The sequence below is a fragment of the Rhizobium sp. NPDC092011 genome (assembly GCF_044756305.1).
GTDB lineage: Bacteria > Pseudomonadota > Alphaproteobacteria > Rhizobiales > Rhizobiaceae > Rhizobium.
Genome location: NZ_JBIVSO010000012.1, coordinates 57672 through 115342, shown reverse-complemented (window position 1 = coordinate 115342; position 57671 = coordinate 57672). Strand labels below are relative to the sequence as shown.

Annotated in this window: 41 protein-coding genes and 1 pseudogene (2 of these 42 cut by a window edge); 21 read left to right on the top strand and 21 right to left on the bottom strand. The window is 58.3% G+C overall.

The window, feature by feature from the left end:
* The 3 genes from ACIQJ2_RS30800 to ACIQJ2_RS30790 form a co-directional block, all read left to right on the top strand.
* Nucleotides 1-1399, top strand: partial view of an AAA family ATPase gene (locus ACIQJ2_RS30800; RefSeq protein WP_047628741.1) — the 3' portion only. It extends 455 nt beyond the left edge of the window; the window shows 1399 of its 1854 coding nt (coding positions 456-1854); its start codon lies beyond the left edge, outside the window; the stop codon is at nucleotides 1397-1399.
* 587 nt (nucleotides 1400-1986) lie between these two features.
* Nucleotides 1987-2472 carry a peptide-methionine (R)-S-oxide reductase MsrB gene (gene msrB, locus ACIQJ2_RS30795; RefSeq protein ID WP_047627461.1) on the top strand — a complete coding sequence of 162 codons (486 nt, stop codon included), beginning with the start codon at nucleotides 1987-1989 and terminating at the stop codon, nucleotides 2470-2472.
* Nucleotides 2473-2490: 18 nt separating this feature from the next.
* The gene (locus tag ACIQJ2_RS30790; protein ID WP_047627460.1) at nucleotides 2491-4314 is read left to right on the top strand and encodes a cytochrome c biogenesis protein DipZ; all 1824 of its coding nucleotides are present in this window, start codon (nucleotides 2491-2493) and stop codon (nucleotides 4312-4314) included.
* A gap of 80 nt (nucleotides 4315-4394) precedes the next feature.
* Here ACIQJ2_RS30790 and ACIQJ2_RS30785 read toward each other — a convergent pair whose 3' ends face one another.
* Together ACIQJ2_RS30785 and ACIQJ2_RS30780 are read right to left on the bottom strand one after the other, a co-directional pair.
* Nucleotides 4395-5069 (bottom strand): FMN-binding negative transcriptional regulator, encoded by a 675-nt coding sequence (locus ACIQJ2_RS30785; RefSeq protein ID WP_047627458.1) that lies wholly within the window; start codon nucleotides 5067-5069, stop codon nucleotides 4395-4397.
* 3 nt (nucleotides 5070-5072) lie between these two features.
* The gene (locus tag ACIQJ2_RS30780) at nucleotides 5073-5885 is read right to left on the bottom strand and encodes an arginase family protein (protein ID WP_400674149.1); all 813 of its coding nucleotides are present in this window, start codon (nucleotides 5883-5885) and stop codon (nucleotides 5073-5075) included.
* A gap of 139 nt (nucleotides 5886-6024) precedes the next feature.
* Between ACIQJ2_RS30780 and ACIQJ2_RS30775 the strand changes: the two genes are divergently transcribed.
* Nucleotides 6025-6369 (top strand): gamma-glutamylcyclotransferase family protein, encoded by a 345-nt coding sequence (locus tag ACIQJ2_RS30775; protein ID WP_047627455.1) that lies wholly within the window; start codon nucleotides 6025-6027, stop codon nucleotides 6367-6369.
* 234 nt (nucleotides 6370-6603) lie between these two features.
* Here ACIQJ2_RS30775 and ACIQJ2_RS30770 read toward each other — a convergent pair whose 3' ends face one another.
* The 4 genes from ACIQJ2_RS30770 to ACIQJ2_RS30755 form a co-directional block, all read right to left on the bottom strand.
* Complete coding sequence (locus ACIQJ2_RS30770) at nucleotides 6604-10641, bottom strand: NACHT domain-containing NTPase (RefSeq protein ID WP_147413884.1); 4038 nt, start codon at nucleotides 10639-10641, stop codon at nucleotides 6604-6606.
* Nucleotides 10642-11395: 754 nt separating this feature from the next.
* The gene (locus tag ACIQJ2_RS30765) at nucleotides 11396-13354 is read right to left on the bottom strand and encodes a DNA cytosine methyltransferase (RefSeq protein WP_047627453.1); all 1959 of its coding nucleotides are present in this window, start codon (nucleotides 13352-13354) and stop codon (nucleotides 11396-11398) included.
* Between the two features lie 316 nt (nucleotides 13355-13670).
* The gene (locus tag ACIQJ2_RS30760) at nucleotides 13671-14930 is read right to left on the bottom strand and encodes a glycerate kinase (protein WP_047627452.1); all 1260 of its coding nucleotides are present in this window, start codon (nucleotides 14928-14930) and stop codon (nucleotides 13671-13673) included.
* A gap of 173 nt (nucleotides 14931-15103) precedes the next feature.
* The gene (locus tag ACIQJ2_RS30755) at nucleotides 15104-16318 is read right to left on the bottom strand and encodes an alpha/beta fold hydrolase (protein ID WP_183079353.1); all 1215 of its coding nucleotides are present in this window, start codon (nucleotides 16316-16318) and stop codon (nucleotides 15104-15106) included.
* Between the two features lie 257 nt (nucleotides 16319-16575).
* Here ACIQJ2_RS30755 and ACIQJ2_RS30750 point away from each other — a divergent pair, with 257 nt between their 5' ends.
* The 4 genes from ACIQJ2_RS30750 (at nucleotide 16576) to ACIQJ2_RS30735 (ending at nucleotide 20163) form a co-directional block, all read left to right on the top strand.
* The gene (locus ACIQJ2_RS30750) at nucleotides 16576-17637 is read left to right on the top strand and encodes a GlxA family transcriptional regulator (protein ID WP_183079352.1); all 1062 of its coding nucleotides are present in this window, start codon (nucleotides 16576-16578) and stop codon (nucleotides 17635-17637) included.
* A gap of 118 nt (nucleotides 17638-17755) precedes the next feature.
* Nucleotides 17756-18505, top strand: a complete 750-nt coding sequence (locus tag ACIQJ2_RS30745; RefSeq protein ID WP_047627447.1) for an electron transfer flavoprotein subunit beta/FixA family protein — start codon at nucleotides 17756-17758, stop codon at nucleotides 18503-18505.
* 21 nt (nucleotides 18506-18526) lie between these two features.
* Complete coding sequence (locus ACIQJ2_RS30740) at nucleotides 18527-19459, top strand: electron transfer flavoprotein subunit alpha/FixB family protein (RefSeq protein ID WP_047627446.1); 933 nt, start codon at nucleotides 18527-18529, stop codon at nucleotides 19457-19459.
* Between the two features lie 35 nt (nucleotides 19460-19494).
* Nucleotides 19495-20163: a dimethylsulfonioproprionate lyase family protein gene (locus tag ACIQJ2_RS30735; RefSeq protein ID WP_052227459.1), complete on the top strand. Its 669-nt coding sequence runs from the start codon at nucleotides 19495-19497 to the stop codon at nucleotides 20161-20163.
* On the opposite strand, the gene ACIQJ2_RS30730 is transcribed toward ACIQJ2_RS30735, so the two are convergent.
* From ACIQJ2_RS30730 to ACIQJ2_RS30715, 4 genes are all read right to left on the bottom strand, one after another.
* The gene (locus ACIQJ2_RS30730) at nucleotides 20148-21350 is read right to left on the bottom strand and encodes a folylpolyglutamate synthase/dihydrofolate synthase family protein (protein ID WP_245432217.1); all 1203 of its coding nucleotides are present in this window, start codon (nucleotides 21348-21350) and stop codon (nucleotides 20148-20150) included. The two genes, ACIQJ2_RS30735 and ACIQJ2_RS30730, sit on opposite strands and share 16 nt — an antisense overlap.
* A 96-nt stretch (nucleotides 21351-21446) precedes the next feature.
* Nucleotides 21447-23102, bottom strand: a complete 1656-nt coding sequence (locus ACIQJ2_RS30725) for an electron transfer flavoprotein-ubiquinone oxidoreductase (RefSeq protein WP_047627442.1) — start codon at nucleotides 23100-23102, stop codon at nucleotides 21447-21449.
* Nucleotides 23099-24493 carry a class II 3-deoxy-7-phosphoheptulonate synthase gene (locus ACIQJ2_RS30720; protein WP_052227458.1) on the bottom strand — a complete coding sequence of 465 codons (1395 nt, stop codon included), beginning with the start codon at nucleotides 24491-24493 and terminating at the stop codon, nucleotides 23099-23101. The genes ACIQJ2_RS30725 and ACIQJ2_RS30720 overlap by 4 nt, the downstream gene beginning before the upstream one ends.
* A gap of 58 nt (nucleotides 24494-24551) precedes the next feature.
* A complete protein-coding gene (locus tag ACIQJ2_RS30715; RefSeq protein ID WP_047627440.1) occupies nucleotides 24552-25724 on the bottom strand; it encodes an iron-containing alcohol dehydrogenase in 1173 nt (390 codons plus the stop codon).
* A 269-nt stretch (nucleotides 25725-25993) separates the two neighbouring features.
* On the opposite strand from ACIQJ2_RS30715, the gene ACIQJ2_RS30710 reads away from it, so the two are divergent.
* Nucleotides 25994-26881: a choline kinase family protein gene (locus tag ACIQJ2_RS30710; protein WP_047627438.1), complete on the top strand. Its 888-nt coding sequence runs from the start codon at nucleotides 25994-25996 to the stop codon at nucleotides 26879-26881.
* A 52-nt stretch (nucleotides 26882-26933) separates the two neighbouring features.
* Here ACIQJ2_RS30710 and hisN read toward each other — a convergent pair whose 3' ends face one another.
* A complete protein-coding gene (hisN, locus tag ACIQJ2_RS30705; protein ID WP_047627436.1) occupies nucleotides 26934-27710 on the bottom strand; it encodes a histidinol-phosphatase in 777 nt (258 codons plus the stop codon).
* A 208-nt stretch (nucleotides 27711-27918) separates the two neighbouring features.
* Between hisN and ACIQJ2_RS30700 the strand changes: the two genes are divergently transcribed.
* Both ACIQJ2_RS30700 and ACIQJ2_RS30695 read left to right on the top strand, forming a co-directional pair.
* On the top strand, nucleotides 27919-30366 hold the full coding sequence (locus ACIQJ2_RS30700) for an FAD-dependent oxidoreductase (protein ID WP_047627433.1): 2448 nt from the start codon (nucleotides 27919-27921) through the stop codon (nucleotides 30364-30366).
* 109 nt (nucleotides 30367-30475) lie between these two features.
* Nucleotides 30476-31705, top strand: coding sequence for a hydantoinase/carbamoylase family amidase (locus ACIQJ2_RS30695; RefSeq protein WP_047627432.1), 1230 nt, complete (start codon nucleotides 30476-30478; stop codon nucleotides 31703-31705).
* A 4-nt stretch (nucleotides 31706-31709) separates the two neighbouring features.
* On the opposite strand, the gene ACIQJ2_RS30690 is transcribed toward ACIQJ2_RS30695, so the two are convergent.
* Nucleotides 31710-32327 carry a DeoR/GlpR family DNA-binding transcription regulator gene (locus ACIQJ2_RS30690; protein ID WP_400674212.1) on the bottom strand — a complete coding sequence of 206 codons (618 nt, stop codon included), beginning with the start codon at nucleotides 32325-32327 and terminating at the stop codon, nucleotides 31710-31712.
* A 12-nt stretch (nucleotides 32328-32339) separates the two neighbouring features.
* Nucleotides 32340-32492 (bottom strand): annotated as a pseudogene (locus tag ACIQJ2_RS30685) (DeoR family transcriptional regulator); the annotation flags it as partial.
* A 376-nt stretch (nucleotides 32493-32868) separates the two neighbouring features.
* On the opposite strand from ACIQJ2_RS30685, the gene ACIQJ2_RS30680 reads away from it, so the two are divergent.
* Nucleotides 32869-35820 (top strand): NAD(P)-dependent oxidoreductase, encoded by a 2952-nt coding sequence (locus tag ACIQJ2_RS30680; RefSeq protein WP_047627428.1) that lies wholly within the window; start codon nucleotides 32869-32871, stop codon nucleotides 35818-35820.
* A 307-nt stretch (nucleotides 35821-36127) separates the two neighbouring features.
* Complete coding sequence (locus ACIQJ2_RS30675) at nucleotides 36128-36511, top strand: hypothetical protein (RefSeq protein ID WP_047627426.1); 384 nt, start codon at nucleotides 36128-36130, stop codon at nucleotides 36509-36511.
* A gap of 168 nt (nucleotides 36512-36679) precedes the next feature.
* On the opposite strand, the gene folD is transcribed toward ACIQJ2_RS30675, so the two are convergent.
* From folD to eutH, 8 genes are all read right to left on the bottom strand, one after another.
* Nucleotides 36680-37546: a bifunctional methylenetetrahydrofolate dehydrogenase/methenyltetrahydrofolate cyclohydrolase FolD gene (folD, locus tag ACIQJ2_RS30670; RefSeq protein ID WP_047627425.1), complete on the bottom strand. Its 867-nt coding sequence runs from the start codon at nucleotides 37544-37546 to the stop codon at nucleotides 36680-36682.
* Between the two features lie 2 nt (nucleotides 37547-37548).
* A complete protein-coding gene (purU, locus tag ACIQJ2_RS30665; protein WP_047628736.1) occupies nucleotides 37549-38430 on the bottom strand; it encodes a formyltetrahydrofolate deformylase in 882 nt (293 codons plus the stop codon).
* 67 nt (nucleotides 38431-38497) lie between these two features.
* Nucleotides 38498-39877 (bottom strand): L-serine ammonia-lyase, encoded by a 1380-nt coding sequence (locus tag ACIQJ2_RS30660; protein WP_047627424.1) that lies wholly within the window; start codon nucleotides 39875-39877, stop codon nucleotides 38498-38500.
* 64 nt (nucleotides 39878-39941) lie between these two features.
* On the bottom strand, nucleotides 39942-41210 hold the full coding sequence (gene glyA, locus ACIQJ2_RS30655) for a serine hydroxymethyltransferase (RefSeq protein ID WP_047627423.1): 1269 nt from the start codon (nucleotides 41208-41210) through the stop codon (nucleotides 39942-39944).
* A 58-nt stretch (nucleotides 41211-41268) separates the two neighbouring features.
* The gene (locus tag ACIQJ2_RS30650) at nucleotides 41269-42663 is read right to left on the bottom strand and encodes an aldehyde dehydrogenase family protein (RefSeq protein ID WP_047627422.1); all 1395 of its coding nucleotides are present in this window, start codon (nucleotides 42661-42663) and stop codon (nucleotides 41269-41271) included.
* Between the two features lie 10 nt (nucleotides 42664-42673).
* Nucleotides 42674-44041: a glutamine synthetase family protein gene (locus tag ACIQJ2_RS30645; RefSeq protein WP_047627420.1), complete on the bottom strand. Its 1368-nt coding sequence runs from the start codon at nucleotides 44039-44041 to the stop codon at nucleotides 42674-42676.
* Between the two features lie 274 nt (nucleotides 44042-44315).
* The gene (locus ACIQJ2_RS30640) at nucleotides 44316-45083 is read right to left on the bottom strand and encodes an N-formylglutamate amidohydrolase (RefSeq protein ID WP_047627419.1); all 768 of its coding nucleotides are present in this window, start codon (nucleotides 45081-45083) and stop codon (nucleotides 44316-44318) included.
* Between the two features lie 35 nt (nucleotides 45084-45118).
* On the bottom strand, nucleotides 45119-46366 hold the full coding sequence (gene eutH, locus ACIQJ2_RS30635) for an ethanolamine utilization protein EutH (RefSeq protein WP_047627417.1): 1248 nt from the start codon (nucleotides 46364-46366) through the stop codon (nucleotides 45119-45121).
* A gap of 209 nt (nucleotides 46367-46575) precedes the next feature.
* Here eutH and ACIQJ2_RS30630 point away from each other — a divergent pair, with 209 nt between their 5' ends.
* From ACIQJ2_RS30630 to ACIQJ2_RS30595, 8 genes are all read left to right on the top strand, one after another.
* Nucleotides 46576-48780, top strand: coding sequence for a methyl-accepting chemotaxis protein (locus tag ACIQJ2_RS30630; RefSeq protein WP_047627415.1), 2205 nt, complete (start codon nucleotides 46576-46578; stop codon nucleotides 48778-48780).
* 247 nt (nucleotides 48781-49027) lie between these two features.
* Nucleotides 49028-49951, top strand: a complete 924-nt coding sequence (locus tag ACIQJ2_RS30625) for an ABC transporter substrate-binding protein (RefSeq protein ID WP_047628735.1) — start codon at nucleotides 49028-49030, stop codon at nucleotides 49949-49951.
* Nucleotides 49952-50026: 75 nt separating this feature from the next.
* Nucleotides 50027-51028, top strand: coding sequence for an ATP-binding cassette domain-containing protein (locus ACIQJ2_RS30620; RefSeq protein ID WP_047627413.1), 1002 nt, complete (start codon nucleotides 50027-50029; stop codon nucleotides 51026-51028).
* Nucleotides 51028-53016: a proline/glycine betaine ABC transporter permease gene (locus tag ACIQJ2_RS30615; RefSeq protein WP_052227456.1), complete on the top strand. Its 1989-nt coding sequence runs from the start codon at nucleotides 51028-51030 to the stop codon at nucleotides 53014-53016. Before ACIQJ2_RS30620 ends, ACIQJ2_RS30615 begins: the two co-directional genes overlap by 1 nt.
* Before the next feature lie 44 nt (nucleotides 53017-53060).
* Nucleotides 53061-55478, top strand: a complete 2418-nt coding sequence (locus ACIQJ2_RS30610) for an FAD-dependent oxidoreductase (protein ID WP_047627411.1) — start codon at nucleotides 53061-53063, stop codon at nucleotides 55476-55478.
* A 20-nt stretch (nucleotides 55479-55498) separates the two neighbouring features.
* The gene (locus ACIQJ2_RS30605) at nucleotides 55499-56431 is read left to right on the top strand and encodes a phosphotransferase (protein ID WP_047627409.1); all 933 of its coding nucleotides are present in this window, start codon (nucleotides 55499-55501) and stop codon (nucleotides 56429-56431) included.
* Nucleotides 56432-56601: 170 nt separating this feature from the next.
* Nucleotides 56602-57354 (top strand): response regulator transcription factor, encoded by a 753-nt coding sequence (locus tag ACIQJ2_RS30600; RefSeq protein ID WP_052227455.1) that lies wholly within the window; start codon nucleotides 56602-56604, stop codon nucleotides 57352-57354.
* Nucleotides 57355-57498: 144 nt separating this feature from the next.
* Nucleotides 57499-57671, top strand: the start of a protein-coding gene (locus ACIQJ2_RS30595; protein WP_052227454.1) for a hypothetical protein. It continues 2329 nt past the right edge of the window; only the first 173 of its 2502 coding nucleotides appear in the window; it begins with the start codon at nucleotides 57499-57501; its stop codon lies beyond the right edge, outside the window.

The window sequence follows — 57671 nt, the reverse complement described above, 5'->3', positions numbered from 1 at the left end:
GTTTGCGGCGCTGCGATTTGGCAGGCCAGCCGAGGATGCGCTCGCGCGATTGCGGCGGATGTCGCAACTTTCTGTCCCGAACACTGAGAAACCAAATCTGGAGAATTTGGTCGGATATGGCGACGCCAAAGTTTGGGGGCTCTCGCTTGCCAAGGATATTCGCGACTGGACAGAAGGTCGTCTTTCCTGGAGCGACATCGACCGCGGTTTACTTCTGAGCGGGCCGCCGGGCACTGGCAAAACTATGTTCGCCGCGGCGCTCGCGACATCTTGCGGCGCCCATCTCGTCGCGACTTCGGCTGCACGCTGGCAATCTGCGGGCTATTTGAGCGATACGCTGACAGCCATGCGCCGAAGCTTCGACGAGGCTATCTCCAACAAGCCGTCGATCCTTTTTCTTGACGAACTCGATGCCATCGGGGATCGCGCTCGGTTGGGGAGCGATGGGCACGAGCTCTACTGGACGCAATGCATCAACCTGCTTCTCGAACTGATGGACGGTCACACCAAGCTGGAAGGGGTGGTGGTCGTCGGCGCGACCAATCATCCTGAGGCGATCGACGCGGCGTTGTTGAGACCCGGACGACTAGATCGGCATTTGAGGATCGGGCTACCCGACCTTGGCGAGCGAAAGCATCTCGCACGGACCTATTTTGGTAAACATCTCTCGGCCAAAGATGTAGATAGCATCGCCGCGGTTACGGCGGGTTTTACCGGGGCGACATTCGAGCAGGCCGGGCGCCAGGTAAGGCGCGAAGCGCGGCGTTTGAAATCTGAAGTCAGCATCGAGATGATCATGCGTGCCCTGCCGCCGGCGCGAAGGCTTGAGGGCCCGCGACGAAGGCTGATCGCTGTGCACGAAGCGGCTCACGCCATTCTAGCCCTGCACTTGCAGCTCGGCACGCTGGACCATGTTGTCGTGCTAGACGCTGCCAGTGGTCCACAGCCGGTTGGTTTCGCCAGGCTGATGGTCAAGGACGACAACGAAATGGATAGGCAGCTCCATCTCGATCGAATTGCGTTCTATCTTGCAGGAAGAGCAGCCGAAGAAGAGCTGCTGGGGACGGCATACGTCGGAGCCGGCGGAGGTCAGGGATCGGATCTCCAGATCGCAACCGACATCGCCACTGAAATGGAAATCTCTTTCGGCATGGGCGAGGGGCTGTCCTATTTCGAGGCTGGCACGCCTCTGCTCCGAGATCGCCTCCGTAGCAGCAATCCGGATATCGCCCTACGCGTCGAGCGGGTGCTCGTACGAGAAATGGCACGAGCCCGCGAGATCGTGAGGCGACGCCGCGCGGCGATCGAGGTGCTCGCTGAGCTCCTGGAAAGGCGGGGACATGCCGAAGGCATGGAGGTAGCGAAAATCTTGGCTGAAACGGAGGATCTTGCAGCATGAGACCGCCGTGGAAGATGATCGTTCGCACTCTAAAGCAGAAACCACCTCCGGTAGCCCGTCCCGCAGTGGCCGCTGCAATCTTGGAAGCTGGAGGGGTGCCACTCAAACTAAGACTAGCAAGGCGCAGCCTCTACCTTCTGTCGGTAACAGCCGAAAATGGGTCCCCGGTCGTTATCGAGACAGAAGGTGGTTTTGTCTGTCTCATTTCTCTCGATGATCTAGCTGAAGTCATTGTGGAGCCGTCCCCGTCCTTAAAGGAGGTGATGGAAGGAGCTGGCGTCACGAGGCGGGCACGACGCAAGATGTCTGAGCGGCGCGGTACCCGGCCACCTTGATGAATTTCTTCAGTCGAGACCGACCAAGCGGAACGCGTGGATATCTAGCTGCGTGGACAACTCTGGCCGTGATCTGTCTGGCCGGCTGTTCCCAGATCACATTTTATTGTCGTCGCCGCGCCGTAACAAAACGAGCTCTTCTCGCGTAGAGCTGAGTATCGCTATATTCACGACGATATAGCGATCCAGAGTTAAACACCCTCAACGCGTCCTACGTCCGGGCGCAGTGGGCTACGCGAGGAGATCACGACTATGGTCAACAGACGTCACGTTCTTACCGGTGCGGGGCTCGGCATCCTCGCACTTCGCTTCGGTTTCACAGGCAGGGCCATAGCCGCGGAAAGCTTTGCCGTGTCGCATACGGATGCGGAATGGCAAAAACTGTTGTCCGCGGATCAATATTCCGTTCTCCGCAAGGAAGGAACCGAATACCCGTTCACCAGCCCGCTCCTCAAGGAACACCGCAAGGGCAACTTCGCCTGCGCGGGCTGCGAGCAGGACGCATTTTCATCGACCACGAAATTCGAAAGCGGCACGGGCTGGCCCAGTTTCTGGGTGCCGCTCGATGGTGCGGTGGCAACGACGACGGATACCTCGTTCGGCATGGCCCGCACCGAGGTTCACTGCAGTCGGTGCGGCGGTCATCTCGGCCATGTCTTCGATGACGGTCCGAAGCCTACCGGTCTTCGCTACTGCATGAACGGCGTCGCCATGACTTTTCATCCGGCTTCGGCCTGATCGCACAGAGACCATTCCATGATCCTCTTCATCCTTGCATATCTCGGCGGCGTCCTGACGATCGTCAGTCCTTGCATTCTTCCGGTGCTGCCGTTCGTTTTCGCCCGCGCTGGGCAGCCTTTCATGCGTAGCACCCTGCCCATGCTCGTGGGCATGGCGGCGACATTTGCCGCTGTCGCAACGCTTGCCGCCTTGGGCGGCGGATGGGCGGTACGGGCGAACGAATATGGTCGCTACGCGGCAATGGCTTTGCTTGCGGCATTTGGCATTGTCCTGCTGTTCCCAGCACTCTCCGACCGTTTGACGCGCCCCATCGTTTCGCTGGGCGCGCGTCTTTCGCAGTCTGCCGACAAGGATGCCCGGACGAGTGGATCGACAATCGTCTCGTCGCTTCTTCTCGGTATTGCCACGGGTCTCTTGTGGGCGCCTTGCGCCGGCCCGGTTCTCGGCCTCATCCTCACCGGCGCTGCTTTGCAAGGCGCAAGTGTCGGCACCACGCTGCTCCTGCTTTTCTATGCACTCGGCGCGGCGACCTCACTTGCCCTGGCACTGCTCGTCGGCGGCAGGGTGTACCAGGTCATGAAACGGTCCCTCGGCGTCGGCGAGTGGCTGCGGCGCGGCGTAGGCATTGCCGTCTTGGTCGCTGTCGTCGCCATCGGACTGGGCCTGGACACCGGATTTCTGACGCGGGCCTCCGTTGCAAGTACGGCGTCGCTGGAGCAACGCCTGATCGACAGTCTCCAGCCGCGGCATCCATCCTCGGTCGTCATGAGCAAGAATGATACAGGCGCCATGATGATGAGCGGCAACCCGGCCATGATGAGCGGGTCGAATGCGATGATGATGCAGGCAAAACCGAAGGCTGGCGCCGACGTCCTCCCTGTCGAAGGCACCATGCCGTCGCTCGACGGTGCCGTTCAGTGGTTGAACTCGCAACCGCTTTCTGTCTCCGCGTTAAAGGGCAAGGTCATCCTCGTTGATTTCTGGACCTATTCCTGCATCAACTGCATCCGCGCCATCCCGTACGTTAAAGCTTGGGCTGAGAAGTACAAGGATCAGGGACTGGTCGTGATCGGCGTGCATGCGCCGGAGTTCGCTTTCGAGAAGAACGTCGACAACGTGAAGAAGGCGGTCGGCGATCTCGGCATCGCCTATCCGGTGGCGATCGACAACGACTACGCCATTTGGCGCGCTTTCGACAATCAGTACTGGCCGGCGCATTATTTCATCGATGCTCAAGGGCGCGTGCGGCATCACCATTTTGGGGAAGGCGAGTATGACCAGTCCGAGAGGGTCATCCAGCAGCTCCTTGCGGAGGCCGGCAAGTCAAACGTGGCCGGCGATGTCGTTGACGTGATAGCGACGGGTGCCGAAGCAGCCTCCAACGCGAGCGATGTCCAGTCTCCTGAAACCTATGTCGGCTGGCAGCGCTCGGAGCACTTCGTCGATGCCAAGGGCACCACCAACGACGCGCCGCACGTCTATACCGCCGCCGAACCTCGCCTGAACGAATGGGGACTGACGGGGAACTGGACCGTCGGCGCTGAGAACGCGGATCTGAACGACAAGGACGGCAGCGTGTACTTTCGTTTCCACGCCCGCGATCTGCACCTTGTCCTCGGCCCCGGCGTCGATGGCAGGCCCGTGCGCTTCAAGGTCACGGTCGATGGGAAGGCGCCGGGCGACAGCCATGGTGTCGATACCGATGCGGATGGGAACGGCACGGTGACCGGGCAGCGACTTTATCAGCTTTTGCGCCAGCGCGGGCCAGTAGCCGATCATACGTTCGAGATTCGCTTCCTCGATCCCGGCGTACAAGCCTACGCCTTTACCTTCGGCTGACGGAGACTGCGCATTGGGCGCTCGCAAGGGCGGGGACAGGCTCACGAGGACTAAGCCTGATCCCGTCAAACTTAGATTTGTTATCGCGCACAGATCAAAGACGTGAGCGAGCCGGCGGACCCATCGAATCCTTCAACTAGCCCTGCCATTGCATCATCCATGAACCCTGACCGACGGCGCAGTCCCTTGGCTATTCCAAGACGATCTTCGACATTCTGCTCTTGACTGAGCTTGGCGGTCAAATCGGCTGTTTCGATCCTGACGCGAAACCCGCGAATGAGTGCAGACCACGCCGCATAGGTTTCGGTAGCGATTTCGTGGAACTGCCAGCCGCCACCCGGTTCGAGCTTTTGGACCAGGTCTCTTATCTGGTCTCGAAGCTCGGTCGTGTTCAATGGCGTCACGCGCCCGGTCACGACGAGGTTCAGGTAGTTGTATGTCGGTGCGGTCCGGCTCCGGTCGGCGTCCCTGGTGGGGAAGCGGCCCTCGTACCAACTGGGCGAGATCGCTGTCGATGGCCCGTGAAAACATACGGTGACGAAAGGATCCGTCTGCATCGTCTCGAACGCCGGATTTGCCACGGCAATATGAAACTCCAGGCTCTCAGAGCCATCGGCGCCAGTGCTCAAGGTTGCCGGCGCGTGCACAGCGAGCGGAGAGGTCGGGCCGTTGACCATGATGGTCGCAAAGGGGAAGGCTGAAACCATGGCTGGGATCAGGTCGGGCTCGTTGAGCTTGAATTCGGCGTAGTGCATGAATCACCTCGATCCGAGCAATGGTGATATCGCATCGATCAGGACGCCGAGCGCGGATGCATCCTTATCGTCATCGCCAGATGCCTCGAACTCGGCGAGTTCAATGCCGACGATCTGCTGTGCCGGAATTTTCTCGAATATGGTGCGCAGCGTCTTCGGCAGCAGGCCATCCCGCACGGCGTAGGCGGCAGGTACGAAGCCAGGTTCCATTGAATCCCAATCGATATGGATCCATACAGGGCGATCGCCGATAATCGACAGGATCGAGTCCGGATTAGTTTGCGTCGGTGAAAGGGATCGGACACCAGCGCGCTCGAGCAGTCTAGCTTCCACAGGATCGATATCTCTTGCTCCTGCAATTACGATCCTGGTGGGATCCACGCCTTGGCCAAAGCCGCTTTCCCAGAAACCACACACCGCGGCGAGGACCATGCCACCCAGGTATCCGCTCTCGGTGGTGTCCGGCGTATTGAAGTCACCATGCGCATCGATCCAGAGGATTGTCGCTTCGGGAAATAGACGCGCAACAACCGGCAATGTCGCCAAGCTCGCGGAGCAGGTGTTCATGGCCATCAATGGCGTGTTGCCGCGGCCGAAGATATCGACCACCTCGGTCTGGAGCTTGGACAGACTGTCGCGCGCGTCCGGCAGGCTGTTCGACCAGTCGTCCTGTTTGGCCGGTGACGGCGTTCCGATGGAGCACGCAGACAGTCCGGTTAGATCCTGAAGGGCCTTCGCCGTCTTGGCCGCGCCCGTGATGGCACCAGGTGTTCGGTCGGCGATGCGTCCCTGCGAAACAATTATCTCGAACGTCAAATCCATACTCCCTGCTTAAGCCTGCCGGCGGCCAGCCGCTGTTGCGCCGCTAAGGTGATCGCTATATTCCAACGGATATATCGACCAGCACGGCGGTTGCAACTCAGAAGTTTTCGGCCGCAAGCACATAGAGGCGTTCATGTCCGACCCGAAGATCCACCTTTTTTCCTACGGCACTTTGCAGTTGGAAAACGTCCAGATGTCGTCGTTTGGGCGGCTCCTCACCGGGCGACCTGACGCCATGCCGGGTTTCCGCAAAGAGATGGTAGAAATCACCGACCCTGATGTGCTCGCGAAGAGCGGCGAGCGGTTTCACCCGATTGTTATTCTGTCGGACAGCTACGGCGACGCGATCGCCGGCACAGTCTTCGATATCACGGCTGCTGAGCTCGAGGCTGCGGACGCTTACGAGGTGTCCGACTACAAGCGGATCGAAGTTGTGCTCGCCTCGGGCACAAAAGCCTGGGTCTACGTAAAGGCGTGAAGCGACACCGCCTCAGACTGCTCCCTCGCGGCCGGCGCCCGGCAGTTCCATCGTCATCAGGGCTTGTTCGACACAGATCAGATCGAGCGAGGACAACGTGAGAGCGGGACACCGGTTACGATCCACTTTTTGGATCGATAGAACCAAAAAGTGGATCGATAAACGCAAAGTTTTCGTCCCTTCAGCTCGACGCTCCTCCGTGCGGATAATGAAACCTTCTATAGCGTGGCGACATTAGGCATTTCTCTGCGCAGAGACACTTGAACGAGGAGGATATTTCTCTCCAGACGGGTGCCGAGACACGTCCAACACGACTACATCTATGAACGCTCGCAGTTCCGCCGGCATCGTTTCCTCAATCCGCGTGCGAAGATCACTCGCGGTTCGCAGATCGTGGCCGACGCGATCGGCGACTTTGACGTCAGGTCCAAACCAGAAAACCAAATACACGCCTTGGGACTCAGCATCGTGATGGGTGGCGTAGCGTTCGTTTAATTGCTCCGCGGCGGCCGAAAATAGTTTAGGGTGCCACTGCCCCTTTGCTTCAACCACGAGAAGACGGCGCCGTCCCTCGATCATTGCGGATGCTGTGAAATCACATCGATTACTGTCCGCCATGTGATGCTCGATCACGATTGGCATGTTCATGGCCGTCATACGGTGCCTCAGTACGTCCACAACGCGATTGCGCGCAGTGTTTTCGTCGACGTGCAAGTCGTCACGGTAATAAGTTTCGAGCGCGTCAGTCTCCGCAGTACGAAGCCAATCCTGAAGATTTTCCAGCTCTTCCACCATGAGTGCCCGCAAATCTTCCACGCTTGCGACGCCTGCGACGTCGAACAGCGATGAAATCTCCCTGGCAGTCGGTGCAGTAAAGCCTGAAAGCGCCAATTTTTTGAGAGTTTCCGCACGCATCGTCGATAGTGCCTCGTCGAAACCGGCGAACCGCCGATCGGCAATTAGTCGATCAAGCACCGGTAACGCGCGATCAGGAGCGTCGCGACTTATCCTCCAAACCTCGTCTCGCAGGAAGCGGTAGGCGCGCTGTTCATCTGGATCTCCTGTGCCCCAGGTATTGGGAAGGTGAACCTCTGGCCACTCCTCGACGAAAGCGTCGAGGATCTTGTAAATCTTTTCTGCAGAAAGGCCTGGCCAGCCCTTGTTCCCGTCGCTTAGGCGCCCGGCTTTGTCATCGATGGCGAAAATTGATTTAGGGTCGAACCTAAGATCGTCCCATCCGTCGTTATCCTCACTTTCAAAGAAAAACCTCCTGATCCTCCAGAAGCGCCTGTCCAAATGGCGATCGTTAGCTTCGGCAGCCATTTCGCCATCCGACCATGCCTCAGCACGCGCGCGCTCGCCAATCAGTGCCAGAAGGCTATGGCGATCTTTCGTCATTATAGCCAAGTTGAACAGTGTCTCCTGAGCAGAGGCGGGCATGTCTGGGAATCTCCACAACCATTCCCGCGCCAGTTCCGAACGAAACGTCGAGCACAATTGCGTTCTGACGAGCCACCAGACGTGCGTGAATCCTTCCCTCGGCCCCATCAGCCCAGGTTCTATGTAGCCCCGAGCAAAGGCCTCCACGTCGCTGACGGTTTTGAAAAGACGTTTTTCGAGCTCATGCTCGAATCCTTTGAATTCGCTTTCGTCCATCCAGCCAGATCTGTTCGCTTCCACATAAGCGGCAAGCAGAAACGGCGTGTCGATCCGGTCCAAAGCCCCTCCCTCACAGGAGTGGATCCAAGTCGATGCAAAAGCAGCGCGTGCGCCTCGAAGATTTCGCCCAACAGCGAGCTGGGCCAATGATGGCACGGCGAGATGGTGGAGACAGTTTTTTAGACAATTCTCGGCAATCACTTTTTCTCCGTTTGAATCGGAGAGGCTCGCTCGGTCGGAGAGATATCGGTTGGTGAAATAGTTGACCCATCCCCAGTCTCGACCGCTTTCTATAAGTTCACGTTCTTGAAATAGCTTCGCCTGATACTGAAGCTCTTGCTGCCTGTCTTTCCTCTCCCTCCGACGGAGACGTCTGCTTTTCGTCGACCGATCCTCTGCGAACTGCAGTCGGAAGCGCCTCTCTCGCCGCGCCCATTCCGCCGCGAAAGTCGGCTTTTGTGCTGCTTGCTCTCGCAGACGCCGACGGCGCTCATCCGGGCCTTGGTTCTCGCCTGAGGAGCGCGGCCGATGCCATAGGACAGCCCAGACATGCACGTTGTTGATTTCGAACGCGTAGTCAGTCAGCAATCGGTCATCGTCGCTCCTCAGCAACAATCCACTGTGGTGATGACCATCCCAAAGGCTCCATCGAATATCCCATGCTGTGTCAATGCTGTCGGCATTGATGAACGCTAGCCTATGTACATAGTGGCGAAGTCCGTCGTCGTTCACGAGTAACCGAATTGCGGCGTTGGTCTTGGCGTCTCCCTGATGTTCATACCAAAGCGCCCGGATCCACTTCCAAACATTTTGCGGATGGTGTGGACCCACTATGTCCGTGAAATAGCGGTCGAGCAGTCGTCCAGCGACAATGCTCACGCCGCGCCTGCATTGACAATCGTGGTTTGGTCGACCGCAAGAACAAGCGAGGTTCTCTGTTAGTCTATCTAGTTGAAGAGCTATCCGTTGGGGTGCGAACTTCGCCAGGACATTCTTGAGCTCGAATGAAGCCATCCATATGGCGTCGTCACGAATGCGACGTGGCGGCTGCAGGTGGAGAATGAGGACATCGAGAAACTTCGCGAACAGTGTGTCAGAAAACGCATCTGCTCCCGCTTCATGAACCATATCAACAGCCACGCCTAACGCCGCGGCTGTTCCTTCGTCGAGGAGTCTTTGAAAATCTGCTTCAGGCTCTTGTCCGGAAATTTTGATAAGTGCACGCGACGCCCAGACGCGCGTGTGCTGCGCTGCGGAGACGTCATGGAGTATTTTGCTAACTTCACCAACCAGCACTGTCGGACCACCGGCCACCACCAGGAGTTCCAAAAGCAAGTCGGTAAGAGGCGAGTTCACAGACAACCTGCGTAGAAGGCAGACCACATCCTCTGCCACCTCGTTGCAAAAGAACCCGTTGACGCTGAACTTTCGAACGTAATCGCCGCGCCGAAAGCCGGGGTTCATCGACGCCGCTTTTTCCAGCGCTTGGAGCAGGCGTCTTTTCGAAGAAGTAGCAAGTCGCGAAGGATCGCCGTTGCCCAGCACTGCGTAAGGATCCAACTCCACCGCTTTCCACTGGATAGCCTCAGAACCTACCGTTGCTAACCATCCTACCAGCCCCCTCAGTTCGTCGCGCACGAAGCCATTGGGTGCGATCACGGCGAGAATTCTTCGAAGTGGTAGTGGATTTCGAGCGTCCGATACCCGACCAACGATGTACCGCGCCGCGCAATATTCGGCGACGATCCGGTGGGCCGGTTCGTGATGGTCGGAGTGGGCGGTAGGCTTGAATAGTTTCGTATCCAGCGCTGCGAATGACTCAGTTACCTTGGAGTTCAACAGCAGCGGGAGGTAGGGAAACTCCGAGGTTGCTTGCTGCTCTTTCGTGGCTGTGCCCGATGTCCCCGAGAGTAGGAGCTTCGCCATGATTTCGGACGCGGCAGCGACGATGTCTTTCGTGGGCGCGCGCCTTTGACCAGCGATCGGTCCTAGCTCGAGCGCAAGCCTGTCGACAGCATCCTCGAATATTTGAGTTCTGGAACTGAAGCGCCGACCACCCTGAACAAATGCATCTGCGAGAAGCTTGAGAAACTGCGGATTGCCCAGCAAATCTGAAAGCCCGAAACGCTCGACCTCTTTCGAAAAGTCACTAAAGGATTCGCCATGCAGATGTGTGTCAAAAAGCCGCTTCTGCTCCTCGTCAGAAAACGCCTCGATTCTAACGATTATCGGGTCAGTGCCGAAGCAATCCCTGACCAAGCGTGTACGGTCTTCCGCCCATTCCGACGATCTACTGGCGAATACGACGCGACCGTCACATGCCTCCCGTGCCCGAACAATTATTTGGTCTACTGCCGACTGATCGATCCTCGCCGCTTCGTCCACGGCGTCAACAATCAAGGGTGTTGTCTGCGCGGTCCTAGAGCTATGGCGAAACAGGCTTGCCCGGACCGGTTTCACGCCCCAGATTCGACCCAGCTCGCCTAGCAGCTCGGTCTTACCCGCTCCTGGTTCAGCTAGGACGACAAACACCGAGCCGCGATCCAAAACCTCCTGCTCTGACAGGTGTTCGAGATCAATGACTAGGCGGCGGTTAATGTAGAAATCGACCATTGAATATCGATAGCCAATCGGCGGGCGCAGATCCATGCCGACCGAGCTGTCGGCCATGCCAATCAACAGAGCTTTTCAACTAAGAGTTCGAACGCAAGACCCCGTTAAGTCCGGGCCCCTTTTGTTGATTGTCTGTCGTTCCACCAGGTGAATCAGAGTGCGTCCCCACAAAGTGCGCTTCATCGGATTTCCCGAACTGTTATTCGGATCCTCCGAACAATCGACTGACCGTCTGCTTTCTCATCACGGCTCGGATTCGATGCCCACTCAGATATCCGCGGGGAAGGCGCCTGCTAGTGCAAATCTATTGGTCGCGCAATCCGCACTGCGCTGCTTTATTGTTCCGACTCCCCGAATAATCTCCCGTTCCGGCTCAAACTTGCTCGAATTCTAGTGAAGTTCTGTCTAAAAGTAGTGAAGTAAATTTTCATCGGCGTAAATTACGTATATTTTTCAATTGCTTGCGCGGGTTCCCGAAATTGCGAATATAGGAATCATATAACACGCATGTCCGCCCGAGCGGCTGCCTATAGGGCGCGAGCGGATTAAACCTGTTGTGAAGTTGAAATCGGCGCGCCATCCTCGATTAAATCGAAATGGAGGCGCGACGAGTGGCGGAAACACAACATGCGGTGCAGCAGCACAACCCTCGACAGATGTCGATCCATCGCCGGTTCGGTTCATTCAAACAGAGCCGACCCCATCGAGTCTTTGGGAGGTCAGATAGGCCTGATCACGATCAGCAAATACATCGTCAGGCTTCCACTTCCTCTCGAAGCGCGACAGAGGGTTCCAATGGTGGTGGGTCGATAATCGGACGTTTTCGGCGGACGTCCTCAGGCCACAGCATGGCTTCGATATCAAATTCGACATGTTCCAGCGCGGAATACAGAGCCAGTCCGAATGCCTGTGCCATCCTGGGAGCGACAGCATTGCCAATCTGCTTTGCGACCGATTCTTTTCCGCCGACAAACTCGAATTCGGTCGGGAAGTTTTGGAGAACTGCCCTCATGCGGATCGTCAAGCCCGGCACAAAGTCCGGTCCATTTCTGCGGGCGAGCTCATCGGTCGGGGCCGCGTCAGGAACGCCGGACGGATCGAGACCACTGCGCTTCCAGCGGAGTGCCTCCAATTTTCGCGCTTTACCCTTTCTGCCAAGAAGTGTGAACGCCTGCGCACCTTGGACGACGGCGCCGTCGTCGAGTTCAAAGGTGGCGGTTCGGCAATATTCGGCCCAATTTTTCGCTTCGCTCCAACCATTGGCGGACATCAGATCGTAAAGAGTCTCGCCGACATTGGCACGGCGCTCTGGGAACCGGCTAGGCATTTCAAAGTGGCGGCGGTCGCGCGTCCGAAGTCCAATGAACAAAATACGAGGGCGGTTCTGCGCGATCCCGTAGTCTTGCGTGTTTACTTCGACGATCTGGACATCGTATCCCGCTTCGTTCAACTCCTTCAGAAAGCGCGCTATCTGGTCGGAATGTTTTGCGAAAAGAGCACCACGGACATTTTCAAAGAGAAATGCTTTGGGCTGGATCTCACGTACGGCGCGGGCGCCCTCAAGCAGTAGATCTCTCTCGTCCGCATGTCCCTTGCCTTCGCCTTCTTCGGAGTAGGGTTGACATGGTAGACCTCCGCAAACGAGGTCAATCTGGCCGGCATATTGGGTGAAGTCGATCGTCGTTAGATCCTTTTCGACAACGGGCCAGTTAGGACGATTGCGTCTCATTGTAGCCGCTGCGTTTTTATCAAACTCGATAAGGGCTACGTGTTCAAAGCCGGCGGCTTCCAACCCAATCGCCATACCTCCGGCCCCCGCGCACAGTTCCAGGGTCCGAAGGCGCTTTGTCGGCAGCTTCGTCAGCGGTTGCCTGGGCGGCGGCAAAATCCCTGACATGAAGTGGTCGTTTCCGGTAAATCGGGCCAAGGTCCCAAGGGGGCCAGTCGCGAGCGTGGAAAGCATGTGCGACCGGATTTTCTGCGACCGTGGCGATCCTTCGGCCGCCGATGCGAGGTTGCCCAATGCGCGATGGGTTGTCGCGACCTCGCGGGCTGCGGGCTTGAGCGATCGCCATTCGGCGTCGCCGTGGCGGGCGTGCGATGATCCGAAGGCTGCTTCAAACTTCGGCATTAGCTTTTGAGCTTTGTCGGCGATGGAGGCAGCCGAACTGGAAGGTGAGCCGTCTACAGTCGACGGGTTCAAGCCAGCTATTTCGTGCATCAGGTCTGTTGCACCGGTTTCGAATTCAGCAATCACGGTCTTCGCGTGTCGCTTTGCAAAAGCGTGCATCATGCGTTTGCGCATCGAGACCGAAATTTCGCGCGCGGACATTGCGTCGTCCGCGATCCGCTTTCGCAGTACGCGAAAGTCGGACAGGTCGAAACGTGCACCGGAGGCGATCGATGCCAGTGCGCGGCCTCGCACGCTTTCGCGCGCTGAAGCCAAGCTCCTGATCATGTCGTAGGAGACACCGTTGTTCCTGAGCACATCGGTGTATGGCGCAAGCCTTCTCGTCACTTTTCCGTAAAAGGCAATTTCTGATCGCGATAAATTGCATCGGGCGACGAGGAATTCCCGTGCATCAGCAGGGGCGATCTGGCTCTCAAGTTCAGAGATCTTCGTCGCGAGTTCCAATGCCTTGTCGACCATTGCCTTGCGGAGCTTGATGATCTCTGATCTCGTTTTGCTGAGAGCTGCAGCCGTCTCGTGCATCGCGCCATTCCGTTGTGTCAGTTTGATACGCACATATCGCACCACAGCTTTCCAGATCTGCAAGGCAATTGCTAAAACTTGAGTCGAGACGTGCCAGCGATGATCCCCCGTTCAAACAAATTCAACCGATCAAACAAGTGATCGCTAATACGGCGCGGAAGGTGGCGGTGTGTGGAGGCTCAGACGAACGGGGTCGGGTGGTGAGTGTTCGGGCGGAGATGGTCACAAGGCTCAACGAGCTTTTTCGAAAGCCGCACTACCTCATGGTGTGCCGGCAAGATGATAGAGCACAGTATTTCGCGACGCTGATCTCGGCTCAGCTCAACAAGATCGCCCTAAAATCGTTGACATTCGTCCCGGTCGGACCTGTTTCGAATAAGTCGCCAATGGCGTTGAAGGCCGTGAAACTGTCGTTGGCATCAAGAATGCGTCGCGCGTCCAGCGCCGTCAAACGCAGTCGCTTGACGGTCGTGCCATCGGCAAAGGCGCCGGCGTTGGCCTCCGAGCCGTCGATGCCATCGGTGTCGGCGGCGATGAGGTGAAAATCGTACCCGTCGAGCGCAATCGCCGCCGCCAACGCGAACTCGCCATTTCGCCCACCTTTGCCGCCCATTTTTCGAATGGTGACCGTCGTCTCGCCACCGGAGAGGATCACAACAGGTTTGGAAAACGGCCGATTGCGGGCAAGGATCTCCTTGGCGATGGCTGCGTGCACGAGTGCCACCTCGCGAGCTTCCCCCTCTACGGCATCCGACAGGATCGCCGCCTCTATGCCGTTCGCTCTAGCGAGTTGCGCGGCAGCCTCGAGAGAAACGCCGGCCGAGGCGATAACGTGGTGACTGTTGCGTACGACCGCAGGATCGTCGGGCCGCGGCGCGTCGGCTGCCGCCGAGTTTAGGTGGTCGATTGCCGCCAGCGGCAATGTGAGGCCGTATCGGGCAATGATCTCAAGAGCATCGTGTCGGGTTGAGTAATCCGGCACAGTAGGGCCCGATGCAACATGGGCGGGATTGTCGCCCGGAATGTCAGAGACTATGAGGCTCACGACGCGCGCTTTAGTCGCCGTCGCCAGGCGGCCGCCCTTGATAGTTGACAGATGTTTACGCACGACATTCATCGCGGAGATGGGCGCGCCCGAAGACAGCAGTGTCTCGTTCAAAGAAATTTCGTCCTCAAGCGACAGACCTTGAGGCGGAGATGGGAGCAGAGCGGAGCCGCCGCCACAGATGAGAGCGATGACGAGGTCATCGGCGGATAGATCCTTGACCGTCTCGATCAGGCGCTTCGACGCGGCGAGCCCCGCAGAGTCTGGTACTGGATGCGAAGCTTCGATGACTTCCACATGTCTGGTCTCACAGCCATAGCCATATCTGGTGACGACGACGCCTTCCAGTGGGCCGTCCCAAATGCTCTCCAGTGCGCGCGCCATCTGAGCCGCGCCTTTGCCCGCGCCGACGACCACCGTCTTGCCTTTCGGCCTTTCCGGAAGATGCCGCACAACACCGTTCAGTGGGTCGGCAGCCGTTACAGCCGCCTTGAAAAGGGAGGTTAAGAAGCTCCGTGCTTCAAAATCCATATCGTGTATTCCCTAGGTAAGTGCCGCATGGGGTTGAGCTCGCATGCCGGACTTGCATTGCTCGATGTGGCTGGCGGCCAAGGCCGTGCTGGCTCGCCAATGAAAACGTGGTAGTCTGTCGCTCCGGCACGCGGCGATGCGAAGGCAACCACCGCCGCATCGCCCTTCGTCGACTACTTCAGGCCCACAAAGCCCTCAGGAGTTTTAACCTCCACAATCGTGAAGCCGTCCGAGGTCTTCTTCGCTGCCGGCCTTGCATCCAGAGGTTTTCCGGTCTCGATAAAGGAAACGATATCCTTTGCTACCGCCTCGGGTGCTCCCCATTGCACATTATGTCCGACATCGCTCTCCTGCGCGCCTGACGCAGGCAGGGGGATCATTCCATACTGCTTCCAGAAGTTTTGGCCGCCCCTACGCTTGGCCGCTTCTGTGAGAAGCTGCCTCACCTGCTCTTGGTCTGAAGCAGGGAAAATGTTGTCCTGAGAACCCCAAATCACGAACGTCGGAACGGACAGCTTTTTCAAGCGCTCAGTATGATCAGTTGCAAGCAGGGCCATGGTGGCGCCGATCCAGGTACCGAGTCGCACATGGGCTGTCTCGGGAAGATAGGGCCGCAAGAAGCTATCAGGAGCTAGTGGATCGACATCCCAGTTCGCGGCCAACCACTTCTCCACGTCCTTATCGGCGCTCGCTGGAATTTCGTCATAGAAGTCGATAGGGTATCTCTTACCCCTTGCTTCAAGGGCCTTCTTCCAACTTCCCTCTACCGGCTCATTGAGCACGTAGTCGCGCAGCACAGCATTGTCGGTGGCCTTCGCGGCTGTCGCAACGAGAACGGCGCCTCGGACCATCGAAGGACTGTCGAGCGCGATTTCCTGAGTGACGAAGGTGCCGAGCGAGTGACCTACCAAGAAAGTGCTGTTGATTTTTTTCGCTTTCATGAACGCGGTTACGTCGTCTGCGAAATCTTTCACTTCAAAGCACGATTCAGGCTCGGTCGCGCAGAGCCTACGCGGCGGCATCGTGCTGCCGCCGTGACCGCGCAGATCGACAGCAAAGATATGCAGCTTACGGTCAAATCGGAGGAGAAAGGGAATCGTCGTCGACCATGAGCGAACACTATCCGTCAGGCCATGTATCAAAATGACGGGCGTACCGCTTTTCGGCCCGAACTCCATGTACGACATTGTGATGCCGGTAGAGAGCGGCTGCTTGCATCGATTATCTATGTCGTCACAGGAACTCTTCGCCTCAGCGCCTGTCGCGATCGTGAGTGCGGTTAGAACTGCCAGCATTGCTGCAGTCTTTCGAAGCATTCTCATGAACTCGATCCCCTTTTTTATGTTTGAATCCGAGCTACGCACGGTGGCTTGTGCGTGCGACAACATCTTAGCTCCTTCCCGTTTCCTACGGGTCATGTGATTGCGCCAAACTCTGGTGGATTCAATCTCCCGCAACTACCTGTCCCATCTCCATTCGGGTCCGGACGGATCACACTGCCGAGGCCACAACACCTTCGCTTATCGCGTTTCGAACTTTTACGACACTATAAGAACCACATTTTGTGCAATATAACTGTGGCTATATGTGGCTTTATGTGCCATTTGGCAAATTCATGGCTCAACGGAAGTTTGGACTGCGAACCATGCAACATGCGCCAAAACTTGATAGCCCTTTGGTATATGATTCCGTGCGACCTCGTCACCGCGCGTGCATCATTGTCGCCGATGGATTCAACCTGTTTTCCTTCACCGCTGTCCTCGAGGCATTGAGGATCGCAAACCAATGCTCCTCCGAGCCGGCATACGGGTGGTGGGTCATGTCGCTGAACTCGGCCGATGTAGTCAGCGACGCGGGCGTGAAAATCGCCGCGGACTCTACTTTTTTGCATAGGTCCGGCGAAGGACGGGGGAATTTTTTCGAAAGTGTCTATGTCATTTCCTCAAGCGTCAGTCCCCAGACTTCCAAACTGCTCGGGCGTTTTCTCAATAAGGAACGGACTTTAGGCGCGAGAATTGTCGGTATTGAACGGGGCGTGTTCGAACTCGCCCGTGCCGGTCTGGTCACTGAGGCCGCCCTTCATTGGGGCCACGCATCGGAGTTTCTCGCCGAGTTCGGCGCGGCGGTCCCTGCGAGATGGGAGCTGTTCGTGGAAAATCAAGATGTTGCCACCTGCGCAGGTGGTTCTGCCGTTGTGGATATGATGGCCCACTTGGTGGGATCTGCTGGCGGTCAAGCCGTAGCTGCTCATTTCTGCCAAGCTGCAATTGTCGAGCGTGTGAGGCCAAGTGGCGAATTGCAGTCGAGACCATTCGCAAGCAGGCATCCAGCGTCGCACCCAACCGTCGTGGCAGCGATCAAGCTGATGGAGACCCACGTTCTGCCGATGCTTACGCTAAAGGAGATCGCCTTCAACGTCGGGATCTCCCGGCGCCAGTTGGAGAGACTCTTTCAAACACATGCCCAATGCACCCCGGCTCGGTATTATCAAAGCGTGCGTTTGGAGCTTTCGAGATATCTGCTGTCGAGCAAGAACATCCCGATTGGCGAGATCGCCAGCCAATGCGGCTTCATCTCGTCCTCTCATTTTTCGAGAGCTTATTTCGAACACTTTGGTCTGAACCCTCGCGCGACAAGGCTTAGGTCGCTTGGATATGCCGAATTTCCACACCAAGGCGTGACAAACGCTCGAATATCCACACTATAGTGCGGTTATGTGTGGGTTTGCGTTGACATCTGCGGAGTTTGTAGGTAGTAAAACACCAATTCGAACACCCGGTTGTGATGAGGATGCCGGCGTGGTGGTTCAAAGGAGAGGCGCTTCAATGAAGGTATTGGTTCCGGTCAAAAGGGTCGCGGATTTCAACGTGAAGATCCGGGTGAAGTCCGACGGATCGGACGTCGATCTCGCCAATGTAAAAATGGCGATGAATCCCTTCGACGAAATATCGGTTGAGGAGGCTCTGCGCCTGCGTGAGGCTGGAACGGCCTCTGAGGTCGTTGTGGTATCGATCGGAGCGTCAAAGACCGAGGAGACTCTTCGTACGGCTCTGGCCATGGGCGCCGACCGCGCGATCCTAATCGAAACCGATGATGTTACGGAGCCGCTCGCAGTCGCGAAAATCCTCAAGGGCGTGGTCGCTGAGGAGCAGCCGGGGCTGATCATTGTCGGCAAGCAGGCGATCGACGATGACGCAAACCAGACGGGTCAGATGCTTTCGGCATTGCTCGGCTGCGCCCAGGCGACATTCGCTTCAAAAATTGAAATCAATGCCGACTACGCCATGGTCACCCGCGAGGTTGATGGCGGCCTGCAGACAATCAAGGTCAAGCTGCCTGCCGTCGTCACTTCAGATCTCCGGCTGAACGAACCGAGATATGCGTCGCTTCCCAACATCATGAAGGCGAAGAAGAAGCCGTTGGACAAGAAGACGCCGGCCGACTTCGGCGTCGATACCAAAGCGCGTTTGAAGGTGCTCAAGGTCGAGGAGCCTGCTGGACGCAAGGCCGGCGTCAAGGTCAAGTCCGTCGCGGAACTGATCGAAAAGCTCAAGACCGAAGCGCGCGTTCTCTAAACGGATATCGGAGTATCTCTTATGTCAATTCTCTTGCTTGCTGATCATGACAACAACACCATGTCGGACCAATCGGCTCGCGCGCTCGTCGCAGCCACGAAGATCGGCGGACCCGTCCACGTACTTGTAGCGGGAAACGGCGCGCGCGCTGCGGCGGACGAGGCTTCGAAGTTCGCGGGCGTCGACAAGGTCCTTTTCGCTGAAAGCCCAAGCCTGGCAAACGAGCTGGCAGAGCCACTCGCCGACCTCATCGTCGGGCTTGCCGCAAACTACGACGTCGTTATTTCGGCAGCGAATTCTGTCGGCAAGAGCGTCCTGCCTCGCGTCGCCGCCCTCCTCGACGTGCCGCAGATCTCGGAAATCATCGAGGTTGTTTCGTCCGACACGTTCAAGCGCCCGATTTATGCTGGAAATGCCATCCAGACAGTCCAGTCCGTCGATCCGAAAAAGGTCATAACCGTACGCACGGCGTCGTTTCCCCAGCCCGCTCAGGGCAACTCGGCTGCCGTCGAGGCCATCTCGACGGCAGCTCTTTCCTCCGAGCTTTCATCCTTTGTCTCGGAAGCGATTTCTTCCTCGGATCGTCCAGAACTGACCTCGGCGAAGATCATCGTCTCAGGTGGCCGCGCCCTTGGCTCCTCGGATAAGTTCCAGGAGGTGATCCTACCGGTCGCCGACAAGCTCGGGGCCGCTGTCGGCGCCTCGCGTGCCGCTGTCGATGCCGGTTATGCTCCGAACGATTGGCAGGTTGGCCAAACCGGAAAGGTCGTTGCACCGGACCTGTACATCGCGTGTGGCATTTCGGGTGCGATCCAGCATCTCGCAGGCATGAAGGACTCAAAGGTCATCGTCGCTATCAACAAAGACGAAGATGCACCGATTTTCCAGGTTGCCGACTACGGCCTTGTGGCGGATCTTTTCGAGGTACTTCCCGAGTTCCAAAAAGCGATCTAGGGAGCGCTATGGTGTCGGCAGCGGGAGGATGGTCAGTGAGAAGTAACGCCGACCTCTTGGTCGCTGACACGATAGCGCCGAGCCAGGAAACTGCCCAGGCGGGCGGCCTTAGGGGCCGTCCGCCGTGCCTGCAGGAAGCGCTCGACTGCATTTACAACATCATGTTGGCGAGCGAGAGTACGATGATGGCGAAATTCACCGCCGCAAAAGTCGTCCATAATCTCTCCAAGCCAGGTAGATCGAGGGCGGCGTCGGCGGCTATCGCAACTTCCCTGACCGAACCTTTTGCGCAGGCATTATCTGAACTTTCCGAACTTGGTACTCGGTTCAAGGGCCTAGCCGAATCTCTCCGGCATATCTCTTCCAAAGTGGACTGGTATCCGTGCAAAACCGGCCTTTTCGCCAGTGTGAACTTCGAGCACGCGAATGCGCAGGCAATCCTTGTCGGTCCTGGTGGAATGGAGGAAAGAGGCGACGTAAGGATCGGTATCATGCTGATGGCGCCTTACACCCGCTTCCCGGACCACACGCAATCGCGCGCCAGAACGTTTCTTGCCTTGTCAGACGGAGAATTTCGGATCGGAGAAGGGCACTGGACGCGCATGGGTATCGGCTCGATGGCTTTCAACGATGCGGGACGCGGCCTCGCGATCAGATGCACCGCAAAGCCTTTCCTCGCTGTCTGGTGTCAGTTGGAGCGATAGGGCGACTGGAGAGCTCCAGCCAGATGCAGCGAGCCTGTCACCAAGACCCATGAGTTCAATTCTGCCGCAGCCTCGACTGCTTTCTGATACGCGGCCTGAGGGTTTTCTTGGGCAACGAAGCTGATATTCAGTTCAGCGCAAATGCCTTGGAGGTCAGATAGTGGGCGCGAGCTTCTGTTGACAATTGTTCCCACAACCAATGTGGGACAAATGACCGCAAGGGTTGCCAACAGACCGTCTGCATCCTTGTCAGACGCGATTGAGATAACGACGACGGGCCGGGTGCTGCATTCCGGTCGAACCTGCAGGTCTTGCAGAACGGCAGCCAGGTTGAATGGCACGTGGGCACCATCGACGATTACAGGCACCGACGTTAGCCGGTCTCGTGCGCGGAAACGTTCGGTAAAGGCTTCCAGCCGCCCCGGCAGCCTTACTGAGTTTGCTGTGTCTTTGTCGATAAGCCAGCCTCCGACGGAAAGGCGGGGAAGGGCGCTTCCAAGGGCGTCAAGTGTCGTGCATGCCACGGATCTGTTCCTGTCCGCGATTGTTTGCCCAGCGTCTACTTCTGCTAAAAAGAGCCTGCAGCCAAGCGAATGGGCTCGAGCATGTACTATGCTCCCCGCTTCGTCATCGCTGGCCAGCGTCGTGACCACGACTGAGGCCGGCTTTATGATGCCGGCTTTTTCAAATGCGATAGCTGACCTCGTATTGCCCAGAACTTCCGTGTGTTCAAGGTGCACGTTCGTGATGACGGCGACGTCAGCGCGCGCGATGTTGGTAGAGTCCAGCCTTCCACCAAGCCCAGTCTCAACTACGGCGACGTCGATACAAGACTGTGCAAATGTGAGGTATGCAGCAATGGTCATGAGGTCAAACCACGTAGCATGCCGACCTAGCGTTCCGTCTTCGACCGCGGCGGAGTGGGCACGAAGCGCTGCGTTCAACGCGACACCTAGCGTGGTGTTGTCGATGGTCGCCCCGTTCAAGGAAATTCGCTCGTTGACCCGATGGACATGAGGCGAGCCATATCGACCTACGGAAAGACCCGCTCGGAGAAGCCCCGCCTCGATCAGCGCGCAGGTCGACCCCTTTCCTTTTGTGCCGGTCACGTGGACGATCGGGTAGCCGCGATGCGGATTGCCGAGGCGATCCGCCAGATCCTCTATTGCGGAAAGGCCAACGCGCATGTCTCCACGTGGCCGCTGTTCCCAGTTCGTGAGCTCGTCCATCCTTTGCAGGGCCAAAGCCAGCGGTAGTGGAGATGACATCGCAAGTTCACCGTCTTACATGTTCGGATAAACCGGCCCCTCGCCACCCTGCGGCGGCACCCAGTTGATGTTCTGATTGGGATCCTTGATATCGCAGGTCTTGCAGTGGACGCAGTTCTGGGCGTTGATGACGTAGGTCTCCCGTCCATCCTTTTCCACCCACTCGTAGACGCCTGCCGGACAAAACCGCGTCGACGGGCCGGCATAAACTCCTAGCTCTGAGTATTCCTGCAGCCCTATATCCTTGACCTTCAGATGCACCGGCTCGTTCTCCTCGTGGTTGGTGTTCGACAGGAACACCGAGGAGAGACGGTCGAAGGTCAGCACGCCGTCGGGCTTCGGATAATCGATCTCCTTATGCTTGGAAGCCGGCTCCAGCGACTGGGCGTCGGTCTTGTCGTGGCCGAGCGTGCCGAAGAAGGAGAAGCCGAAGAGCTGGTTGGTCCACATGTCGAGACCGCCGAGCGCCACGCCAACAGCCGTGCCGAACTTCGACCACAGCGGCTTGACGTTGCGGACCCGCTTCAGGTCCTTGCCGATGTCGCTCGAACGCCAGTCGTTCTCGATCTCGACCACTTCGTCATTGGCGCGACCTGCGGCAATCGCTGCCGCGATCCGATCCGCCGCCATCATCCCTGACAGCACCGCATTGTGGCTGCCCTTGATGCGGGGGACGTTGACGAAGCCGGCGGAGCAGCCGATCAGCGCGCCGCCTGGGAAGGTCAGTTTCGGCACCGATTGGTAACCGCCTTCGGTGATGGCGCGAGCGCCGTAGGACAGCCGCTTGCCGCCCTCGAAGGTGCGGCGAATAGCGGGGTGAGTCTTGAAGCGCTGGAACTCCTCGAACGGAGAAAGGTAGGGGTTCTTGTAGTTCAGGTGAACCACGAAGCCGACTGCGACGAGATTGTCTTCCAGATGATACAGGAACGAGCCGCCGCCGGTCTTCATGCCGAGCGGCCAGCCGAAGGAGTGCTGGACGAGACCCTGTTTGTGGTTCTCCGGCTTGACCTGCCAGAGCTCCTTGATGCCGATGCCGAACTTTTGCGGCTGGCGCCCCTTGGAAAGACCAAACTTCCCGATTAATTGCTTGGCCAGCGAGCCGCGCACGCCTTCGCCGATCAGCACATACTTGCCTAGCAGTTCCATGCCGCGGGTGAAGTTGGGGCCGGGCTCGCCGTTCTTCTCGACGCCCATGTCGCCGGTGGCGACACCGATGACGGCGCCCTCGACGTTGTAGAGCACTTCGGTGGCGGCGAAGCCTGGATAGATCTCGACGCCCAAGGCTTCCGCGTGGCCCGCCAGCCAGCGACAGACGTTGCCGAGCGAGACGATGTAGTTGCCGTGGTTGTTCATCAGCGGCGGCATGGCAAAATTCGGAAGGCGGATCGAGCCGGCGGGGCCAAGCAGCAGGAAGTGGTCGTCTTTCACCTCGGTCTTGAAAGGGTGATCTGCCTCCTCGCGCCAATCGGGCAGCAGGCGATCGATACCGATGGGGTCGACGACCGCGCCCGAGAGGATATGCGCGCCGACTTCGGCACCCTTTTCCAGGACGACGACGGAGAGATCCGGATTGACCTGCTTCAGCCTGATCGCCGCCGAAAGGCCGGCAGGACCGCCGCCGACGATCACTACGTCGAATTCCATGCTTTCGCGTTCGGGCACATCAGTCATCGTGTTGTTCCATTAACGTGTTTCGTCATATGCTGCGTGCGCACGGACCGTTTGAAGTCTGACAGTCTTTCCGACAGCATGAACGCGAGTTCGACGGACTGGCTTGCATTGAGGCGCGGATCGCATTTGGTTTCATACATAAGCGGCAAATCCTCGTGTGAAAGCGCGTGCGCTCCGCCAAGGCACTCGGTGACGTCGCGGCTCGTCATTTCGATGTGAACGCCGCCAGGATATGTTCCTTCGGCCTCGTGAATATCGAAAAAGGATCCGATCTCGCCCACGACGCGGTCGAACGCGCGTGTCTTGTAGCCGCCGGCCTCGATGGTGTTACCGTGCATCGGATCACAGGACCAAACGACCTCACGGCCTTCGCGCCGTACATGTTTTACGAGCTCGGGCAGTCGATCCTCGATGCGGTCCGTGCCCATTCTGGCGATGAGGACGATACGGCCGGGCTCGTTCAGCGGATTCAGTATGTCGAGGAGACGGATCAGTTCGTCGGCGCTGATCGAGGGGCCGCACTTCAACCCGATCGGATTTTGAACTCCCCGACAAAACTCGACATGTGCATGGTCGAGCTGTCGTGTTCGGTCTCCGATCCAAAGCATATGACCGGAGGTCGCGTACCAGTTGCCCGAAGTGGAGTCTGTCCTTGTCAGCGACTGCTCGTACCCCAGGAGCAGGGCCTCGTGCGAGGTGTAGAATTCTGTACTGCGGAGAGCGGTGGCATTCTCCGCGTCGATACCGCACGCTGCCATGAATCCCAATGCTTCCGATACACGGTGGGCAAGGCTTGCGAAGCGTTCGCTGGCCGGTGTTCCGGCTACAAACTCCAACGTCCATTTGTGGATGTTTTCATAGTTTGCGAAGCCACCGGACGCAAAGGCACGCAAAAGGTTAAGGCTTGCGGCGGACTGCCTGTAAGCTGCTTCCTGTCTTTCTGGATCCGGCGTTCGCTGCTCCAGTGTGAAATCGTATCCGTTGACAATGTCGCCCCTGTAAACGGGCAGTTCAATACCTTGGCGGCGTTCGCTCGTGGAGGAACGAGGCTTTGCGAACTGGCCCGCGATGCGGCCCACCTTTACCACTGGCTTTGAGGCCCCGAAGGTGACGATAGACGCCATCTGCAGGAAGACGCGGAAGAAATCGCGGATCGTGTTGGCGCCATGATCGTCGAAGCTTTCGGCGCAGTCTCCACCCTGGAGAAGAAAGGCCTCACCTTTGCAAACCGTAGCAAGCCGCTGCCTGAGCTGACGAACTTCCCCGGCGAAAACTAGCGGCGGATAACCGGCGATGCGGTTCTCGACGGCAGCAAGGCTTTCGACGTCCGGATAGTCGGGTATCTGCTTTGCAGGTAAGCCGCGCCATGTTGCAGGTGTCCAAGTCGACATGTTCCATTCCCTCCCAAGATGCGCCGCCTTACGAGGCGACGCATCCGTCTGGTCAGCTCTACAGGCGACCCGCCAGAGCATCCTTGTAAAGCTTGCCCAGATTTTCTGCGTTCACGGCTATCGGATTTCCGCCGCAAGACGGGTCGTTTTCTGCCATCTTCGCAAGTTCGGCGATGTGTTCTTCCTTCACGCCCACAGCATCGAGAGTATGAGGGATGCCGATCTGCTCGCGGAGCGAGAGTATCCAATTGAGGACCGCGTCGAACGAGGGATTGGGGAGATTCAAATAACGGGCCAGAGCGACGATGCGATCCTCAACCGCCGAGCGGTTGAACTTCAGCACGTAAGGCATGACGATTGCGATCGTCAGGCCGTGATGAGTGTTGAGAAGCGCGCCGCATGGATGCGACAGCGAATGCATGGCGCCAAGCCCCTTCTGGAAGGCCGTGGCCCCCATGCTGGAGGCGACCATCATTTGCGAACGCGCCTCAATATTCTTGCCGTCTTGCACCGCTGTCGGAAGGTAGTTTTTCACCAGGCGGATGGATTCGAGAGCAATACCCTGAGCCATAGGGTGGTAGAAGGGGCTGCAATATGCTTCCAGGCTATGCGAAAGCGCATCCATTCCCACCGCCGCCGTAATCTTGGGAGGAAGATCGACCGTTAGGCCGGGATCTGCGATGACGACGGCAGGCATCATCTTGGGATGGAAGATAATCTTCTTCGTGTGATCGCTTTCGTCGGTGATTACCGACGCACGACCGACCTCCGAGCCTGTCCCGGACGTTGTTGGAACAGCCACCACTGGCGCCATACCCTCGGGATCGACACGAGTGAACCAATCCTCACGATCTTCAAAGTCGAACAGCGGTCGCGTCTGGCCGACCATAAGTGCGATTGCCTTCGCCGCATCCAGGCCGCTGCCTCCTCCGAAGGCGATCACGCCGTCATGGCCGCCCTTCTTGTAGATCGAGACGCCGTCTTCCACGTTCTTGCCGACTGGGTTTGCCTGAATCTCTGAAAATAGACCGCATGGAAGTCCGTCACGAGCGAGAAGGGCCAACGTGTCGGTGACGACCGGAAGCTTTGCAAGGCCGGCATCGGTGATGAAAAGAGGATTCGACATCCCCAACGAGCGGCATGTCTCGGCGAGTTCGCTGATGCGGCCGGCGCCGAACCGGATCGAGGTTGGGTAATTCCAGTTGCCACGGAGGTTTGTAGGCTCGCTCATTTTTCCATCTTTCGGGTTCGCAAGAAGAACGACTTTGAGAGGCGAAGCAGCGGTGACGAAAATCTGCGCGTTGCAGGCGGTTTAAAGCCGCCGAGCATTCCGTTCCCACCGCTTTCTTGATGTGGATTTACGTTTCGAAAGCCTCGTCTGTCAACACAAAACCACGGAAAGTGATCAATTATCGTTGGATATTGTTGCTTTTAGTCGTTCTTGGTGTAACAAGTTTGCCCGTCATCGGATCGGCAAATAAGAATCTGGGAACTGAAAACATGGCCAAGGACGACCTGCAGGGAGCAGTCGAACGAATTGAATCCCTGAAAATATGGAATGGCAACATCGACGTCAGCCCCCTTGCGGGAGGGCTTACCAATAGGAACTATCGCGTGGTGGACGGCCCCGACACCTACGTTGTCAGGTTCGGCGACGACATTCCGGTGCATGGAGTGATGCGATTCAACGAGGCGGCGGCGGCGACCGCTGCCTATCATGCTGGTGTCTCGCCGGAAGTCGTGCACGCCGTGCCGGGCATGATGGTGAGCCGCTTCGTTACAGGAGCGACTCTCACTCCTTCGGATGTCCGCAACAGCGGGCGGATCGAGCGTATCGTCGGACTGATAAAACAGTACCACACGGGCATCGGCGACCATTACACCGGTCCGGTTCTGGCATTCTGGGTTTTCCAGGTCGTGCGGTCCTACATTGCGCGCCTTAGACGGGAAGGCAGCCGACTGGTGCCACGACTCGAGAAGCTTGCTGCTCACTGCCGAATGCTCGAGTCGTCAGTCGGGCCTGTCGACATTGTGTTTAGCCACAACGACCTGCTTGCGGCGAACTTCATCGACGACGGGAAGCGGCTTTGGGTCCTTGACTGGGACTATGCGGGATTGAACACCCCACTCTTCGATCTCGCCAACTTGTCCTCGAACAACGAATTCGATGCGTCGCAGGACGTGCTCATGCTTGAAACATACTATGGCGAGAAGCCGGACGGGGCGCGGGTGAGGGCGCTTCATGCCATGAAGTGCGCGTCGTTGCTCCGTGAGGCGCTGTGGAGCGCGATCTCGGAGCATCACTCCGAAATATCGTTCGACTACGAAACCTATACCGAGGACTACCTACAGCGCCTTGAAAAAGCGATGGCGAGACTTTCGGCTTAGGTAGAGAAGTCGGATGGCGGCGCTCGCGGGTAATCCCGCGAGCGCTTTTTTGTTAGCGCGCTAGCGCCTTGAGCGCTTCATCGTGCAGCCAGGGACTTGCTGCCGCGACCACGTGTTCTCCGGAATCAACTGTAAGAGGCTTGCCATCCCAATCGGTAATGCGGCCGCCCGCGTTTTCAATTACCGGAACCAAGGCGAGAAAGTCGTATGGCATGAGCGACGCCTCGACCACCAGGTCGCAGAATCCGGACGCCAGCAGAGCGTACTGGTAGCAATCCCCGCCAAAGCGCCGGATAGCAGCCAACCGGCTCATTCGATCGTACCGCTCCCAATCTTCCGCCGAAGGGAAGAAATCAGGCGATGAGGTGTAGACTCTGGCATCCGCCAGAACCTTGCAGTTGCTTACGACTGCTGGATCGCCGTTGAGCGTTGTCCCGCCCTTTTTGCCGACCCACCGTTCGCCCAGCGCTGGCATTTCGATTACACCGACCGATGGCTCTCCATTTTGCAGAAGCGCGATAAGTGCGCCGAATAACGGCATTCCCGTCAGGAAGCTCTTGGTGCCGTCTATCGGATCCAAAACCCACAGCTCCTTGCCGCCTTCCGTTTTGCCAGTTTCTTCGCCAAAAACGCCATGCGTTGGATAGCGCCGCTCGATTGCTTCCCTCATGGCGCGCTCGATCGCCTTGTCCGCGATAGTCACTGGGCTTTCATCCTCCTTGCGTTCGAACTTCACCGTCTTCCTGAAGTGCTGAAGTGCCAGCGAACGGGCGAGATCCGCCAATTCCTCCGCGAATTCCGAATAGTCTTCCATTCCGTTTGAAAGCATTGCCGTCTCCATTGTGCTTATTGTGGGTTTGTACAAAGGTTTGCCTACATAAACCACGTATATGCACAATTGTCGCTCAAAAAATGTGGATACATGTTGACTTTCCAACCGTAACGGGGCACCAATCTCCACAAGATGTTGCACGACTTAGCGCTGCATCCGTACAAGAAAGCCATATGCGCAACGCGCGAGAGACGGGGGAACCCAAATGACGAATTTTCCAACGCAGGCCAGAGCCGTCATCATTGGCGGCGGTATCATCGGCACGTCGACGGCGTATCATCTGGCCAAGCTTGGCTGGACTGACGTGGTGCTCCTGGAGCGCAAGAAGCTGACATCGGGCAGCACGTGGCATGCGGCAGGTCTGGTTGGCCAGCTTCGCTCGAGCGCCAACATCACGCAGTTGCTTGGCGAGTCCGTCAAGCTTTACAAGACCCTGGAAGCCGAGACCGGACTGGCGACCGGCTGGAAAATGAACGGTGGCCTACGCCTTGCATGTAATGAAGAGCGCTGGACGGAAGTAAAACGTCAGGCAACCACCGCGCGGTCGTTCGGCCTGGAAATGCATCTGCTCACCCCGAAGGAAGCGCAGGACCTTTGGCCTCTGATGGACATCTCCGACGTCATCGGCGCAGCGTTCCTGCCGACCGACGGTCAGGCAAGCCCATCTGATATCACCCAGTCGCTCGCCAAGGGCGCGCGCAGCAACGGCGCCCGGATCATCGAAGACACCGACGTGACTGAGATCGTTGTGGAAAAGGGGCGGGTGAAGGCGGTCGTTACGAACCGCGGCCGGATCGAGTGCGAGTATGTAATCAACTGCGCCGGCCAGTGGGCGCGCGAGGTTGGCAAACTCGCAGGCGTTAATGTTCCTCTGGTGTCGGTCGAGCATCAGTACATGGTTACAGAGCGCATTGAAGGGGTCGCATCAAATCTCCCGACGCTACGCGACCCCGATCGCCTTACCTACTACAAGGAGGAGGTCGGCGGGCTTGTCATGGGCGGTTACGAGCCCAATCCGATCCCGTGGGCCGTCAAGGGGCTGCCGCGCAACTTCGAGTTCCAGCTTCTTGAGTCCAACTTTGGCCATTTCGAGCAGCTCATGGAGCTCGCGCTCGGACGCGTTCCGGCGCTCGAGACGGCAGGCGTCAAGCAGCTTATCAACGGGCCCGAAAGCTTCACTCCGGACGGCAACTTCATCCTGGGCGAGGCGCCCGAGGTGGATGGATTCTTCGTTGGCGCAGGCTTTAACGCTTTCGGCATCGCCTCCGGCGGTGGAGCGGGGAAGGTGCTTGCGGATTGGGTCGCCGGCGGCGAGCCTCCTTACGACTTGTGGCCGGTCGATATTCGCCGGTTCGGCCGCAATGCCCAGGATATTGGCTGGGTTCGCGAGAGAACGCTCGAAGCCTACGGCAAGCACTACACGATCGCCTGGCCGAACGAAGAGCACAAAAGCGGGCGTCCAGCTCGCCGCTCTCCTCTCTACGATCGCCTCAAGTCGCAGGGCGCTTGCTTCGGAGAGAAGCTCGGCTGGGAGCGCCCGAACTGGTTCGCGCAAGAGGGTGAAGAGCCAGTCGACCAGCACACGTTCCAGCGTCCGAACTGGTTCGGCGCGGTGGGCCGCGAGCACAGGGCGACCCGCGAATCCGTCGCCGTCTTCGATCAGAGCTCGTTCTCGAAGTTTCTCATGGTCGGCAAGGACGCCGAGGAGGCGCTCTCCTGGATCTGCGCCAACGACGTCGCCAAGCCGGTCGGCAGCTTGATCTACACCCAGATGCTCAACAGCAAGGGTGGCATCGAGTGCGACCTGACTATCGGGCGCATTGCCGAGAACCAATTCTACATCGTCACCGGCACCGGCTTCGCGACCCACGACTTCGACTGGATCCGTCGTCATATTCCAAAGGGCTTGGACGCGAACCTGATCGACGTGACGTCTGGCTACGCCGTTCTCAGCCTAATGGGGCCGAACGCCCGTAAGGTCATCGAGAAGCTGACGGAGGATGACGTTTCGCATGCCGGCTTCCCCTTCGGCAAGGTCCGAACGATCCATGTGGCGGGTGCTCCGCTGATGGCGCTTCGCGTCACCTACGTCGGCGAACTGGGTTGGGAGTTTCACTTCCCGGTCGAATTCGGGGCGACGGTCTACGACGCGATCATGCAAGCCGGCGCCGAATTCAACATCATCAACGGCGGCTATCGCTCAATCGAGAGCATGCGTCTCGAAAAGGGCTATCGCGCTTGGGGGTCGGACATCGGTCCGGACTACACGCCTCTCGAGGCGGGTCTCGGCTGGGCCGTGAAGCTGAAGAAGAACACTCCGTTTCTTGGACGCGAGGCGCTCGAAAAGCAGCGTGACGGCAAGCTCAAGCGTATCCTGGCAACCTTCACCGTCGACGATCCCAAGGTCATCTTGCTTGGCCGCGAGACGGTCTACCGTAATGGTGAGCGTGTCGGCTGGCTGAGCAGCGGCGGCTTTGGGCACACGATCGGAAAGTCGATCGGCATGGGTTATGTCCGCCAGCCGCAGACGGGTCTCGACGAAGAGTTTGTGAAAACGGGTTCCTACGAGCTCGAGGTGGCGGGGGAACGGGTGAAATGCTCGGTCCATCTGGAACCGCTCTTCGATCCGCGCATGGAACGCATCAAGGTGTAATTCCGTCTTCTCACCATTGCCAGCGGGACCTGCCCCCTGCAGGTGGCGCGAGGCGACCACCGGTGTCTGGCCGCGACACCGGTGGTCTTTTCACAGGCCTATTCACCATATGCTGCAAGACGACGACTTTGCTTACTTCCAATCTCTCATGGCTGATTTCGCAGAGTTCGGCTCGACCCCTCGCGGCGGCGTCTGTCGATTGGCGGGATCTGATGCCGACCGTGAGGCCAGGGATTTCCTGGCCGCGAGGTTCAGGGTCGACCTGGGGGTGGAACCGATCATCGACGGGATTGGCAACATGCTGGGCATCGTCAAAACCGCGCCGGGAGCGGAGACCGTCGTTCTCGCCGGGTCGCATCTCGACAGCCAGGTCACGGGCGGTCGCTTCGATGGAACCTATGGTGTCGCGGCGGCGATGACCGCGGTCCGAGCGCTGCTTCGCAACGCTCACGGCATATCCTTCCGGCACAATATCGCGGTCGCGAATTGGACCAACGAAGAGGGTGCAAGATTTCAGCCCAGCTTACTAGGAAGTTCGGTCTTTGCCGGCAAGATAACGATGATCGATGCATTGAGGATCCGCGACGACGCCGGATGTTCCGTAGCAGAGGCGTTGGATCGAATTGGATATCTCGGACGGGGCCGGATGTCGCTCAGACCAGTCCGAGCACTCGAACTTCATATCGAACAGGGCGACGTTCTCGAACGGGCGGGCAGGCTTGTCGCGGTTGTCGACGGTGCTTGGGCCGCAAGGAAGACTACCCTGGAGTTCATCGGCGAAGCCGCCCATACTGGACCGACCCCAAACCGTCGGCGCCGCGACGCTCTCAGGGCGGCCGCGCGATGCATCACCGAGTTTCATGAGCTGTGCGGCGGCGAAAGTGAAATACATTCTTCCGCCGCCTCAATTCGGGTCTTCCCAAACTCACCCAACGTCATTCCATCGTTGGCGGCCGTCACGTTCGAGATCCGAATGAGAGAGGCGCCGGCCTGCAACGATTTGGGCGACCGTTTCATTGCTGCAGCATCCGAGTTGTGTTTGCCGCTTGGTGTAGAATTGAAAGTGGCAGGCGACAATCTCCGCCCACCAGTTGGCCTGTGCCCGGATGGTGTTAAGTTCGCAAAGAGTGCCGCCGCCGATCTGGGGATGCGTCTTCCTGTTATGAAGACCGTAGCCGGTCATGACGCGCTTGCCCTCCAGCACAGCGTGCCCTCGACACTTCTCTTCGTGCAGACGCGCGACGGCTTAAGTCACAACGAGGCCGAAGACGCCAGCCCCGAATCCGTGAGGGCAGGGCTCAAGGTTTTCTATCAGACCCTGAGGGGCTTCGTGGCATGAATGGTCAGCTTGCCTTTTCGGTGAGGTGGTCTGCGGCGGTGAGCAGACGCACCTCCGCCTCGCGGCACTTTCGTTGAAACTCAACAGGAGGCAAGTCGTCGCATACGATCGTATCGACGACAGAAAGCTCACATACCTTGACGGGAGCGGCCCTGCCGAACTTGCTGTGGTCCGCGATAACCCAGGTCTCCTGTGCCTGTTTCATCGCTGCACGGCTGAATTCAGCCTCGAATAAATGAAAATCTACGAGTTCCCCGCGATTATTGATGCCCCCGACGGAAATGAACGCGTAACGGACCTCGAACTGCTGGACGAACTCGATCGTTGACGGTCCAAAGGCTGAAGCGTCGTCGCCGCTCAGTTCTCCGCCCGTGATAAACACCCTGTTTCCGTTACGCGAAGCAAGGCGGCAGGCAATCTCCGCAGAGTTGGTAACGACGGTCAGGTTGGAATGATGAGACAGGGCTTCGGCGACGTAGGTGGTGGTGGTTCCGTTGTCGAGGATGAGGCTGTCGCCATCCTTAACGACTTCGGCGATCATTCCTGCGACGCTACGCTTCGCGTCCTTGTTGACTTGCATTCGACGCTGGAATGGCGGTTCGTCGACGTGATCGGGGTCCATGATGCCACCATGAAACCTAATGAGGCTTCCACTGTCGATCAGCGGCTTGATATTGCGCCGAATGGTCTCGGTCGATACGTGAAGCTTGTCTGCGAGCTCCGAAATGCTGTAGCTCCCGACATCGCGTACGGCCTGCAAGATATCCGTCTGTCGTTTGAATGACATTACTATGTCCCTTTGAAGGTCGGACCGTGAAAACCACAATCGCTTGAGTCGATATTTCATGGTTCTTTGTGGGATTGCAAGGATCCGAATCCCACATTTTGTTCGCTATTGCACAAAAGTCACGCATTTTGAGCATTTATTAGTATCAGCCTGATGAATGCCCCCTCAAGGCGGCCTTAAGGGCTGTGGGAAATGTTGGATTTTGGGTATGTATTCAACTGAGATAATGTGGGCAATTCAGCCAAAGATAGTCTTATTCGCAACAAATAACCACAAAAATCGGCATGTGGTGGCAACAAGATGTCGCAGATATGACTGCGATTGACCCTGACCTGACGTTAGGATTGCCCCGAATTGAACAGATTGGATCAGGCTAATGACCGAAGAATTGAAAACGCAGAGGCTTCAAGCGATCGCCCTGACCGAGAATGGCGCTCCGGCCGCGCCTTCCAATCCGTTTTTCGGCGTCGGGCCGATCACAGACGCGACGACGGACGAGCTCGACGCGCGTCTGCGTAGGCTTGAATTTGATCATTGGCTCGAGGCGAACTACCGCAAGTTCGACGACATGGGGCACGAGATCGGCGGCTTTACCACCTCGGAGATGAGCCGGAGCATGCATCGCGGCTACCCGGCCGACAAGGTGCTGGTCGACATGATGCGCACCATCCATCGGTATTTTGAGTTCCCCAAGCAAAATCGGCTCGCGGTTGGTCTTGGCGGCGGCCATAGCGGCTTCACCGTGTCCGTGCAGCACCTTCTGAACGCCAACGACCCGAACCAGCGGGTCTACATGGACACCCCGCGTCCAGAAAGTGATCTCGCTGGTGGTGCGGGCTTTTTCCGCCAGTCTTGGGCAACGCAGGTTATCGAGATGCATCGGTTCGCCAAAGCCGGCGACGAAACCCGTCTGCATTTTGCTACGACCGAGGGCGCGATCCCAACCGCAAACGAACTCGAACAGCTCGGTATATCCATCTTCATCGGAGTTGGTCACGAAACGACTGGAGCGAACGCCTACAAGACCGAGGAAATCGTCGAGCTTCTCAAGTGGCTCGATGGCGACCCGCAAAACCGGCATGCGGTCTTCGACGCGACGTCGATGCTCGGTGCGATGCCGTGGGGCCACAGTCTAGTGCGCGCCGCGGTCGCGAAATGCTGCCTGTTCATGCCCTTCCAGAAAGCCATCGGCGGAATCTCCGGCTACTTCGTGAACTCGTTCACTCCGTCGGCTTTGAGCCTTATCGAGCAGAACCAGCAAAACCCGTCCTGGGCAATTCCCCGCCAGCTCAAGATCGCTCCGCCAATCGACGCCAAGCAACCATTGAGCGCCAAGCGCTCTGTCGATGTGGGCCCTTTCTACGACGCGACCGAGGACAAGATGCTAGGGGGTGTCATCAACACATTCAGCACGCTCGCGTTCGCGGAAACGACATTCAATCTGCTTCAGATGGAGGCGGCGATTGGACCGGTCGCCGAGCTCAATCGGCGCTCGGCGGAAAACCGGGATGTCGTTGATCGTTGGGTGGAAAATAACAGCCTTCTGTCGCTTGTGGTTCCCGACAAGGATCGCCGCGGCGCTGCAGTGACCTTGCTGAAGGTAAACGACGCTGGCGTAACCGATCCGGCGATGCACGCGAGGATCATTGCAAAGTCCAAGCAGCTACTCGGCTATGAAGGACTAACTCATCCAAATGGCGAGTACGAAAAGGGCCTAGACGCAGCGCGTTACGTCAATGCGTTTCCTGGAACGCCAGGGGATTACCGGGCGTGGGTCGGCGGCATTCGCGAGCCGTCCGACGTCGTCGCGCTGCTGGAAAACCTCAGCTACGCCTATCTTCGCGCGAAGATCGTCGTCCTCGAGGAGGAACTTCATGCGAAGGGCGTCAATTTCGCAACCAGCAACGCGGGAGCCTCCGAGGACAGCACTGGAGAAACGTACACCGTTCTCGTCGTTGATCCGGTCGGATTGCGCCTGCGGCCAGATGGAACACAGGACTATAGCGAGGCCGCGGCTTATATCGCGGAAAAGGGCGGCCAGCTCCATGCCGGTCCGCTCGACGAGGGGACGGAGCTCGAAAGCGGAAAGACGCATTTCTTCTATCAGCCGCACCTTAGCACTGCCGACGAAATTCTGGCGCAGACTGCCGATGGCCGCTATGATGCGGTGGTCGCCGCAGCGACTTTCATTCCCGCGGAGTCGAAATTTCGCCTGGGTGGCGTCCGCATCGGCGCCGGTACAGGGAACATGGCTTCGAATTCGTGGGGTGGCCCGAACGGCGACGGCGGCGAGGCAGCCCTCATGAACACGCCGGGCATCAACAGCCGCGCCACCGCTCAGATGGCAATGAAGGCCCTATTGAAGGTAATGCCAGACCTTCCAGTGGACGAACTGCACGCGCGGGTCTCTTCGGGCGACTTCGATACCGGAAAAAACCTCGCCGAATATCCCACCGAGAAGCTCGAAGGCAAACGCGTCGCCATTCTCGGCTATGGTAACATTGGCCGGGAATTCGCCAAGCTCGCGAAGGCGTTCCACATGAACGTCGTCGTTTATGCTCGGTCGACCCATAGGGCCAATGTCGTGGCAGAAGGATATGAATTTGCAGAGACCGTGATCGAAGCGGCGAAAGGCGCTGACGTGTTGTCGGTACATCTTGGTCTGGGGCGCAAGGACGAGGTCACTGGCCGGTTCTCCAACTTCGACGTAGTCGATGCCAAAGTCCTGAACGCGCTCAATGACCGAGCCGTGCTCATCAACTACGATCGCGGCGAACTTGTGGATGTCGTCGCCCTCGAACAAGCGCTGTCGGTCGGAAAGGTTCGGCATGCGGCGATAGACGCCGATATCTTCCAGGGAGACGCCGGCCCAACAGGACCGCTCAAGCCATACCTGCCGCTCCTCGAGAAGCATGGATCCAAGCTGGAGCTACTTCCACACGCTGCCGCCGACACCGATCACCCGACCAGAGTGGCAGGCGCCAAGCAGGCGGTCGATCAAATTCTCGCTCTCCTGCACCGCAAGACGGTGGTCAACCGCAAGGGGGATCTTCCCGCAGGATATGTCTGTGGAGGCACCCAAAAGCCCAACGGAGTTGGTACCGTTTCCGGAGAGGACCTTCTTTCGGTCGCGCAACATGATGGTCTTATCGGAGAGCTTCGCGAAGTTTCCGAACGCATCAGTTCCATCATAGGCGCGCTCGACGCCGTGTCGGGTGAGCATGCCACCACTGCAATCGTTCAGCGCTACGTCGGATTGTTAACTCAGACCGCTATGCGCCAGAACAATCTCCTTCGCGCCGCGGGCCTTCTCGCGCCATCGGCATAGATGGCATTGCGGCTCCCCAAAATGGGGGGCCGGCTTGCTTTCAAGTTCGAGACGGGTCAGCTACGGTGTTCAGTACACATTGAGACGCTGTCGTGACCCGAACCGCCAATCCCACTGCGATAAGCAAACAAATCAAGAGTAGCCGCTGGGGCCCGACAGGCGTGATCCTGTCGGGCCTCTATGCGTTAGCACTTTGCCTCAACGAGCTGGGAGACATGCTCGCGGGGGTTTTCGCGCCGCTAGCGTTTCTTTGGCTTTTTTCCCGACGATGATCCAAGGCCAGGAGCTTCAGCATTCCCGCAGGGTGATGAGCGAACAGGTGGGAGCGGCGGCGCGCCAGGCAGATGCCGCGCACGAGCAGGTTCTGTTTCTCGAACGACAGATGCAGGCAATGCAACTGCAGAATGAGATCGCCAGACATTCAGCAGGCGCGAACTACCAGTTCGCCTTGTTTGACAAGCGGGTCGCGATTTACGGCCTGCTCGACGCGATCGGATTCAAAATCATCAGCGACGGCACGGTCACCACGGTAACCCATCGTGACGTGATCAGGACGGTACAGGCGGCGAAATGGATCTTCGACGAAGCGGTACGCGAGTGGCTGAGCGAAATAGCAAACCGTTCGTTCGAAGGTCTGAGGGCGCAGGGCAGGGTAGATCGCCTAAACGAAAACATGCTAGCAAGGGCCTGACGGCGGAGGACGACGCCAGGCACGTGCAGCTTGTCGAACGGGTGGAAGAGATCAGTGACTGGCTGGAAAAGGAGCTTCAACCACAGTCGATCGATGCCCGGTTAGGTCACTTTCTCTCACTACCGGCTGCCATCGGACCTAATAGTGCTCCCGGAGGTGGAACTTGAGCTAACGTCGAAGAGACGCCGCCCTCACCGTATTTGCCATAAGCATCGCTATTGTCATGGGTCCAACGCCGCCGGGGACTGGCGTAATCGCTCCGGCGACCTTGGAGCAATCTTCGAAGTCGACGTCTCCAGTCATCCGGTTCTTCCCATCCGCTTCCACGATGCGATTGATCCCCACGTCGATGATCGTTGCACCCGGCTTGATCCACTCCGCTTTAACCATTCGAGTCGAGCCTACGGCGGCGACAACGATATCCGCGTTGCGAGTGAGCGATGCGATGTCCTTCGTGCGGGAGTGTGCAGTGGTCACTGTGGCGTTGGAAGCCAGGAGAAGCGTTGCCATCGGTTTTCCGAACAGGTTCGACCGACCGATGACCACGGCCTGAAGGCCTGATAAGTCGGGTCCGTGCATCTGCCTGACCAACGCCATGGCTCCGGCAGGAGTGCACGGGACCAGTCCGGTGTCGAGATCGCCCGTCGCGATCTTTCCCGCGTTGACGACGTTGAGGCCATCCACGTCCTTGGACGGATCGATGGATTGAATGATGGGGTCGGACTTCAGGTGGCGCGGAAGCGGCAACTGGACCAAAATGCCGTCGATCGAGGGGTCGCCGTTCAATCGCGCGACGAGTTGGGCGAGTTCTTCCTGTGACGTTTCGGCGGGCAATGTGGCCTGAACCGAATGAAATCCACATTCCTTGGCCATACGGGATTTGGCGGCCACATATGCGTGGCTCGCCGGGTCGTCCCCGACGATAACGACCGCGAGACCTGGTTTCCTACCAGTTGCTACAAGACCGGCGCTCAATCGCTTGACTTCCTCGACGACGATTGCAGCGGCGGCCTTCCCGTCAATGATCGTCGCCATGTTCAACCCATCCTTTCAGACACGTAAGAGCCTGGGCTTGCAGGGAAGACGATCGTCTTGTTGCCGTTCATGAAAACGCGGTGATGAATATGCGCGTGGATCGCGCGTGCAAGGACCTGGCTTTCGACGTCGCGACCGATGGAAACGTAGTCGGCGGAGGACTGGGCGTGGGTGATACGCGCAACATCCTGCTCGATGATCGGTCCTTCGTCGAGGTGTTCTGTGACATAGTGGGCAGTCGCGCCGATCAGCTTGACGCCGCGCTCGAAGGCTTGCTTGTAGGGATTGGCACCCTTGAAGGACGGAAGGAAGGAATGGTGGATGTTGATGATGCGGCCTGACATCTTCTTGCACACCTCGTCGGACAGCACCTGCATGTATCGGGCGAGCACAATCAGCTCCGCACCGGAAGTCTCCACGATTTCCATGAGACTAGCCTCGGCACGAGGCTTGTTCTCCTTCGTCACTACGACATGATAGAAAGGTATGTCGTGGTTCACGACCACCTTCTGGTAGTCGAAATGGTTCGACACCACGCCTACGATGTCGATCGGAAGGGCGCCAATCTTCCAGCGATAAAGCAAGTCGTTCAGGCAGTGGCCGAACCGAGAGACCATCAGGAGCACCTTCGTGCGCCGACCGGCGTCGTGGAGTTCGTACGACATGTCTCCTTCGGACGCGAGCGCCGCCAAATCGCTGACGATCTTCTCGTCCGCGCCGGTCGTCGACGTGAAGCTCACCCGCATGAAAGACTTGTCGCATTCGCGGTCGACGAACTGCGATGTATCGATGATTTCGCTGTTCGCGCCGGCTAGGATGGCCGTAATCTTCGATATGATGCCAACGTTAGCGTCGCTCGTGACGTTTAGCACGTAGTTTGTCATTTCGTTCACCTCCATATTGGTTTTTTTAGCGCGACAGCGGCCGTTTGCTCGGCCCCTGTAGTAGATGTCAGCACTCGGGAAGGTTTACCGCCAAACCTCCCAGGCTGGTTTCCTTGAACTTGGAATTCATTTCTTCGCCGGTCTGCCGCATCGCGCGGATGCAGTTGTCGAGGGGCATGAAGTGCGTTCCGTCGCCGCGAAGGGCCAGCGACGCGGCCGAAACGGCTTTCATCGCGCCCATTCCGTTCCGCTCGATGCAAGGAACCTGTACGAGGCCTGCGACGGGATCGCAGGTGAGGCCGAGATGATGTTCAAGAGCTATCTCGGCAGCGTTCTCGACCTGCGCGGGGGTGCCGCCCAGCACGGCGCATAGGCCCGCTGCAGCCATCGCCGCAGCGGACCCGACCTCGCCTTGACAGCCGGCCTCGGCGCCAGAAATCGATGCGTTATGCTTGATCAGTCCGCCGATGGCCGCCGCAGTCAGCAGGAACTCGTGAATCTTTTGGCGATCGTCGCCGCCACAATGGCTAATGAAGTATTTCAACACGGCTGGCACGACGCCGGCCGCGCCGTTCGTGGGCGCGGTCACCACTCGTCCGCCTCCAGCGTTTTCCTCGTTAACCGCCATCGCATAGACGCTCAGCCAGTCCGCTACCACGTGTGGATGAGCCTGGTTGGAGCCGCGTTCGCTCAACAACTGGCGATAAATGGCACTGGCGCGACGCTTTACCTTGAGACCTCCGGGCAATTCGCCGCTGGTGCGCAATCCTCTTTCGATGCAGTCATCCATGACGCGCCAAAGGCGGTCGAGCCCGTCGTCGAGATCCCTGGCTGTGGCCGAGACCAGCTCGTTCGCACGTTTCATCTGAGCGACGGAAATGCCTGCAATGCTTGCCATCGCTAGCATGGAAGCCGCTGAGTGGAAGGGAAAGGGGCGGTCGCTGGCAGCCAAAGACTCCTTAGTCGTTAACGCCTTTTCGGACGCGGTGACCACGAACCCCCCGCCGATGGAATAGTAGGTTTCTGAAAAGATCGTTTCACCCGCGCGACCGCACAAGTCGAACGTGAGCCCGTTCGCATGGCCGGGAAGCGGATCGCCGTAGTCGAATACCACATCCGTCTCCGGATCAAATGTGATCGGCGGAAGACCGGGCGATCGCAGGGTCTTACCGTCCTGAAGGTCCTCAAGGAGAAATCCGGCTTCGTCGATATCCAGGTCGGCGGGTAGCAAGCCGAGCAAGCCAAGTGCCACTGCGCGATCGGTGGCGTGTCCACGGCCGGTAAACGCGAGCGATCCGTAAAGCTTCACGCGAATACGAGTTCCAAACGGCACTTTCTGGTCGCGGATCGCGGCTAGAAATCGCACGGCGGCGGTCATCGGACCCATCGTGTGGGAAGAAGAGGGACCAACACCGATCTTGAAAACGTCGAAAACGCTTAGAAACATGGACTATCGCCCCAACCCATGGCCGGTTGCGCTACAAATCCGGCCATGGTTTCGCACCTTCCCACTAACCGTAGATCGGGAAGCGTTCACAGAGTACCTGCACTTCCTTCAAGACAGCCTGTTCAACCGTCGGGTCGCCTTCGCTCCCCTTCGTCGCAAGCGCTTCTATGACCTGAAGGATGAGTTCGCCGACTTTCTTGAACTCAGCGACCTTGAAGCCGCGGGTCGTCCCGGCTGACGTCCCAAGCCTCACGCCCGAGGTGATCGCCGGCTTCTCCGGGTCGAACGGAATGGCGTTTTTGTTGCAGGTGAGCCCGGCCCGCTCAAGCGCGTATTCCGCATCACGGCCCTTCACGCCCTTCGGTCTCAGGTCCACGAGTACCATGTGGCAATCCGTTCCGCCGGAGACGATATCGAGTCCACCGGCGACCAGGACTTCGCTCAGCGCTCGGGCGTTGTCGACGACGTCCTTGGCGTATTCACGGAACTCCGGCTGCAGTGCCTCGCCGAACGCTACCGCCTTTGCAGCGATCACATGCATCAACGGACCGCCTTGGTTTCCAGGGAAGACCGCCGAGTTGATCTTTTTCGCGAGTGCCTCGTCATTGGTCAGGATCATGCCGCCACGCGGACCACGCAACGTCTTGTGCGTCGTCGTCGTGACGATGTGCGCGTGGGGCAGCGGATCCGGATAGACACCGGCAGCGATGAGGCCCGCATAGTGCGCCATGTCCACCATCAGGTATGCGCCAACTTCATCCGCAATTGTGCGGAACGCGGCGAAGTCGATGGCGCGCGGGTACGCGGAGGCGCCGGCGACGATCAGCTTGGGCCTGGTTTCGAGCGCACGCGCACGAAGGCTTTCGTAATCGATCTGCTGATCAGTTTCACGAACCTCGTAGCTGACGATGTCGAACCATTTTCCAGACATCGTTACGGGCGAGCCGTGCGTCAGATGTCCCCCGTGGGCGAGCGACATCCCCATTACGCGATCACCAGGTGTCAGGAGAGCTAGGAAGACCGCCTGGTTGGCCTGGGCGCCGGAGTGAGGCTGGACGTTCACGAACGAGGCGCCGAAGAGTTCCTTTGCACGGTCGATCGCGAGGGTCTCTACCTCGTCTACGAATTCGCAACCGCCGTAGTAGCGCTTGCCGGGATAGCCTTCGGCGTACTTATTGGTGAGCACCGATCCCTGTGCGGCGAGGACGTTAGGCGAGACGATGTTCTCCGACGCAATCAGTTCAATCTGAAAACGCTGGCGGTCGAGTTCGCGTGCGACTGCAGCCGCAACGGCGCTGTCGCCGATCTCGGACTTGGGAAGTATCTGAAGCATGTTGTCTCCTTCAGGACGTGTTGTGGTTGTTCCCTGGCGCGGACGTGAGGGAAGAATTCTATTCAGTGTTTAGCCGGAAATGATGCGACTTCGGACGCGTCAGATGATCGAACCCGAGCACGCTCAGGGTTACGCCACGACCGCTGTCTTTCACTCCCGTCCAAGCAAGCGAAGGATCGAGATGGTCGCAGCGGTTCAGGAACACGGTGCCGGTCTCGATCTTGTCAGCCAGGTCTTCGGCCGCCGCAACGTCGCTCGTCCAGATCGATGCCGTGAGGCCGAAGTCGCTATCGTTCATGAGATTGACAGCCTCTTCGTCGGTTCCCACGCGCATGATGCCAACGACAGGTCCAAAGGTTTCCTCTGTCATGAGGCGCATGCCGTGGTCGACATTGGAAAGGATTCGAGGCGACACGAAAGCGCTCTCAGGGCGATCCTTCTCGAAGGTCGTAATGGGAACGAGATCCTTCGCGCCCTTGGCAATAGCGTCATCGACCTGTCCGCGAATGAACTTGGCGGCGGAAGCGCTGACAACAGGCCCGAGATTTGTGCTCGGATCCATGGGGTCGCCCAGCCTGTATTCCTTCGCGATTTCCACCGCGCGTTCCACGAACTTGTCGTAGACGCTTGCGTGAACGTAGATTCGTTCGATCCCGCAGCACGACTGGCCGCTGTTGAAGAACGCGCCGTCGACCAGATTCTCCGCTGCAAACGCGATGTCGGCGTCAGCGCGGACGTATGCTGGGTCCTTGCCTCCGAGTTCAAGGCCCACGCTGATGAACCTTTCGGCCGCTGCTTTCTGGACGAGGTGGCCAGTGCGAACCGAACCGGTAAAGGCAACATGGTTGATCCGTCGATCACCGACGATGCGCTCCGCGTCGGCGTGGTCAACCACCAGCGCCTGAAACACGTTTTTCGGAAGACCGGCGCTTTCGAACGCCTTGGCGAAAGCGTCGCCGCAGAGAGGCGTCTGGGCCGCATGCTTGAGGACGACCGCGTTGCCTGCCAAGATTGCAGGAACGATCGTGTTGATTGCGGTGAGAAGAGGATAGTTCCAAGGTGCAATCACGTAAACGACACCGACGGGAGCGCGCCGGATGAATCGGTCAAAGCCGTCGCGCGCCTTTGGGCGGACGTCGGCGAGCCCTTCAGGTGCGAGCTCGATCATGGTACGCGCGCGATCCACGCAACCACGTACTTCACCTGGCGTTTGGGAAATAGGACGGCCCATCTGACGCGTGATGTCGAGCGCTATTTCTTCCTGATGATCGAGCAGATACTGGGCGAACCTCTCGCAGATCTCAACTCGTTCAGCTAGAGTTGTAGCCTTCCACGATTTTTGCGCCCAAACGGCAGCGTCCAAGACAGCGTTGATTTCCTGCGAGGCAGCATATTTTCGTTCGACGACGACTGTCCCGTCGACAGGGGAAATAGTGCGCTGGGTATCGGTCATTTCATGGTCCTCAGATAATTTCGAAGTAGCGGGAAAGCTCCCAGTCGGTGACTTGCTTCCGGAACTCGCGGTCTTCCCAGTCGCGGGTTGCTGCATAATGCTCGACGAAAGTCTTTCCAAAGATCTCCTTCGCCTCCTCGGAATTGTTGAGCGCCGCAGCCGCGTCGGTCAGCGTCCGCGGGAGTTGCTGATGCTCCGGGGTGGGGATCTGGTATGCGTTGCCCGAAAGCTCCGTCTCCGGCTTGATGCGGTTTTCGATGCCCCAGAGGCCTGCGCCAAGTGCGGCCGCCAACGTCAGATACGAATTGGTGTCCGCGCCGGGAATTCTGAATTCGACGCGCTGCGACTTCGAGCTTCCGGTGATCGCGCGAATTGCGACGGTCCGGTTGTCCACGCCCCAGGTCGCCGCCGTCGGAGCCCAGTACCCCGGCACGAGCCGTCGGTATGAGTTGACCGTTGGCGCGGCGAATGCTGCGAGGGCGGGCGCCAGTCTCTGGAGGCCGCCGATGAAGTGCAACATGGTCTCGCTGATGGCACGATCCGCACTGGGGTCGTGGAATACACCTTTGCCGTTCTTGTCGACGAGCGATACGTGGACGTGCCCGCCCTGACCTGGGAACGAGCTGTCCCACTTGGCCATGAAGCTTGTGAAAAGGCCGTTCCGCTGCGCGAAGATCTTGGCAAAAGTCTTGAAGAGGTTTCCCTTGTCCGCGGCGGACAGGGCGTCGTCTACGCCGATCGCTGCTTCAAGCGCTCCCGGACCGGTCTCTTCGTGGAGTCCCTCGATTGGGATGCGCATGTCCTCGAAGAGATCCAGCATGCCATGATAGAATGGTGTGTTGACTGAATTGCGGATAACGGAATAGCCGAAGTTTCCGACGCCGAGCGGCGATAAGTTGCGGTAACGCTTGTCGGAAAGGGACTTTGCCGTTTCTTCGACGACAAGGAATTCGAACTCGCATGCCGCCTTGGCTTGAAAGCCTAGTTCTTCGGCCTTTTTCAATACACGTTTGAGAACGCCGCGGGGGCAGAGCGGTTCAAGTTTGCCCGCGAACTCGCCCAATACGAAGAGGGTGTCGGGCTCGAAGGGTATTTCCCGTGCAGTTTCGGGGAGGATCCTGACCTGCGCGTCACCATAGCCGGTATGCCAACCGGTGAGCTTCGTGTTGTCGTAGAGTTGGTCGCTCGAATCCCATCCGAGAACGACGTCGCAAAATCCGAACCCATTTTCGATGGAAGAAAGGAACTTGTCAGGCGACATGTACTTTCCGCGCAGCACGCCGTCGATGTCGAACACGCCGACCTTGATGTGCCTATAGGGCCGCTCCTGCAGCAACTGCTTCAAGCCCGCAGCATCTTTGACGTCTGAAAATTCCATGGGGTTCCCTCGAGATTTTGTTGGGCGTCGCCGGAGCCTCGCCGCATCCCGATCGCGGTGCTGGTCGAAGCAAAAGCGATGAGGGAATGTGTTGAGGTGTCGATCGTTGAATCGCAGCTAAAACCCCAAAGCCTCGCATGTCAATACAAATCCACATAATGCCACATTATATGATGGTAATAGTGACTTTAAGGCGCGCTTTTTGAGGTTATCTCTTTGCATTGGAGACGCATGCGACGCGTAAGGGGCGCCGCATGCAATGAGCGTCAGGGTGCTAAAGGGACGCTTCGAGTACCTTGGATAGATACTCTGCCATGGCGAGCTGTCCGGCATCGTCGGTTATGAGATCATTCCGGATTTCGATCATTACGTTTTCCAGCCCCGTCGCGATGCCGTGGATTTGTAGCGTGTGGGTGACGCCGTCCTGAGGTCCGTAAGGAGCATTTCGCTGAGTGTTGAATTGCTTGGAGTCCTTGGTTGCATCCAGCATTCGGTCGGCGAGGCGTGCGTCCGCATCGTGAAGAATACCGAGTTCAACGTCTCTGACCGCGCCGTTGTACACTTTCGTGAAGCTATGAATTGTCACGATCACAACTTCGCGCCCCTCGGACGCGCGGCGTGCGATCACGTCGGACACCGCGTGATGAAACGGCCAGTAGATTTCGCTGGTCCGGGCGAACCGCTCGGCGGCGGAGAGGTTTGCGTTCCCCGGAATGCTGTGAACTTCGCTTTTTGCTGGCATGGCCGTTGCCGACGTCGGCGGGCGGTTGCAGTCGTATACAAGCCTCGAGAAGCGCTGTTGTACCAAGGTCGCATCGAGCTTTTCGGACATCTTAAGCGCCGTTTGGAGGGCTCCGGGATCCCAGGCCGCATGGCTCGACATCGTCTCGGATGAAGCGCCCAATTGCTTCAAGCTTTTTGGCAAGCTGTTCGACGCGTGTTCACAAAGAAGGATAATCGGGCTCCCCCCGTCGGGGCGATGCACGGAAAAGGCAGGCCCGTCGTCTGGTCCCAGCAGTTGAGACTGGCTTATTTGAGACATTGTCTTCTCCGGTATTTGAGAGGGGTAATTAGTCGTCATGCTGCCTGCTGGGTCGCGACGTCACCCTCGGCACGCACGGATGGTTGCTCGTCGCTCTCCGAAGAGGACAACTGCTTGACCGCAGGGCCGGCTAGTGTCTTGGCAAGCAGGAAGCCGGTTGCGCCGCCGCCAAGCTTGCCTAGGAGGATGAACGGGATCAGCGCCGGCTGGAAGTTCGCCGCAAAGGCGAGGTGGTCGCCGAACGAAAACGCCGCACAGACCGCGAATGCGATGCAAAGGACCTTGTCCATCGGCTTCATCGAGGCAATCAGCCGATAAAGTGCAAGAATGTTCGCTGCGCCCGCAATCAGGCCCGCAGCGCCTGCAGCTCCCAGGCCGATGCGTCCGCCGATCGCTTCCATCGGCGCCGAAAGATACCGCTTGATCAAATAGACCATCGGAAACGCGCCAGCGAGCATGATACCAATGTAGCCCGCTATCTCCAACGCGCGGAACTGGTCGGCGCTATCCGCAATGATCGGATCGAAGCCCCAGCCGCCAAAGATCTTTTCTGGCAATCCGGTGAAGTACTGGACCACCGAAAGAACAAGGACGATGGTGATTGCGGCGTACATCATCCGGCCAAAGAGGAGGAATGCCGCCACGACGATACGAGGCGCCAGGCGAAGGAGCATCGCGAGCAAGATGCAGAAAACCGCAAGTGGAGCGAGGTTTGCCAACACCGTCGGCATGTCCAGCAAGATGGGCTGAGTCGCGCCGGTAATGCCTATCTCGGCCCTCATCGGAGGCTGAAACACGAGTATCGCCAGGCAGGAGAGGAATACGCCGACGGGAATGCTCAAGAGGCCGTACATCACGCCGAGCGCCATGTAACGGTGGTCTTTTCTTTCCAACATCGCCAAACCGACCGGAATTGAAAACACAATGGTTGGTCCAGCCATGAAGCCGATGACCGTAGCGACAACCCATCCATTCGGGCTTGTGGCCAGCGCGTGGGCGAGCTGGTAGCCGCCCATGTCATTAGCGATCACGCTCGTAGCGGCGATCGCCGGATCGGCGCCGACCGCTTGCATCAACGGACCGACGTATTCTCGCACGAACGCCGAGAGGTAAGGCGCAGATGCCATAATACCGGCCACCGGAACGAAGATAGGTCCAATGCTGTGGAGTCCTTCGAGAAACTCCTTTCCAAGTCCGTCCTGGTCGTTGCGAATTGCTGCCAACGCCCCCAGTACCGCGCAGAACATGATGACGTAGATCACATAGGTTCCGATTTGATCCACCTTATTTCCTCCAACTGATCTTCGCTTAAAGCGAATTGACCAGCTTTAGTGTAAAGTGAAGCCACACAACACCACATGATTTTGACGACTTCAATCGTATTTGCGCACATTTTATGAGGCTAAGAGTGGGAGTTAGTGATTTTGTAAAGGTAAATTGACTAGTTTGCGGCTCGCGGGCCGTCGGGGGCCTGGGTTGTTTGGAGGAAGCAATGTTTGTCAGGACCGCAACTGCAAGGAATATGGTGGGGATCGTCGCTGCCGGAGTCGTAACAACGGTCGCCACCGCCGGAGTTCTACTGGGACTGTCCTACAAGGCGCTTGAAAGGCACTCTATTTCCGAAATGACGACGGTCGCCCATGAGAGCGCCGGAAGGGTACAGGCGGTCTTTGCGCGAGCGGAAAGTCTAGCGAATCAGGCGAGTTCGGCGATTGCTGCCATTCAAGACGGTCCTGAGCCGAATCGGGAGTTGGTGACCCGAGTGTTCTCTCGAATGATCGCGGAAAATGAATTCGCACTCGGTTTGAGCACTTGTTGGGAGCCAGGCGCTTTTGACGGCAGAGATAAAGCCTTTGTCGGCACGACGACCTCCGACGGGACCGGCCGGTTTATCCCCTATTTCGTGCGGGCAAAGGGAGAGGTGAGCGTGACGCCGCTTGTCGATTACGACAAGCCTGGCGCGGGCGACTGGTATCTAGTGCCCAAAAGCACCAAGCAGCGGCTCCTTATGGAGCCGTATACCTATTCTATCGACGGGGCGGACGTCCTGATGACGTCGTTTATGGTCCCACTCGTCAAGGGTGACCAATTTCTTGGTACGGTTGGGGTAGATTTGGCGCTGGACGCGCTTGCGAGCGATCTCTCAACTCTTCGTCCACTAGGAAGCGGACACGTCGCGCTTGTTTCGGCTAGTGGGATGATCATCAGTCACTCCAATCCTGCCGCGCGCGGCAAGAGCCTTGAGGCAGCGGGTCTGGACGCGCAGGGTTGGCGCGAAATAATCGCCCACCCTGGCGTGACTGGCGTCCTGCCGGGCGCGGATGGCAGCGGTCCTGACGTGGCCCTGGCCGTTCCTGTCGATCTTCTGCCTGGGACGACTTGGTACGCCGTCGTCGTGGTGCCAAACGCCGTACTTTATGCGAGCGTTCAGACCCTGGCCATTACGTCGTTTGCCATAATCGCCATCGCGGCCGTGCTGCTTGTTACGATCGCAGCGGTGCTGGCAGGCCGGTTCCATCGGCGTTTGAGCCGGGTAATCGCCGCGACCGCCGACATTGCCGCAGGGCGAACGGTTGGGGAGCTGGCTGATTCCCTTTCGCAAGACGAAATCGGTGAAATGGCTCGAGCGCTCGGCGTTTTGGAAAGCGCTGCACGCGCGAAAGATTCTCTGGAACGGCAAGCAGAGCAGAACCTCGCAAGAGAGGATGAAGAGCGGCAGGCGCGGAGCGCGGAAGCGGAAATGCGGGAGAAGCAAACGCGCTCGGCGGTGACCCTGCTTGGTGATGCGCTTCACGCACTGGCTGGGGGCGACACGACATGCCGGATTGGTGAGCCATTTGCGGGAAGCCTCGACGAAGTGCGGCAGAGTTTCAATGCATCTGCGGAGAAGCTCCAGGCCGCGCTAAATTCGGTGGGAAAGAACGCCCACGCGATCGCCGCGGGCACTTCGCAAATCAGCAGCGCTGCGGACGACCTCGCGAAACGCACTGAACAGCAGGCAGCCTCGGTCGAGCAGACGGCTGCTGCTGTCGAGGAAATCACCTCTTCGGTCCGTGACACGACAAAACGTGCGGAGGAGGCTGGCATGCTTGTCGAAACCGCACGCGCTAGCGCCGAGCGATCCGGGGCGATAGTTCAGCGAGCCGTCTCGGCGATGGGCGAAATCGAAACGTCGTCTCGCGAGATATCGAACATTATCGGCGTAATTGACGATATCGCGTTCCAGACGAATCTCCTTGCATTGAACGCGGGCGTTGAAGCGGCGCGGGCCGGCGAAGCTGGAAAAGGGTTCGCCGTAGTAGCTCAGGAAGTCCGGGAACTCGCACAACGTTCTGCCTTGGCAGCACGCGAGATCAAGGCGCTGATCGCCCGCTCGAGCGATCAGGTTAGCGCCGGCGTCGATTTCGTCGGTGAAACCGGCGCTGCGCTGACAGACATTGCCAGCCAGGTGCAAGAGATAGATCGTCACGTCGCAGCGATCGTGCTCGCGGCGAGGGAGCAATCGACATCGCTCCACGAGATCAGCACATCAGTGAATTCGATCGATCAAGGGACGCAACGCAACGCTGCCATGGTGGAAGAACAGAACGCTGCGGCTCATTCTCTGATGTCTGAGGTCAGATCGCTGAACGACCTGCTCGCACAGTTCAGACTTGATCGCCTTCCTACGTCAACCGCACTGCGTTTCGTGGCATAGTTCAATGACCGAGCGCGCCGCTCCGTTGCACGAACTCCACCGACGATTTCGGATCGCCGGTGGAGCAAATTTCCCACAGATAGCCACGAAACCCTGCGACTTTGATAGGTGTTGACCTCGTAAATTTGCAGAATTTGCCACAACGTTCCCACAAAATACGTTGACATCCGTGGAGATCGGCCACAAAGTCCCCCTCAAGAGCGCGACAAGCGCCGATTTAGGTAGCCAACCAATAAAGGGGTTCGATATGTCAAACTGGAGAAGAGTCTTTCAGGTGGTCGGTTTTGGAGCTGCATTGCTCACGGCCACGCATTCCTACGCTGTGGAATCGCCCGATCCGATCAAGCTCACGCTTAACGACTGGTCGGGCCAGCTTCTTTCAACCAAGATAATGGGCGGCGTGCTCAAAGCGGCCGGCTACAATGTTGAGTATGTTCAAGCCGACTACCTCGCTCAGTTGACCGGCATGCAGTCGGGAGACCTGGACGTCGCTATGGAAATCTGGGCCACCACGGCTCGTGACGCGCTGGAGGCCGCCGTCGCGACTGGCAAGGTGGTCAACCTGGGCGAGACCGGAATGGTTGCCAAGGAAGAGTGGTGGGTTCCGGAATACATGATTGCCAAGTGCCCCGGCCTTCCGGACTGGAAGGCTTTGGACAAGTGCGCTGACCAGTTTTCGACCCCGGAAACCGCGCCCAAGGGCCGCTATCTCGGCGGGCCGGTGACTTGGGGTGGATACGATGAGGAACGGATCGCCAATCTGCCGATCAACTTCGACGTGATTCACGCAGGTACCGATGCGGCGCTTTACGCCGAGTTGGACGCCGCATATGCCAAGGAGGAACCGATCGTCCTGTGGGTCTACTCGCCGCACTGGGTGCCAATCAAGTACAAGGGCGAATGGATCAAGTTCCCGCCGTACACGCCGGACTGCTATGCCAGCAAGTCCTACGCGTGCGCGAAGCCGAGCGGGCCGGTTTGGAAGGCTGCCTGGGTCGGACTGGAGAAAAAGTGGCCGGGCGCGGCAAAGGCTGTGAAAGCGTTCCATATCACCAATGAGGACATGGGCGAGCTTATCAAGCGCGTGGACGTCGATGGCGAGAACCTCGATACAGTGGCTGCGGATTGGCTGAAGACCCACGAAGACACGTGGAAGCAGTGGCTTAACTAAGCCCGACGCGCGTGCGCGTTCACGCGCACGCGCCCCCGAATCCATCCTAAAATTATTTTAAACCGGGAGTCTGTCATGGCCGGTTCGATGATCACCTGTGAGAACGTGTGGAAGGTCTACGGGCCGCCCTACGTTCCGGGAGAAGAGCCCACCGACGCGCACGTCGTAGCCCTCAAAGCCGCGAACTTTACGATCAAAAAAGGCGAATGCTTCGTCATTATGGGCCTTTCCGGATCGGGGAAATCGACCCTGGTTCGGTGTCTCACCCGGCTGATAGAGCCGAGCGAAGGCCGCATTAACGTCGCGGACAACGACGTCACCGGTGCGAGCCCGAAACAGCTCATGGAAATCCGCCGCAAGGTGATGGGCATGGTCTTTCAGAACTTCGCTCTACTGCCGCATCTTACCGTTCTGGAAAACGTGGCGTTTCCGCTTTCGGTTCGCGGCGTCGATATGAAAACCAGAACCTCGAAAGCACGCGAACTTGTAAAGACCGTCGGACTTGCCGGCCGCGAGAACCACTTTCCGTCCGAACTGTCGGGAGGCCAGCAGCAGCGCGTCGGCATCGCCCGCGCACTATCCTCTGAACCTGAAGTCCTTTTCATGGATGAGCCGTTCTCGGCGCTGGATCCGCTTCTGAGACGTGAACTGCAAGATGAATTCATCCGCCTCAGGCACGAGTTGAAGAAGACCATCGTCTTCATCACACACGACTTCGATGAGGCGATCCGACTGGCAGATCGCATCGCGATCATGCGCAATGGAGAAATTCTGGAGATAGGGACGCCAGAGCAGCTCGTGATCCACTCCAAGCACCCTTACGTCACGGAATTCACCCGGCATTGCGACAGATCAAGCGTGCTGAGGGCAAGGACACTTGCACGACCGCTCCGGGCGAATTTCGAACCATCGGTCAGCGTCGATGGAAACGAGCTGGTCGCGGATGTCGCCGCGAAGGTTCTAGGGGGGCGTGAGGACGCCGGCGTCCTGGTTGACGGTAAGCTGACAGGGATCCTGACCAAGGGCGACGTAATCGCCTCCCTTACTGGCAAGCCAATTGAGCTTGAGGCGGTCTGATGACGATGGCAGTTAATTCATCCGCCCCGGAGGGGCGGGTCCTACGGGTCCCGCTTGCGACCATCTCGTTCTTGCTGTTGGCAGGCTCGTTCTTTCTTCCTGCCGCGATAAAAACCTATCCTCGCGAGTACGTCGTGCCGTTTTCCGGATGGATCCAGTCGGCAATGGCCTGGCTTACGCAGGATGCTCCACAGATTTCCGGTTTGCCGCCGATACGCGTGATGACACGTGCGATCGCCGCGATGCTCGACGCCCTACTCAATGCCGTACAGGGCATTATCGCTACGGGTTTCCGCTTTACACCCGGCGACGGAGCGCCGGACATCGCGCCTCTACCCTGGTTCGCCGTCACGACGATTTTCCTTGTAGTCGCATATCGGCTCCGCGGTCGCCCGCTGGCGCTCGTCACGGCGCTTGGCCTGGGATTCATCCTGATCACCGGAAACTGGGCGTCGTCTATGGTGACTTTGTCGTCGGTACTCGTCGCAGCGTTCATTTCGGTCGTTTTCGGGCTCCTGCTCGGTATCGTCGCTTACCGTGTCCAATGGTTTGCGCGGCTCATTTCACCGGTGCTCGACCTGATGCAGACAGTACCCGTCTTCGCATATCTGGTTCCGGTTCTGATCTTGCTCGGCTTTGGTCCGGCGTCGGCGTTGGCAGCGACCATAATCTATTCGATGCCACCGATGATCCGAAACACCGTTCTGGGGCTGGGGCGCGTTCCACCGGAAATCTCGGAGTTTGGGTCGATTGCAGGCTGCACTGAGAGGCAGCTCATCTTCAAGGTTCTTGTTCCATCGGCGATGCCATCGATCATGGTTGGCGTAAATCAGGTTGTGATGATGACGCTCAACATGGTCATCATCGCGTCCATGATTGGGGCCGGCGGCCTGGGCTTCGACGTGCTTACCTCGCTGCGCCGACTGGATATCGGTACGGGCATGGAAGCGGGCCTTGCAATCGTCGCACTCGCCATCCTGCTCGACCGGTTTTGCCAGGCGTTCGTCACAAGAGCTCGTGAACATCACCACGATGATCAACGCTCCTTTTGGGTCAACAATTGGGGCTGGGTCATCGTCACTGCCGTGGCAATCGTCGGCTACATCATCGCCGTCGCACTACCGAGCGCGACCTCATTCCCTGTGTCTTGGGTGTTCACCGCAAAGCAGCCACTCAACGAGTTTGCTCGCTGGCTCACCTTCAACCTGTCTACACCACTCGACGCGTTGAAGAATGCGATACTCCTCAACGTGATGGTTCCTGTGCGCATCTTCATGCTCGGGCTCCCATGGTTTGCACTTCCGCTGCTCGCCGGGGTTGCCGCATGGCGCCTGTCCGGACCCACGCTTTCCGCGCTCGTGTTCGTTCTGATGTCCGCGATTTTCATGGCTGGTCTTCAGCAGCCGGCGATGATGACAATCTACCTCTGCGGAATAGGAACGGTCCTCTCTTTGCTTATCGGCTTCCCACTGGGAGTGCTGGCCGCTGTAAACGAGAGAGCTCATCAAGTGTTGAACGTCGTCTGTGACACGCTCCAGACGCTGCCGACCTTCGTGTACCTGATACCCGTCGTGATGCTCTTCAAAGTCGGAGACTTCTCCGCGCTGGTGGCGATCGTCGCTTTCGCTATCGTGCCGGCCATTCGATATACGGATTTCGGCATACGGCATGTGAAAGAGCATTTCGTCGAAGCGGCGGTCATGAGCGGCTGCACGCCGACCCAGACTTTGTTCAAAGTCAAGATTCCTCTGGCCGTGCCGGAAATGCTGCTTGGTTTGAGCCAGACGATTGTCATGGCGCTTTCGATGCTCGTCATCACTGCATTGGTGGGTACCCGAGACCTTGGTCAAGAGACCTATATCGCACTGACCAAGGCCGACGCCGGACGTGGCGTGGTGGCGGGGCTGGCCATCGCTTTCATCGCGATCGTCGCGGAGCGGCTCATAGTCGCTTGGCGGCTGAAATTTTCCAAACGGCACGCGGCCTGAACCGCCTTGCCTGAACACCATCGACATCTCATTGGAGGCTAATCATGTCGAAAACCTTTGACCAGCACTATCGGATCGTCATCATCGGCGGCGGTGCTATTGGTTGCTCGCTTGCGTACAATCTTTCTCGCCGCGGTGAGAAGGACGTGATCGTTCTTGAGAAATCGCAGATCACCAACGGCTGCACCTGGCACGCGGCAGGTCTCGTCGGCCAGCTCCGCGGCAAGAAGAATCTCACCAAGTTGATGCAGAACTCTGTAGCGGTCTATGATCGTCTTGAGGAAGAGTCCGGTCTGACCATCGACTGGAAGAAGGTTGGCTCCCTCCGCCTTGCCTCCTCGGAAGCCCGTTGGAGCGAAATTCGCCGTTCGATGACGCTCGCAAAGAGCTTCGATTTCGAATGCCACTCGCTTTCTGCCAAAGAGGCCCAGGAACTCTTCCCATACATCGATCCGGAAGGCGTGGTCGGCGCCGCCTTCATTCCGTCGGACGGCTACATCGACCCCTACGCGTTGACGCACGCTTACGCGGCCACGGCTCGTAAGAACGGCGTCAAGATCCAGGAAGGTGTCACGGTCACCGAATTCATCAAGGAAGGACGCCGCGTTGTCGGCGTCGCGACCGACCATGGTACGATCGGCTGCGACATCATCGTCAACTGCGCCGGTCTGTGGGCCAAACGCATCGGCGACATGGCCGGTGTTCCGCTCGCCGCCGGCGTCGTTGAGCACCAGTATTTCCTGACTGAAAAAAAGCTCGACCTACCGAAGAACCTTCCAACTCTGCGCGATCCGGACAAGAACTTCTACCTCAAGCCGGATGTCGCCGCCTTTGCGATCGGCGGATGGGAGGACGGCACGAAGGGATGCTGGCGCTCCAAACCACCGTTCGAATTTGGACGTGAACTCTTCCCGGAAAACATGGATCGATTGGAACTGTTCGCGCTGCCTTGCGCCGAGCGTCTTCCTGTCCTCAACGAGGTTGGCATCCAGACCGTCATTAACGGCCCGATTCCGGCCTCGGCCGACGGCGAGCCGATCATGGGCCTGGCTCCGGAACTCGACAACTTCTTCGTCGCATGCGGCTTCACCGCCGGGATCGCGGCCTCCGGTGGCGCCGGTGAGGCAATGGCGAATTGGATACTTGACGGCGATCCGGGGATGGATCTGTGGTCCTTCGACGTGCGCCGCTTCGGCGCTCCGCACAGCCAGGGTCGCTACCTCGAGGAACGTGCAATCGAAGCCTACGGAAATTACTACAAGATCCATTGGCCGGCCGAAGAAAACCAGGCCGTGCGCAATCTGCGCCTCTCGCCGTTCAAGGCTCAGCTTGAAGCGTCCGGTGCAATCTTCGGAAGCCGCTTTGGTTGGGAGCGAGCCAACTGGTTCTCCCGTCCATCCGACGACAAGTTTGACAAGCCGAGCTTCGAAGGAAAGCCGAACTGGTTCGATGCGGTTGGAGCCGAGTGCGAAGCTATTCGCAACCGCGTCGTCCTGATCGACCAGTCGTCGTTCTCGAAGTTCGAAATCACTGGAAAGGGCGCGCAGGCAGCACTTCAGCGCATCGCTGCAGCCGACATTTCCGGGGCGCCGGGCAAAGCCGTCTACACCCAGCTTTGTAACGAAAACGGCGGAATCGAATCCGACGTCACCTTCATGCATCTGGACGACGAGAAGTTCTTGCTAGTGACCGGCTCGGCGTTCGGCGTGCGCGACAGCGCCTGGGTGCGCCAGCATCTGCCCGAAGGCGTGACCATCCGCGACGTGACCGGCAGCTACGCCGTTCTCAACATCTGCGGTCCGAAGTCGCGCGAGGTGCTTCAGAAGGTCACGGACGACGACGTTTCCAACGACGCGTTGCCATTCTTCGCGGTTCGCACGATCGAAATCGGCTATACCCGCGCTATCGCGGCCCGTGTCGGCTACGTCGGCGAGCTCGGCTATGAACTCTACATTCCGATCGAATACGGCGCGCATGTCTACGACACGCTTTGGACGGCGGGCCAGGAGTTCGGCATTCAGAACGCCGGCTATCGCGCCATCGACTCTTGCCGCATGGAGAAGGGCTATCTCTACTGGTCCGGCGACATCACGCCCGACTACAACCCTTACGAAGCGGGTTTGGGCTTCTGCGTGGCGTTGGACAAGCCGGATTTCATCGGGAAGCAGGCGCTGGAAAGGATCAAGGCTGAAGGTGTCACGAAGCGCCTGTGCTCGTTCACCGTCGAAGGCTTCGCACCATTCCATGGAGGCGAGGCGATCATCCTCGATGGCAAAGTCGTGGGACGGACCACAAGTACGGCCTATGGCCATTCGATGAAGAAGACTATCGCTTTCGGCTACCTCGATCTCGAGAATGCCTCCGCTAAGTCCTTCGAAATCGAAGCTTTTGGAAACAGCTACGATGCAGAGCGAGGCCCTCGTTGCCTTTATGATGCAAAGATGGAGCGTCTCAAGGCCTAAGCCACGCGGGAGGAGGTTCTATGAAAATGAAAGGGGAACAACCGGACATGGAACGAGTGCAAAAAATCGTCGAAGGCCTTCCGGAAAAGTTTCGCGTACAGACGGTCACCCGCTTGGGAGGCATGACCAATGTCGTCTACCACGTCGAGACCGACAAGGACGAACTATGCGTGAGAATACCGGGGGTCGGCACCGAGGCCTACATCAATCGACGTTACGAGGCTCGCGCGGCAAGGGAGTCCGCGCGAGTAGGGGTTAGCGCCCCGGTGCTCTTCTTCAACGAAGTAAGCGGTGAGAGCGTCACGGCCTTCATAAAGGGTGCTGTGACGATGTCGCCGGAAGAGTTCGCCAGTCGCGAGGGTTCGGCGTTTCGGGCGGGCGAGGCATTCAAACGCCTGCATAGCAGCGACGCCACGTTTGAAAATCGATTCGACGTCTTTACGCTCATTGACGAGTACATGGCCTACCTTGCGACCAAGGATTCCACTGTGCCCGACGGATATCGCGAGGCCCTGGCCTCGGCCGAGCAGGCACGTTCAGCCCTCAACGCTAAGCCACTGCCGCTGGCGCCCTGCCACTGCGACCCTCTCAGTGAAAACTTCCTCGACGTCGGTGATCGGATGTGGATCGTCGACTGGGAATACTCGGGCATGAACGATCCCTTGTGGGACCTGGGAGATTTCATAGTCGAGGCCAGCCTCTCGGAGGAGAAGGAAGGCGAGCTGCTCAACGCCTATTTCGGCCGTCTCCCAACCGACGCGGAGTATGGACGGATAGTCATCTACAAGGCCTTGTGTGACTTGGTCTGGACCTTATGGGGCCTCATCCAGCATGCAAACGACAACCCGGCGGAGGACTTCTGGGCCTACGCGATGCATCGCTTCCAACGATGCACCGCGTTGATGGCCACCGCCAACTATAGCTCCGCAGTCGCGGCGGTGGCCCAGGCTTGATGCTCAGACGGCGCCCCGATCAGCGAAAGGCGATCGGGGCGAGAGCTTTAATTTATTCGCCGGCGTTGCTTCCTACCAACCTTGGACCGTTGCCCGCACGCGCGACGGCGGGAATGCGTCCGCGCGGGCATCAGTTGTGGGACGCGTGCGCGTGTCATTGAAAGCCGTCGATGATCCTATTCGGCATACATGAGATCGCGAAGCTTTTCGCGTCGCTTGGCGCTGAAGGATTCGGCACATCTTTACGAGAGCTTATCGCCAGCAGAGTAGATGTTGGTCACTGCCTGCTTGTGACCTCATCCTTCATCGGCGATCTGACGGTTCTCTATCGCGGCCCGGAGGGTACGCCCGGCGTGTCCTCGGGCGACCTGAATGAATTGCTTGATCTCGCTCGCACCAGGGGTGAGGGAGATCGAGTCATTTCGCGCCCAGACAGCGGAATCCTTATTTTGGAAACGTCGCCTCAGTGCACCGTCGTCCGGTTCAAACCCTCCGACCCCCCTCCGGAATATATTGCCTATACGATGTCGCTGTCAGCGCAGTCGACGGCGACCCTCATTTTAGGTTTGGACGAAAGTCTCGTCGGGATCGAGGCTTGCCTTGCCTGCGCGCCAATCGTGGGCGAGGCTGTGCGATCGCATCTCGAAAAGCTCGAAATGTCCAAACCCGATCAAGTCCGATCCGTGGATTTCGATCAGACGGAAGGCAGTTTTGATGACCTCTTCGCCGACAGCCTTACGCCTGCACAACGAGGTATCGTTCGACTCATCTTGCGAGGTCACGGCAGTGCATCGATCGCGTTGCATCTGGGGGTGTCGGAAGGCACGGTGAAAGTCCATCGTGCGAACATCTACCGAAGGCTCTCCATCAGCAGTCAAGCTGAACTTTTCAAAATGTACATAGACAGAATGCTGAGGCCATGAAGGACCGGCGGGGTCTGTTTTCGGTCGGGGGAAAGCAGGGAAAAGCACGCGCTGTATCGCTCACCGTGGTTGACTGCGTCGCCCTGAACACACAACTTACAGGATATTTTCGAGATGTGATTCGCAGTTTGGGAAGTGCGCTGAATGTCAGTAACGGATAAGCTTGCCTGCGTCCGAGAAATCGTAGACGCCAACAAATCCAGAGACCGCAACGAAGCGGAGACGAGACACAAAATTATCGATGGCATCATTCATGACTGCCTATCTTGGCCACGCAATCGTGTCTCAGTCGAAGAGTATATCGCGCCGGGATTTGC

Excerpts from the sequence above, each read along its gene's own strand:
- ACIQJ2_RS30765 (WP_047627453.1), bottom strand. The coding sequence starts at position 13,354 with ATGCACGAGACGGCTGCAGCTCTCAGCAAAACGAGATCAGAGATCATC.
- ACIQJ2_RS30610 (WP_047627411.1), top strand. The coding sequence starts at position 53,061 with ATGTCGAAAACCTTTGACCAGCACTATCGGATCGTCATCATCGGCGGC.
- ACIQJ2_RS30620 (WP_047627413.1), top strand. The coding sequence starts at position 50,027 with ATGGCCGGTTCGATGATCACCTGTGAGAACGTGTGGAAGGTCTACGGG.
- ACIQJ2_RS30770 (WP_147413884.1), bottom strand. The coding sequence starts at position 10,641 with ATGGTCGATTTCTACATTAACCGCCGCCTAGTCATTGATCTCGAACAC.
- ACIQJ2_RS30790 (WP_047627460.1), top strand. The coding sequence starts at position 2,491 with ATGATCCTCTTCATCCTTGCATATCTCGGCGGCGTCCTGACGATCGTC.
- ACIQJ2_RS30675 (WP_047627426.1), top strand. The coding sequence starts at position 36,128 with ATGAGCGAACAGGTGGGAGCGGCGGCGCGCCAGGCAGATGCCGCGCAC.
- ACIQJ2_RS30630 (WP_047627415.1), top strand. The coding sequence starts at position 46,576 with ATGTTTGTCAGGACCGCAACTGCAAGGAATATGGTGGGGATCGTCGCT.
- msrB (WP_047627461.1), top strand. The coding sequence starts at position 1,987 with ATGGTCAACAGACGTCACGTTCTTACCGGTGCGGGGCTCGGCATCCTC.
- ACIQJ2_RS30720 (WP_052227458.1), bottom strand. The coding sequence starts at position 24,493 with ATGTCGACTTGGACACCTGCAACATGGCGCGGCTTACCTGCAAAGCAG.
- hisN (WP_047627436.1), bottom strand. The coding sequence starts at position 27,710 with ATGCTTTCAAACGGAATGGAAGACTATTCGGAATTCGCGGAGGAATTG.
- ACIQJ2_RS30750 (WP_183079352.1), top strand. The coding sequence starts at position 16,576 with ATGCAACATGCGCCAAAACTTGATAGCCCTTTGGTATATGATTCCGTG.
- ACIQJ2_RS30785 (WP_047627458.1), bottom strand. The coding sequence starts at position 5,069 with ATGCACTACGCCGAATTCAAGCTCAACGAGCCCGACCTGATCCCAGCC.
- ACIQJ2_RS30645 (WP_047627420.1), bottom strand. The coding sequence starts at position 44,041 with ATGGAATTTTCAGACGTCAAAGATGCTGCGGGCTTGAAGCAGTTGCTG.
- ACIQJ2_RS30700 (WP_047627433.1), top strand. The coding sequence starts at position 27,919 with ATGACGAATTTTCCAACGCAGGCCAGAGCCGTCATCATTGGCGGCGGT.
- ACIQJ2_RS30710 (WP_047627438.1), top strand. The coding sequence starts at position 25,994 with ATGGCCAAGGACGACCTGCAGGGAGCAGTCGAACGAATTGAATCCCTG.
- ACIQJ2_RS30625 (WP_047628735.1), top strand. The coding sequence starts at position 49,028 with ATGTCAAACTGGAGAAGAGTCTTTCAGGTGGTCGGTTTTGGAGCTGCA.
- ACIQJ2_RS30725 (WP_047627442.1), bottom strand. The coding sequence starts at position 23,102 with ATGACTGATGTGCCCGAACGCGAAAGCATGGAATTCGACGTAGTGATC.
- purU (WP_047628736.1), bottom strand. The coding sequence starts at position 38,430 with ATGACAAACTACGTGCTAAACGTCACGAGCGACGCTAACGTTGGCATC.
- ACIQJ2_RS30615 (WP_052227456.1), top strand. The coding sequence starts at position 51,028 with ATGACGATGGCAGTTAATTCATCCGCCCCGGAGGGGCGGGTCCTACGG.
- ACIQJ2_RS30680 (WP_047627428.1), top strand. The coding sequence starts at position 32,869 with ATGACCGAAGAATTGAAAACGCAGAGGCTTCAAGCGATCGCCCTGACC.
- ACIQJ2_RS30715 (WP_047627440.1), bottom strand. The coding sequence starts at position 25,724 with ATGAGCGAGCCTACAAACCTCCGTGGCAACTGGAATTACCCAACCTCG.
- ACIQJ2_RS30600 (WP_052227455.1), top strand. The coding sequence starts at position 56,602 with ATGATCCTATTCGGCATACATGAGATCGCGAAGCTTTTCGCGTCGCTT.
- ACIQJ2_RS30745 (WP_047627447.1), top strand. The coding sequence starts at position 17,756 with ATGAAGGTATTGGTTCCGGTCAAAAGGGTCGCGGATTTCAACGTGAAG.
- glyA (WP_047627423.1), bottom strand. The coding sequence starts at position 41,210 with ATGCTTCAGATACTTCCCAAGTCCGAGATCGGCGACAGCGCCGTTGCG.
- ACIQJ2_RS30640 (WP_047627419.1), bottom strand. The coding sequence starts at position 45,083 with ATGTCTCAAATAAGCCAGTCTCAACTGCTGGGACCAGACGACGGGCCT.
- ACIQJ2_RS30775 (WP_047627455.1), top strand. The coding sequence starts at position 6,025 with ATGTCCGACCCGAAGATCCACCTTTTTTCCTACGGCACTTTGCAGTTG.
- folD (WP_047627425.1), bottom strand. The coding sequence starts at position 37,546 with ATGGCGACGATCATTGACGGGAAGGCCGCCGCTGCAATCGTCGTCGAG.
- ACIQJ2_RS30650 (WP_047627422.1), bottom strand. The coding sequence starts at position 42,663 with ATGACCGATACCCAGCGCACTATTTCCCCTGTCGACGGGACAGTCGTC.
- ACIQJ2_RS30695 (WP_047627432.1), top strand. The coding sequence starts at position 30,476 with ATGCTGCAAGACGACGACTTTGCTTACTTCCAATCTCTCATGGCTGAT.
- ACIQJ2_RS30755 (WP_183079353.1), bottom strand. The coding sequence starts at position 16,318 with ATGTTGTCGCACGCACAAGCCACCGTGCGTAGCTCGGATTCAAACATA.
- ACIQJ2_RS30605 (WP_047627409.1), top strand. The coding sequence starts at position 55,499 with ATGAAAATGAAAGGGGAACAACCGGACATGGAACGAGTGCAAAAAATC.
- ACIQJ2_RS30660 (WP_047627424.1), bottom strand. The coding sequence starts at position 39,877 with ATGTTTCTAAGCGTTTTCGACGTTTTCAAGATCGGTGTTGGTCCCTCT.
- ACIQJ2_RS30760 (WP_047627452.1), bottom strand. The coding sequence starts at position 14,930 with ATGGATTTTGAAGCACGGAGCTTCTTAACCTCCCTTTTCAAGGCGGCT.
- ACIQJ2_RS30740 (WP_047627446.1), top strand. The coding sequence starts at position 18,527 with ATGTCAATTCTCTTGCTTGCTGATCATGACAACAACACCATGTCGGAC.
- ACIQJ2_RS30730 (WP_245432217.1), bottom strand. The coding sequence starts at position 21,350 with ATGCGCGTTGGCCTTTCCGCAATAGAGGATCTGGCGGATCGCCTCGGC.
- ACIQJ2_RS30690 (WP_400674212.1), bottom strand. The coding sequence starts at position 32,327 with ATGGACCCCGATCACGTCGACGAACCGCCATTCCAGCGTCGAATGCAA.